This window comes from Rhizobium johnstonii 3841, assembly GCF_000009265.1.
In the GTDB taxonomy this organism is placed as follows: domain Bacteria; phylum Pseudomonadota; class Alphaproteobacteria; order Rhizobiales; family Rhizobiaceae; genus Rhizobium; species Rhizobium acaciae.
Genome location: NC_008380.1, coordinates 976110 through 1033049, shown reverse-complemented (window position 1 = coordinate 1033049; position 56940 = coordinate 976110). Strand labels below are relative to the sequence as shown.

The following is a 56940-nucleotide window of genomic DNA, read 5'->3' as shown; positions in this document are numbered from 1 at the left end:
CATAGGCATCCTTGATGTAGCGCGCCAGCACATTGTCGGCCAGCAGGTCATCGACGTTGGTGATGCCGGTCGACTGGGACGTCGTGGTATAGTAGTTGCCGGTCATCGTGGCAGCATTCTTCAGACTATTTGCCTGATCGACCGTCTGGACGCGCGCCGTACTGGAGGCCGACCCGTCAGCCTTGAAATTGAAAGCATTGTAGACATTGGTAAAGCCCATCAGCTGGGCATAACCGGGATCGGTCAGCACCGTGCGCAGCGCTGCGGCGGTGAAGTCAGCGCCCATGCTGTAGGCCGTCGTGATATAAGAGGTCAGGCGCTTGTCGGCGACCAGGTCGTCGACATTGGTGATCGTGCCGATCTTCGCCGTGTAGTAGGCCTTGTTGTAGTCCGCCGCCGTCTGGCCGACGTAATAGACGTCCGAACCGACCGAATTGTCGATGATGACGGACTGGGAATTCAGGGTGTAGGATTCGATGACCGAGGCCTTCTGCGCGGCGGTCTGCGCCGTGCCGGTGACGGTGCCGTCGGCATTGAAGCTGAACTGGGCGGCAAGCGCCTTGTACTTGTCGCCGCCTTGGGTGTTGACGACGCTCGTGGGGTCGCTGAGATCGCTCGTCAGCACCTGCCGCAGAAAATCCTTCGACGCATAGGTCGGATCGATGTTGAAAGTCTTAAGCACATAGGTGCGCAGCCGGGTGTTGTTGACCAGGTCGTCGACGGTCTGCACGCTATCGATATTGTTGCTGTAATAGGTGCTCTCGGCGCTGGCGGCCTTGTCGGCATCGACGAAGGACTGTTTGTAGAGGCCGATCAGGTCGTCCTCCTGCGCGTCAGTCTGCACATCCTTCTCCGGCGCATTGAAATTGAAGGCGGCGGCGAATTCGCGATAACGCGTATCGGAAAGCTTGTTGGCGTAGCTGTTGGGGTCTGTGAGGTCGCTTTCGAGCACCTTTTTCATGAAGGCCTTGGCATAGGTCATGTCCTCGAGACCATAGGCCTTCATTGCATAGCTGTAGAGCTTGTAGTCGCCGAGGAAATCGTCGACGTTTTCGACCTTGTTGATATGGTCAGCGTAGTATTGAGCATCCTTCTTGACCGTCGCCTGCGACGCAACCTTGTTGAGGCTGGACGTCATATCCCGCGACAGGATCGTGTAAGCGAGGGAAGCCGAGATCATGAAAAGCGCCCTTTTCACCCAAATTTCTAAAAAAACGACGAACTGCTGGTGAGCACATTTTGCCATGGAAAGCTTACCTGAGGCTTACCTGTGGATGCATCATTTCAGGACACCACACCGTTCACCTTCCGGAAACCCTGCCGGATTCGGTTTTGATAACCATCAGAGGAGGCAAAGTTTTCTTAACCGCAATTTTTAAGCTGTACGGAACGGCGGGTGCCTATTGTCGGCCATAGAGGACGAAAAGTCCCAAGGAGAAGACCGGAAATCGGCTCTCAGGTAAGACAAGGGTAGAATGAAATGAACAATCCCGTTATGAAGCCCGCCTGGGCTGGCACGACGTTACGCCTCGATCCGTCCCGCTTTCCCCAGCAGGTCAGCTACGCCATCCACGATTGTTCGGATGACGTCAATATCACGATAGACGAACGCGGTGCGGTCCTGCGCAAGGTCCTCCCGTCCAGCGGCTTGCCGCTCTCGATTGCGCTGCCGAAGCGCGTTTTCAAGGGTGTCGCCGCCCGCGCCATCGACCATGGCGACGGCGATGTCACCGTCACGCTCGAGCTTCACCACGCCGATCCCGAGCTCTGCATTCCGCTGCTCGTCGCCCATGATCTCAGCGACATCGCCGCCGACTGGCGCAGCTGGTCCGAAGCCTTCCGCATTCCGATGCTGATGGTCGAGGCCGATGGCGTCGCCCGTCCGCTCGAAGACCATATTGGTGCCTTACGCACCAGCGATCTCAAGCCGCGCCGCCGTCATTCCTACTTCGCCAATCGCCGTCCGCGCTTCCTCGTGCGCCGCACCACCGGCCGGCTGGGCGTCGCCATGAAGATCGAAGGCAAGGAAATCATCGCCCGGACTTAAGCGAAATCGTGAAAGTCCCAATGTGGCAATGCCATTTTGAAACCCGGCGCCCGCGCCGGGTTTATCGTTCCATTCATCGTCCCAATCAGGGAATGGCAAAGAGCAGTGAGATGAAGAGGCCGAAGAAGATGATCAGGCCGACGCGGTTGTTTGACTTGAAGAGCGCCAGGCACTGGTCGGCATCGTTGATATCCAGCCGGACGATCTGCCAGGCGAACATGCCGGCCGCACCGAGCAAGGCCAGGAAAGCGATGAGATTGGCGCCGGCGAGAGCGAAAGCGATAAACATCAGTACCAGCGTCAGTCCATAAAGGCCGATCAGCCATTGCCGCGTCCTGTCGCCGAACAGTCGCGCGGTGGAGCGGACGCCGATCAGCTCGTCATCCTCCTTGTCCTGATGCGCATAGATCGTGTCATAACCGATCGTCCAGGCGACGGAGGCGGCGTAGAGCAGGATGGCGGCAAAGGAGAGGCCGCCCAAAATGCCGGCCCAGCCCATCAGCGCGCCCCAGGAAAAGGCAAGTCCGAGGTAGAATTGCGGCCAGTCGGTGAAGCGTTTGGCAAAGGGATAAAACGCCACGATCCCGAGCGAGAGCACGCCGAGGAAGACGTTGAGCCAGTTGAACTGCAGCAACACCAACAGGCCGACGAGCGCCTGCAAGCCGATGAAGATCTTCGCGTGGGCGCGCGTGACGCGGCCGGAGGGCAGCGGACGCGACCGCGTACGCGCCACTTCCATGTCGATCTTGTGGTCGACGAGATCGTTATAGGTGCAACCGGCGCCGCGCATGGCGACCGCGCCGATGAAATAAAGGAACAGGTGAGACACCAGCAGGCTGCCGGAATAGAGCCCCTCGCCGATCGCCGCATTGGCGGCAAGCGTCGCCGACCAGAAGCACGGCCACATCAGGAGCTGCCAGCCGATCGGGCGATCCCAGCGCGCGAGCTGCGCATAGGGCCAAAGCCATGGCGGCAGGATCCGGTAGACCCAGTTGTGGGAAGGTGCGTCGGAGACGCGATCGTTGAAATCGCCGGTATCGTGCATGCCGCTCATCTAGCGGCGGGCCGCCGATCCGGTCAAGAAGCGATCATTGCGCTGCCAGTTGTATCATCCTTGGATCGGAATCGATCCAGGGATGAAATTATACGGCAATTCAAAGTGTTACAGCGATGCGCATCTGAGAGTGATGCGCAGCCGCGTCAATCACTGCAGGGAGAAATTGAACTTGTAGGTCGCCGAGAGGCCGATCAGGACCTGGTTCTTCGAGCCGCGCTCGCGCACGAGGCTGCTGTCGGCGGCGGGGCCCGCCAGCCGCTTGTATTCGAGGAAGGAACTTGCCGAGAGGTTTTCCGTCGCCTTCCAGGTGAGCGCCGCGCCGGCGCCATAGGACTGGATGCCCGACGAGGGCTTGTAGGGATCAAGGCCGCTTGCGGCCGCCTGCTTGGCGTTGACGCCGTAGTAGGCGTCGTAATAGCCGCTGGTTGCGAAGGTCGCGCGCGGGCCGCCTGACAGCTGCAGGTCGGGCGCGATATCGGTAAAGGCATCGACCGCGAGATCGGCGACGATGCCGTCATGCGCGCGGATGCCTTGGCGGACTTCGGCGCGGGCGCGCAGGAAATCTGTGGGGTAGACCTCAACGAAACCGCCGGCTTCAGCCCCCCATTTGACCTTCTTCAAGCCCTTCAGCTCGCTGCCGTCGCCGTCATCGCGCGACGGCACGAATTTGCCGACGATGCCGGCACGGAAGGCGCCCTTGTCGATGAGGGCGAAGGACGGATTGTCGTTGCGCGAGGAAAAACGCGGGCCAGCACCCTGACGGCCGACCGAGATCAGCGGGCTGAACTTGAATTCATTGTTCGACGAGCCCTCGAATTTCGGGGCGGAGAAGCCGGCGACGCCGACGCTCAGATACCAGTCGCCGGACCAGAAGTGCTGTCCGCTTTCCTGTGCGGCGGCCGAACCAAAGGAAGAAAGGGCAATAGCCAGAGAGATCGATACGACTGATCGATGAGACACGTCCGCACTCCAGAAAACGCAAAAACAAAGCCGCGGAGGGCGGCGCTCGCTACATTTATCCTGATCTCGTTACCCCAATGTTAACCACGGCGAAACAACGGGCGCTAATGAAAGGCGTGCCGTGCGGCCCCTCATCCGCCCTACGGGCGCCGACCGGGGGTCGAGCCGCGGGTCTCGACCCGTCCTTCGGACCCCCGCTGGGGAGAAGAGGGAAAATGCCGCTTCGTCACCGATCCCATTGTTTGGCAATGCCGTTGAGCAAGCGGGTTCGTTTGGCAGTGTCGGCGCGCCTTGCTGCCTCTTCTCCCCTCGGGAGAAGGTGGCCCGAAGGGTCGGATGAGGGGGCCACACGGCTGGCGGCATCTGCTATCGAACTCCGCAAACCCGCTCCCACCGTTTCCCTATCTCTGGTTCCAGCGGCGGATGACCGGTTCGGTCAGATCGTGCTCATAGCCGAGCACGCTGATGCTCGCGGTATCGAGCACGAAACGCGCGCCGTCTTCCGGCGGCAGGCCAAGCCAGCGGGCGGCGAGGACCCGCAGGAAATGCGAACTCGAAAAGATCAGGATGGTGCCGGCCGTCTGACGAAGTCCGCCAATCACGGCGTCGGCGCGATCGCCGACATCGGCGGCGAATTCGCCCTTCGGGCAGCCGTCGCGAAAGAGCTGCCAGCCGGGGCGGTCGGCAAGGATCGCCTTGGTGGTGATGCCTTCGTAAGCGCCATAGTCCCATTCGGCGAGATCGTCCTTGATCACCGCGCCCGATCCGAATCCGGCGAGCGCGCAGGTCTTGCGGGCTCGCTCGGAGGGGCTCGACCAGACGGCGGAGAAGCTAAGGCCCGCCAGCCGGTCGGCGATTTTGCGGGCGGCCTCTTCGCCATTCGACGTCAAGGGAATATCACTGCGTCCGGTATGGCGCCCGGACAGGCTCCATTCGGTTTCACCGTGGCGGACCAAGTAGATCTCGGGAAACGCACTGCTCATCGGCAAGTCCTTTCATGAGAATCCGTCCCCCGGCAAAAGCGCCAGCGGAAACGGCACTTCCGCGGGATCAGAACGTCACCTTTTCCAGCGGTGCGCGTGTCGCCTCGAATTCCTTCAGCTTCGCTTCGTTCCGCTCAATATAGTTGCGATTGTCGGGAACGGCGAACTGGTTCTTGGCGATCTGGATCTGCAGGATGAAGAGCTCGTCCCAGCGGAAGCCCATTTCGGAGCCCGCCAGATAGAATTCCCACATGCGGAAGAACTGCTCGTCGTAAAGCGCCACCGCTTCGGCCTTGCGCGCCACGAAACGCTCGCGCCAATGGCGCAGCGTATAGGCATAATGCAGCGGCAGGATTTCGATATCCTTGACCAGCAGCCCGGCCTTTTCAAGCGGCAGCACAACCTCGCCGACGGAAGGGATGTAGCCGCCCGGGAAGATGTATTTCTCGATGAAGGCATTGGTGCCGAAGCTCGGCTTCGGGCGGCCGATCGAATGTAGCACCATGACGCCGTTGTCGTCGAGCAGATCCGATACCTTGCGGAAGAAATTGCCATAATGGCCGATGCCGACATGTTCGAACATGCCGACCGAGACGATGCGGTCGAATTTCCTGCCCGTCATGGTGCGGTAGTCCTGCAGTTCGAAACGCACCCGGTCTGCAAGGCCGCGCTTTTCGGCGCGCGTACGCGAGACTTTGAGCTGCTCCTCGCTCAGGGTGATGCCGGTGAACTCTGCACCTTCAGTCGCCTCCGTCAGGTACATGCCCATGCCGCCCCAGCCGGAGCCGATCTCGAGGATGCGCTGGTTCGGCTCGAGCAGAAGCTTGGCGGCTATATGGCGTTTCTTGGCAAGCTGCGCCTCGTCGAGATCAATGCCCGGCGGCTCGAAATAGGCGCAGGAATATTGCCAGTCCTCGTCGAGGAAAAGATCGAAGAGCTTCGCCGACAGGTCGTAATGATGGGCGACATTGTGCTTGTTGCGATTGACCGGCACGCGGCTCTTCAGCTGCTGCCAAGCAATGCGGCCGAGGAGCAGTGCCGCCATCTTGAAATCGAAGATTTCATTGGTGGTGTTCTGTTTCACCAGCGACAGGAAATCGTAGATATTGCCCTGTTCGAGAATGAACCGGCCTTGCATGTACATTTCGCCGAGCCTCATGGCCGGGTCGCGCCGGATGGCGTCCTCGGCCTCCTGATCGGCAAGGCGGGCGACAACGGGTTCACCCGTGCCGTCGCCGATAGTGTGGGTTTCGCCATTGGCAAGGGTAAGTTTCAACGAACCCTTGCGGACGATTTGCTGGACGATCGATAAGAATGCCGACGCCATGGACGCCTCGCAAATGTGACAGGATGGTCACATCAACTTAATAGCTCTCTTTCGCCTTACAAGCGCCGGATTTAGCACTCCGTTCAGAACGCTGCCAAACTGTTGCATTTTTGCCGAAATGCCGGCTAAACCCTTATTTTCGCTTCATGGCTTCGGCAAGTGCCGCGCCGAATGCGCCCTGGCTTTCCGGTTTCTGAGCCGCAGGCCGGCGTTCGTTCTGCGGCCGCGACCCTTGGTTTGAACGAGAATCACCACGCGGCGGCGGCGCTGATGAGCCGTCATCGCGTCGCATGGAAAGACCGATGCGCTTGCGCTTGGCATCGACTTCGACAACTCGCACCTTGACGACATCGCCCGCCTTTACGACCTCGTGGGGATCCTTGACGAAGCGATCGGCAAGCTGGGACACATGCACCAGTCCATCCTGGTGCACGCCGATATCGACGAAGGCGCCGAAGGCGGCGACATTGGTCACCGTGCCTTCCAGCACCATGCCGGGCTTCAGGTCGGAAATTTCGTTGACGCCCTCGGCGAAGGTCGCGGTCTTGAAGCTCGGCCGCGGGTCGCGGCCGGGCTTTTCCAGCTCCGCGATGATGTCCCTGACCGTCGGCAGGCCGAATTTCTCGTCGATGAACTGGCGCGGATCAACCGATTTCAACACGGCGCTGTCGCCCATCAGCGCGCGCAGATCGCGGCCGCAGGCGGCGACGATCTTCTTGGCGATGCCGTAGGCCTCCGGGTGGACCGAGGAGGAGTCGAGCGGCTCCTTGCCGTTGGGAATGCGCAGGAAGCCGGCGCACTGCTCGAAGGTGCGGCCGCCGAGGCGGGCGACCTTCAGCAGATCCTTTCGCGTCTCGAAACGGCCTTCGCTGTCGCGGTGGCGGACGATGGCGTCGGCGATCGACGGACCGAGGCCGGAAACGCGGGACAGCAGCGGCGCCGAGGCGGTGTTGAGATCGACACCGACGGCATTCACCGCATCTTCCACCACGGCATCGAGCGAACGCGACAGCTTCTGCTGGTCGACGTCGTGCTGATACTGGCCGACGCCGATCGACTTCGGCTCGATCTTGACCAGTTCGGCCAGCGGATCCTGCAGGCGCCGCGCGATGGAGACGGCGCCGCGCAGCGACACGTCGAGATCGGGAAATTCCGCCGCTGCGGTCGCCGAGGCGGAATAGACCGAGGCGCCGGCTTCCGAGACGATGACCTTGGTCGGCTTCGGCGCCGGCAACTCGGCCAGCATGTCGGCCACCAGCTTTTCGGTTTCGCGGCTGCCGGTGCCGTTGCCAATCGAGATCAGCTCGACATTGTGCTTGCGGATCAGCGAGGCGAGTTCGACCTGGGCGCCGCGCACGTCGTTCCTCGGCTGGAAGGGATAGACGGTCGATGTCGCCACCACCTTGCCGGTGCCGTCGACGACGGCGACCTTGACGCCGGTGCGGATGCCGGGATCGAGACCCATCGTCGCGCGCGAGCCGGCGGGTGCAGCCAGCAGCAGGTCCTTGAGATTGCGGGCGAAGACATGGATCGCCTCTTCTTCGGCCCTTTCGCGCAGTTCCCGCATCAGGTCGAGCGAGAGCGACATGGAAAGCTTGACGCGCCAGGTCCAGCTTGCGACCTCCATCAGCCAGCGGTCGCCGGGACGGCTGGTACCGATCTCGTAGGCCGCCACGATCATGCGCTCGACCGGCTTGTTCGGAGAGGCGGTCTCGGCGTCGGCCTCGATCGTCAGCGTCAGTACCTCCTCGTTCCAGCCGCGCAGCATGGCGAGCGCGCGGTGGCCGGGGGCGGTCGCCCAGCGTTCGGAATGGTCGAAATAGTCGGAAAACTTCTCGCCCGCCGCCTGCTTGCCGTCGACGACTTTCGCCTTCAGCAGCGCAGCCTGGCGCATATGGGCGCGCAGCCTGCCGAGCAGGTCGGCATTTTCGGCAATGCCTTCGGCGATGATATCGCGCGCGCCTTCGAGCGCCGTCTTCACATCGGGCACATCAGCGGTGACGAAGCCTTCGGCCAGCACCGCCGGTTCCCTGGCGCGGTCGGCGAGGATCATCTCGGCGAGCGGGCCGAGGCCGCGTTCGCGGGCGATTTCGGCCCGCGTGCGGCGCTTCGGCTTGTAGGGCAGGTAGAGATCTTCGAGCTCGGCCTTGGTTTCGGCGCCTGCGACCTTGGTCATCAGCTCGTCGGTCATCTTGCCCTGGCCGGTGATCGATTCGACGATCGCGTCGCGCCGGGCTTCGAGTTCGCGCAGATAGACCAGCCGTTCGGCGAGATTGCGCAGCTGCGTATCATCCAGCCCACCCGTCACTTCCTTGCGGTAGCGGGCGATGAAGGGCACGGTGGCGCCCTCGTCGAGCAGCTCGATGGCGGCTTTGGCCTGTTCGGGCCGGGCATTGATTTCGGCGGAGATGCGGGCTGCGAGAAAACGGAGGTCTGCGGCCATGGGATTTCCTGTTTCGTCAGAGGTGGCGGGACCATAGCGGCGAAAAGCGGCAAGGCAATGTTGGAGTTTACAGGCAAGCGCCGATCCACAGGATAAGCATGCCGGAAAGGCGGCGATTTTGCGGTTGTGCAGATGCGCCATTCTTTGCTAGCAGAAGCAACGTTTTGACCCGGCGCCCATGCCATCCCTCCCCTCACGCGGGAGGCAAGGAAATTCGACATGCCAAACCTTCTTCTCGAACTCCGCTCCGAAGAGATTCCGGCCCGCATGCAGCGCAAGGCTGCCGGCGACCTGAAGAAGCTCGTCACCGATGCGCTTGTCGAAGCGGGCCTGTCCTACGAGGGCGCACGCGAATACTGGACGCCGCGGCGGCTTGCGCTCGACATTCACGGCCTGACGGCGCGCTCGGCCGATGTGCGCGAGGAGCGCAAGGGACCGCGCACCGACGCCAACGAGAAGGCGATCGAAGGTTTTCTGCGCGGCGCCGGCCTTTCCTCGGTCTCCGAGGCGCAGGTGGTGAGCGATCCGAAGAAGGGCGATTTCTACGTCGCGGTCATTTCCAAGCCCGGCCGGGCGACGGAAGAGATCGTCACCGATGTCATGCCCGGCATCATCCGCGATTTTCCCTGGCCGAAGTCGATGCGCTGGGGCAAGGCCTCTTCGAAGCCCGGCGCGCTGCGCTGGGTGCGGCCGCTGCAGTCGATCGTCTGCACCTTCGGCCCGGAGCATGAAGAGACCACTGTCATCCCCTTCGAGATCGACGGCATCACCGCTTCCAACATCACCTATGGCCATCGCTTCCACGCGCCCGAGCCGATCACGGTGCGGCGCTTCGATGATTATGCGGCGAACCTGGAAAAGGCGAAGGTCATCCTCGATGCCGAGCGGCGCAAGGACATCATCCTGCACGACGCCCGCGACATCGCCTTTGCCAACGGGCTGGAGCTGGTGGAAGACGAAGGCCTGCTGGAGGAAGTCTCCGGCCTCGTCGAATGGCCGCAGGTGCTGATGGGCAGCTTCGAGGAGGATTATCTCTCGATCCCCTCCGAAATCATCCGGCTGACGATCAAGACCAACCAGAAGTGTTTCGTGACGCGGCCGCAGGGCGGCGAAACGCTGTCGAACAAGTTCATCCTCGTCTCCAACATCCAGGCGAGCGACGGCGGCAAGGAAATCGTCCACGGCAACGGCAAGGTGGTGCGGGCCCGGCTTTCGGATGCGCTGCATTTCTGGAAACGCGACCAGGGTAATCTGCCGGATCTCGAGACGCTGACGGCTTCGGCGGCAAAGTTCGGCCTCGACATCAACAAGCCGCTCGACCAGCGCATGGCGAAGCTCGATGCGCTTGACGTAACGTTCCATGCCAAGCTCGGCACACAGGGCGCGCGCGTCGCCCGCATCCGCACGCTGGCCAAGCAATTGGCTGATATCACCGGCGCCGACGCGGCTCTCATCGATCGCGCCGCCGTGCTCGCCAAGGCCGACCTGCGCACCGAGGCCGTCGGCGAATTCCCGGAACTGCAGGGCTTGATGGGCCGCAAATATGCGGCGCTGCAGGGTGAGGATGCCTCCGTTGCCGCAGCGCTCGAGGACCACTACAAGCCCCAGGGTCCGTCGGACCGCGTGCCTGAGGATAGAGTGGCGATCACGATCGCCCTTGCCGACAAGCTCGATACGCTGATCGGTTTCTGGGCGATCGACGAAAAACCGACGGGGTCGAAGGATCCGTTCGCCCTGCGGCGTGCGGCCCTCGGTGTCGTCAGGATCCTGCTGGAGCGCAAGGTCAGGCTGCCGCTGCTGACGACGACCAGGGATATCGATCTCCTCTCCTTCTTCCACGATCGTCTCAAGGTCTATCTGCGCGACCAGGGCGCCCGCCACGATCTGATCGACGCCGTGCTGACGCCCGATGCCGACGACCTGCTGATGGTGGCGCGCCGCGTCGAAGCGCTGACGGCCTTCATCACCTCGGAAGACGGCAAGAACCTGCTCGCCGGCACCAAACGCGCGACGCAGCTGCTCGCCGCCGAGGAAAAGAAGGGCACCGTGATCGCCGATGGCGTTTCGCAGGCGCTTCTGAAGCTCGATGCCGAGAAGGAACTGTTCGCCGCAATCTCCGGCGCCTCGAAGGATGCGTCGGACGCCGTCGCCGGCGAGGATTTCCGCTCGGCGATGGAAGCGCTCTCCAAGCTGCGCGGCCCGGTCGACCGCTTCTTCGAAGACGTGCTCGTCAACGACGAGGACGCCGCCATCCGCGCCAACCGTCTCGCTTTGCTGCGGCTGATCCGCGAGGCGACGGGAACGGTTGCGGATTTCTCGAAGATTTCGGGGTGATGTTCGGCCGCCATCGGCGGTCTGGCATTGCCGCCGCCGTGGCGTTATTCATGCAGACATGCGGAGCAAGATTCTCGTCAGCGCCTGTCTCATGGGCCACGCCGTTCGCTATGACGGGCGGGCGAAGCCGTTGCTTCATCCGGCGATCGAGCGTTGGTGGGCCGAAGGCCGGCTGGTGACGATCTGTCCGGAGATGTCGGCGGGCATGACGGTGCCGCGGCCGCCGGCGGAGATCGCAGAGGCGGCAACCGGCGAAGGGGTGCTGGCCGGCACGGCGCGGGTTGTCGAGCTGACGGGCGCCGACGTGACGGAAGAGTTCCTGCAGGCAGCAAAGAATGCCGTGGCGCTCGCAAGGCAGGCCGGCTGCCGCTATGCGCTGCTCATCGACGGCAGCCCGTCCTGCGGATCCGGTTTCATCTATGACGGCACGTTTTCCGGCCGCAAGCAGGCCGGCAACGGCGTGACCGCGGCGGCGCTGAAAGCTGATGGCGTCGAGGTGTTTTCCGATTGCGAGATCGAAAAGCTGATCGAGCGTATCGCGCAATAAGCTCCAAATGGCACGGCCGCCGGAGAACCGACGGCCGCTAAGAATTTGGTGATGAAAAGGCTTGTTGCCTCCGCGCCGTTTAGGCAGCACGGCGACCCTGATGCATGGCCGGGGCAGCGCTTCCGCCACTGACGCGGAAGCCGCGGATGAGGTCGATCAGCTCGTCGGTATCGCTGGCGAGCGTCTCTGCCGATGCCGTGGTCTCCTCGGCCATGGCGGCATTCTGCTGGGTGGCGGCGTCGAGCTGGTTCATCGAGGACGAGATCGAGCGCAGCGTCGTGTCCTGTTCGGAAGCGCTGTGGGCGATCTTGGCGACGATCTCGTTGGCGGCCTTGATCTGGTCGGAGATGCGCTTCAGCGCTTCGCCTGCCTCGCCGACCAGACGGACGCCATGGTCGACCTGGCTGGAGGAACGGGCGATCTGGTCCTTGATCTCCTTGGCCGCCGCGGCGGAGCGCTGGGCAAGCTCACGGACTTCCTGGGCGACGACCGCAAAACCCTTGCCGCTTTCACCGGCGCGGGCTGCCTCGACACCGGCATTCAGCGCCAGAAGGTTGGTCTGGAAGGCGATCTCGTCGATGACGCCGATGATCTTGGTGATCTCCGAGGATGACTTCTCGATGCCGCTCATCGCCTCGATCGCCTGGGTGACGATCGCATCGCTATGGGTGGCTTCGGTGCTGACCGAATGGACGCGCTTGCTCGCCTCATGGGCGCCATCGGCGGTCTGGCGGACGGCGACAGTGAGCTCATCGAGGGCGGCCGAGGTTTCTTCCAGGCTGGCAGCCTGGCGCTCGGTGCGCTGCGACAGCTCGTTGGAAGCGCGGCGGATCTCTTCCTTGCTGGTGCCGATATCGGTGCCCTTGGCGCTGACCTTGGCCATGGCGGCTTCGAGATGCGACAGTGCATCGTTGAAGTTGTCGCGAAGGGCGGCGTATTTCTGGCCGAGATCGGCGCAGCGGACGGTGAGATCGCCGCGGGCGATCATCTCCAGCGCTTGGCCGATCGTCGTCACCACGCGCGCCTGCAGCGTTGCCTCGTCCTGCTGCTGGCGCAAGTTGTTTTCGCGCTCGCTTTCCAGCGCCAGCTGCTGGGCCGCCTCGCGATCCGACATCTGATGGCGCTCCCTGATCTTTTCCTGCAGCGAGAGCGTCGCCTTGGCCATCATGCCGACTTCATTGTTCATGCCGGTATGCGGGATGGAGATGGAAACGTCCTCTTCCGAGACCGCCTTCAGGGCGGCGTGGACATTGTTGAGAGGCCCCGATATGCCGCGAATGACGATGTAGGCGGCCGACATGGCAAGGAAGAACAGGACGATGCTGCCGGAGAGAGCGGTCAGGATCGTGCTGTTTATCTGGGCATCGAGATCATCCATGTAGACGCCGGTGACGACGACGATCTTCCAGGGTTCGAAGGCCTGGCCATAGGCCGTCTTGCGATAATCGCCAACGGGTTGGCCCGGTTTGACCGTGGAATAATATTCGACGAGACCGCCGCCCTGCTGCCCGAGCTTGACCAGCTCATCGCGATAGAGCTTGCCTTTGCTGTCCGGCTGGCCCTTGTTGATCTGCCCGACTTTCGAGGCATCGTAGTGGAATACCATCTGAACGTCGTAGCTATAGCCGAAGAAATAGCCGTCCGGATCGTATTTCATTCCGTTTACGGTGGCGTAGGCCTGCTTCTGGGCATCCTCGAGCGTCATTTCGCCGGCGGTCACCTTGGCCTGGTAAAGCTTGAGAACCGAGACCGCCGACTGAACCTCGGCGCGGAGCATGTCGTAACGCTCCTTGTAGATCGCATCGACCGAGGAGCGGATCTGCAGGGAAGTGGCGATCGCAAAGGCGATCATAAGGCCGACGACCAGCAGTATGAGCTGCTTCGATATCTTCAATTTTTTCATGACGCCTCGCAACGGGAATGGGTGGCTGCATTCCGGTGCGGTTTTCTACCGCCTGTGCGAGCGCGCCAAAAAGAGGACGCGTCTACCGCTGCTAAAACAAACATGCTGCGACCGGGTAAGTAACAATTGATGCTCACCCTATAAAAAAGCTTTAACTTTATTGTTCGCGGCGCGAGTTTCCCTAAAAATCGAGGGGTAATTTACAAGGCAAAACCGCCGGATTTCAGGCATATTAAAACAGGAATGCACCCTCGCTTCTCTTCGAGGGTGCATCCGGTCCACCGGAGGTGGAACCCCAAGCGATCGAAACCTTGATCAGGCAGGGGCAGGGAACTTTGGTTTTACGCAATTCCCGGCAAAACCGCTGCGCGCTTTGCCTGGGAAAACCGCCGCGCACTTTCGCGCGACATGCTTTAGAAACGCAGCTTGAATTCGGAAACGTTAAGGGCTGCGGGTTGTTCCGCCATGCCGGCCGCGACAGGCCTGGCGTCGCCGCCGATGACGGCCGCCGTCGTCGCATTCATGTCGATGCCGTCGACAGGCGGGGCGGAAGGCGCCGCGGCAAGCATCGCTTCCGGGGTGGCCTTGCTGACGAAGACGACAGGCGAGCCGCCCATCCAGCCTTCGGTGCGATAGATCTTCTTTTCGCCGCCGACATCGCGAATTTCACTCGCCTGGAGGACGCCGGGCTTCAGCTCCGGCACCGTATAGTCCTTCTTTGTCAGCTCGGCCTGAAGCGGCGGGCAATGAGCGCAGGTTTCGGTGACGATGCTGCCTTCAGCGGACGGAGCAATCTTGCCGACCACCTCTATCGAGGACGCCATTGCTGAGCCTGCCATCAGCAGGATTGCCGCACCGAGGAAAATCTGACGCATCAAAGTTACTCCGTCTCACCTTCGGAGCAAATTAGCGCAGCTTTGTTTCCATCCCGTCAGGGGAAAGGGTAAAAATTTAAAGAACGCGGCGGTTTATACTCATTCCGAGCCGGTTTCGCGCTCGATCGCCCGCCAGCCGATGTCGCGCCGGCAGAAGCCGTTTTCCCATCTCACCCTGTCAAGCAGCGCGTAGGCGCGGCTCTTCGCCTCGGCGACCGTGCCGCCTGACGCGGTGACATTCAGCACACGGCCGCCGGTCGCAACCAATGCGCCGTCCTTCAGACCCGTGCCGGCATGAAACACCTTCTCACCCTCGCCTGCATCCGGCAGGGAGAGGATCGGCGTATTCTTCTCGTAGGCGCCGGGATAACCCTTCGAGGCCATGACCACCGTCAGCGCCGGGTCGTCGCTCCAGTCGGCGCTGACCTGATCGAGCGTGCCGTTGGCGGTGGCGAGCAGCAGCGGCAGGAGATCGCTCTTCAACCGCATCATCAGCACCTGGCATTCGGGGTCGCCGAAGCGGACATTGTACTCGATGAGTTCCGGCCCCTTCCTGGTGATCATCAGCCCGGCGAAAAAGACGCCGGAGAAAGGATGACCGCTCTCGGCCATGCCGCGCATCGTCGGTTCGATGATCTCTTTCATGGTGCGCTCGACCATTTCGGCAGTCATCACAGGCGCCGGCGAATAGGCGCCCATGCCGCCGGTATTGACGCCGATATCGCCCTCGCCCACCCGCTTATGATCCTGAGCGGTTGCGAGCGGCAGCACATGTTTGCCATCGCAGAGACAGAAGAAGCTCGCCTCCTCGCCATCGAGATAGGCTTCGACAACGACTTCAGCGCCGGCAGCGCCAAAGGCGCCCTCGAAGCAGTCGTCGACGGCAGCCAGGGCGTCGTCCAGCGTCATCGCAACCGTCACGCCCTTGCCGGCGGCAAGGCCATCGGCCTTGACGACGATCGGCGCGCCCTGTGCCCGGATATAAGATTTCGCCTTCGGTCCATTATTGAAGCGCTGGTAGGCGCCTGTCGGAATATCGTAGCGGGCGCAGATATCCTTGGTGAAGCCTTTGGAACCCTCGAGCTGGGCGGCGGCAGCGGAGGGACCGAAGACCGCCAGGCCATCGGCGCGCAGCCGGTCGACGAGGCCGGCAACCAGCGGCGCCTCCGGGCCTACGACGACGAAATCGATCGCCTTGTCCTTGCAGAAGGCCGCGACCGCTTCGTGATCCTCGATATTCAAGGCCACGAGGACGGCGTGTTCGGCAATGCCGGGATTGCCGGGTGCGGCGTAGAATTCCGTCATCAACGGCGATTGCGCCAGCTTCCAGGCGAGCGCGTGCTCGCGTCCGCCCGATCCGATCAACAGAACCTTCATGCGCGACCCTTTCCTTTTCTGTCTGGCGGTTAAGGGCCAAGGGCTAAAAGGTCAAGCGAGAAAGCTTACCAACCCCCGCCTCCCCCGCCTCCGCCACCGCCGCCGGACGAGCCGCCGCCGGAAAAACCGGAGGATGAGCGCGACGGCGGCGGTGAAGGTATCGTCGACGCGATGGTCGAGGCCATCGACGAGGAAAAGCCGCCGATACGATCGGAAAAGCTGCCGCTGTTGAAGTTGCCGGAATACCAGGCGGGCGCATAGGCTGTAGCCGTGCCGGCGGCAGCAGCCGCAAGCCAGGTCTCGAAGGTGCGCGACCAGGGCTTTTCGACGCCGAGCGCCACCGCATAAGGCAGCAGCGTCTCGAAATGCCGCGGCGACATCTCCGGGGCGCCGGCCGTGTTCATCCGGTCCTTCTCGGCAAGCGTCAGATACTGGCGCAGGCCGTCTATGCCATCCATCATCTTGGCGCCGAGCGGGGTCGGCGCACCCATGATGAAAAAATAGAGGATGTTCAAAAGCACGATGCCGCCGACGGCAAAGAGCATCGGCGTTTCGTGCAGTTCCACCAGCGACGAGGCAAGCGCCAGCCCCATGGTCGCCAGGATGCTGATGCCGACGAAGACGCCGATCGCGGCGGAGATGATGGCGATGATCTTGCCGAACAGCGACTTGCCGCGATGCAGCGACCTGACGAGGCCGGCGACGAACACCGAAATGAAGACCGAGATGACGATCGGGATCAGCATCACCGCGATGGTGTCGGGCTCCAGCGAACCGAAAACGAATAGGATCACCAGGGCCGCGGCACTGAGCGCGATGCCGCCGGCGGTATAGGCCAGGTTGGAATTGTAATATTTGCCGCGATGCTCCTTCTCGATCGCCGAGCGGAAGGCCTGACCGACGGACTTCACCCGCTCGCCATTGGCCTTGTCGATCGTCAGCGTCGAGCCGGCGCCGCCGGCAACTCTCAGCAATTCGATCTCGCCGGCCTGGAACTTCTCCTTGCCGAGCGGCTTTCCGGTGCCTTGGATGACGATCGAATTCTTCAGGTCTTCGAGCTTGACGTAACCGCGGACGGCAAGATTGAGCGCCGTGGCAGACAGCGCCGTCCAGCCCTCTCCGGAGAAGCCCTTATTGTCGATGTAGTTGACCAGCGCCGGCGAGATACCATCAGGCGCGTCCCAGCGCGGCACGACGACGCCACGTGCAGGATCGCGGCCGACCTTCAGCCAGGAGCGCGTGTAATAGGCGAAAACGAGGATTAGGCCGCCGAAGCCGATGAAATAGTTGCGGTTGTCCTTCAGCCACCAAGTGTTTTCCATATCCGCGCTCGGCGGATCGATCGACCCCTTCGGCATGCGGATCGCAAAGGTCAGTCCTTCGTGGGCATCGAGCGGCGCGGTGGTGGAAAAAACCAGGCCGGCGCGGGTCTCGCTAACGCGGGCATTCTTTTCCGTAGCGCCCTCAGGGCCGGTGAAGAACGTCGTCTCCGTCGCGCCGACGCCGGGCGGCAGCTTTACCGTTGCCGTGGCTGAACGGATCGGGAAGATCCAGCCATTACCGGTGACGTTCCAATAGAGTTCGTCATGATCGTCGAAATAGCGGATCTGGCGGTTGGTCCTGTAGGTGAAGACATATCGATGACGGCCGGGCGTCACCGTCACATCGGCAGAACCGGCATAGATGCGGATGCCGCGTGATATCGATTCGGTGTGCCACGGCTCGTCATCGCCATCGCGCTGGACCGACACCATATCGAAATCGACGCTGCGGCGACGGCCGGCGGCATCGGTGAAATAGAGCGGGAAATCACGGAAGATGCCGTGGTTGATCTGGTTGCCCTCGGCATTGACGGTGATCGTTTCGGTCACTGTCATCGCACCGCTTTTTTCGAGCGCGATGTCGGAGACGAAACTGTCGATCACCTCGGCGGCAAAGGCCACGGGGGCGGGGAGCATCAACAGCAATGCAAAGCAAAATCCGAAAAACCGACGCCCCATCCCTGTCTCCCCGCCGGCAGCCTCGGCTGCGTTTCGTCAATCGTTGTCCTGATAGGTCACGCCGAGGGCCGCCAGTGTCCTCCAATAGGCTGGGAAAGTCTTGCCGACGCAATCGGGATCGAGAATGGTGATGCCGTCGATCTTCAGCCCGGCCAACGCGAAACTCATGGCGATGCGATGGTCGGCAAAGCTGTCGATCTCCGCCGGCAGATGCCGGCCCACAAGTGCGGGATCCGACTGCACGATCAGATCATCGCCCTCTTCGCGGGCAAGGCCTGAAACAATGCGGTTGAGGCCGGTCGAAAGCGCCCGGATGCGATCGCATTCCTTGACGCGCAAGTTGGCGATGCCGACGAAGCGAACCGGCGTCTCGTTGAAAGCGGCAAGCACGGCAAGGGTCGGAACGGCATCCTGCATCTGCGAGCCGTCGATCTCTGCCGGCAGATGCGGAAAACGGGCGATCATGTCATAGGCGCGCGCATCCGGCTGCGAGAAGGCGCCGGCCGGGACGCCGAGATCGATCGCGCCGCCGGTCAGCACCTCGGCGGCCCAGAGGTAGGTCGCAGCCGATGCATCCGGCTCGACGATGAAGTCAGCAGCGCGGTAACCGGTCGGCTCGACGCGCCAGGTGACGGGGCTGGTCTTTTCAACCTTGGCGCCAAAAGCCTTCATCGCCGCGGTGGTCAGATCGATATAGCCGAGCGCGCCGATATCCTCGCCGACGAGTTCGATATCCACCGGCCGGTCGCCGCCGGCCGCCATCATCAGCAGCGCTGAGACATACTGGCTGGACAGGCCGCCATCGATGCGGATGCGGTCAGCCTGGAAGCGGCCGGTGCCCTTGACGGTAACCGGCGGGCAGCCGGTCTTAGCGGTGACGTCGATGCCGAGCGTGCGCATCGCTTCGACCAGCGGGCCGATCGGGCGCTTGCGCATATGTTCGTCGCCATCGACGATGACGGTGCCGTCGACCAGAGCCGCAGCCGCGGTCAGGAAGCGTGTCGCCGTGCCGGCATTGCCGAGGAAAAGCGGCGCTTTCGGCGGCAGCAGCCTGCCGCTGCCGGTGACGACGAAACTGGTGTCGTCGGGTTCATCGATCGCGACACCCATGGCGCGCAGCGCTTCGGCCATATAGCGCGTATCGTCGCTCTTCAGCGCCCCGGTCAGCCGGCTCGTGCCCTTCGCAAGGCCGGCGAGCAGAAGCGCGCGATTGGTGATCGACTTGGAGCCCGGCGGCATGGCGCGGCCCGAAAGCGGCTTGCCCGGCGGGATGATCGTGAGTTTGGCTGTGCGTGTCATGCTGTTCTTCCGTCATAAGGCGACCATTACCGGCCGCAATCTGCCCTTGCTCTTAATCGCTTTCTGGCAAAGGCAAAATGCCGGATCGTCAGAATTTCACGGTGGGGACGGCGCGGTCGGCTTCGTTGGTGATTTCGAAATATTCGCGCTTGGCAAAACCGAACTGACCGGCGACGAGATTGGAGGGGAAGCTTTCGACCTTGACGTTCAGATCGCGGGCCGCACCATTGTAATAACGCCGGGCCATCTGCAGCTCGCCTTCCATGGTTTCCAGCGAGGCCTGCAGCTCGGCAAAATTCTGGTTGGCCTTGAGATCCGGATAGGCTTCGGCGAGCGCGATGACCCGGCCGAGCGCCTGGCCGAGCAGCCCTTCCGCCTGCGCCCTGCCGGCAACATCGCCTGATGGCACGGCCTGCGCCTTGTTGCGGAGCTCAACCACCTCTTCGAGCGTCGATTTTTCGTGGGCGGCATAGCCCTTGACCGTCTCGATCAGGTTCGGGATCAGATCGGCGCGGCGCTTGAGCTGGACATCGATGCCCGACCAGGCCTCTTCCGCCATCTGCCGCGCGCGAACCAGGCCGTTGTAGACGAAGACGAGATAGAGCGCGACCAGAACGATGACGCCAAGCGCAATATACATCGCGAATCCCCCGCAGCGAAGTAATGTTGAGGCGGAGACTAAGCGGTTTTGCCGGCTGCCGTCAAACGCCGATATCCGCGAGGATTCGGGGTACCCGACCAGCCGTTTATATGGACGATACGGCTGGTGAGCTGTTGCGTTACGCCGCCTCTTTCGAGAGGTTGACGCCGCCGGCGTCGGTCAGCAGGAAGGCCTCGCCGCAGGCCTTGGCAAGCGTGCGCACGCGCAGGATATAGCTCTGACGTTCGGTGACCGAGATGACGCCGCGGGCATCGAGCAGGTTGAAGACGTGGCTTGCCTTGATGCACTGGTCATAGGCCGGGAAGACGCATTTGTGCAGGCGCTGGTTGGCATTGTCGCCGGGCGCGCCGGCATCGAGCAGCGCCCGGCATTCCTTCTCGGCGTCGACGAAGTGACGGTGCAGCATCTCGGTATTGGCGAACTCGAAATTATGGCGCGAATATTCCTGCTCGGCCTGCAGGAAGACATCGCCATAGCTGATCTTCTCGTCGCCGTCGCGGCCATTGAAGTTCAGATCATAGACATTGTCGACGCCTTGGACATACATGGCGAGGCGTTCGAGACCATAGGTCAGTTCGCCGGCGACGGGTGAGCATTCGATGCCGCAGACCTGCTGGAAATAGGTGAACTGCGAGACTTCCATGCCGTCGCACCAGCATTCCCAGCCGAGGCCCCAGGCGCCAAGCGTCGGGCTTTCCCAGTCGTCTTCGACGAAACGGATATCATGCAGCAGCGGATCGAGACCGATCGCCGCCAGCGAGCCGAGATAAAGCTCCTGCAGGTTCGGCGGGTTCGGCTTCAGGATCACCTGGTACTGGTAATAATGCTGCAGCCGGTTCGGGTTTTCGCCATAGCGGCCGTCGGACGGGCGCCGCGACGGCTGGACGTAGGCCGCCTTCCACGGCTTGGGGCCGAGGGCGCGCAGCGTGGTGGCCGGGTGGAAAGTGCCGGCGCCGACTTCCATGTCGTAGGGCTGCAGCACCGCGCACCCCTTGTCCGCCCAGTAGTTATGCAGGGTCAGGATCAGCGCCTGGAAGGAGCGCTTCGGGTTCATATGGTCTGGGATAGCTGACATCGAACGGCACCGATTGCTTGGGATTTATCGGCGCGACAGGTGCCATGGAGGGCGGCGGGGGTCAAGAGTTTTGCGGCGGCGGAGAGATCTAAAACCCCTCCCCAACCCCTCCTCACAAGGGGGAGGGACTAACCCGGAGTACCCGCCTCGCTCCTCCCGAAACGTCGAAGATCTGGAAAGCGGGTGCGGCAAATTAAGCCCCTCCCCTTGTGGGGAGGGGTTGGGGAGGGGTCTAGCATGCCGGATGGGCGGCAGATGAGCGGCGACGCCTCTTATTCTCCCTCGCGCTTCAGCCGGTATTCTCCCGTCGCCGGGTCCTTGACCAGTGTGCCGATCGCGCCGGTCTGCCGCTCCTTTTCAGCGCGGCGCGACTTTTCGGCGAGCTTGCGGGCATCGGAGACGAAGCGGCGGTAGAGCCACCAAGCTGAGAAAACCAGGACCAGGATCGTAATAAGCTGTGCCATGCCCCTCTCTTGCTCCTCTCAAAGCCCGAACCGGCTCCACAATGCTCTCTCTTCCGCCGCTTCGACAAGCCCCGTCGCGAGACCGGATGCAGCACCTTCGAGCGAGACCGGCGATACGCCGGGAATCCGGCGGCCGAACAGGCCGCGGCCGGCGGTGACGAGCTCCAGCTTGGTCGTCTGGCCGTAGCGCCTCTTCAATTCCTGGCGCATGTCGCCGAGGCCGTCGATGAGGCCGAGTTCGAGGCCGCGCGTGCCGCTCCAGAACAGGCCGGAAAACACCGCCGCATCGTCCCTCAGCTTGCCGGCGCGACGCTCGCGCACCATGGAGATGAAGACCTGATGGATTTCGAGCTGCAGGCTTTTCAGGTACTCGATATCCTTTTCTTTTTCCGGCTGGAACGGATCGAGGATCACCTTATTTTCGCCCGCCGTATAGACGCGGCGTTCGACGCCGATCTTCTTCAACAGTTCGGGAAAGCCGAAACCGCCGGAGACGACACCGATCGAGCCGACGATGGAGGTGGCGTCGGCGATGATCTCGTCGCCGGCAAGCGCGATCATGTAACCGCCCGAGGCGGCGACATCCTCGACGAAGACCAGAACCTTCTTCTGTTTCTCGCGGGCGAGTTCGCGAATGCGGGTGAAGATCAGGCGCGACTGGACGGGCGAGCCGCCCGGCGAATTGATGGAGATGGCGACCGCCGGTGCATCCTTCATGGCGAAGGCTTTTTCCAGAACCGGAGAGACATTGGCGAGGTTGAGGGTCGGCCGAAACTGGCCGCCGCCGCTGATGATCGCCCCTTGCAGGCGAACGACCGGAATGGTGATGCCGTCCTTGCGGAACCGTTTCGGCATCAGTTTTCTCAAGAATCCGGCCATTTCCCATCCTTCGCTTCGGGTCGCACGATCGTCACCCATGTATGCGCTGGAACGACAAACACAATGGCTGCGTTCCTGAAAACATTGGGTTTGAATTTGTTGTTGCGAATGACTTGCATTATCATTCTAATTCGTCATAGTGCGCTGACGATAAAACAGGTGAAAATCGCATGGACGTCCTTAATCCGAATCCAAAGAGCGGCTGGCGGCACGAACGCGGCGAGGCGTCGCTGTCCGATGTCTACCGCACCGTCGGAACCGGGCGTCACAGCTCGGCATGGCGAAGGGCGGCAGCCTTCGCCGGGCCGGGCTACATGGTCGCCGTCGGCTACATGGACCCCGGCAACTGGGCGACCTCGCTCGCCGGCGGCTCGAAATTCGGCTATGCGCTGCTCACCGTCGCGCTGCTTTCCAACCTGATGGCGATCGTGCTGCAATCGCTCTGCGCGCGCCTGGCGATCGCCTCCGGCCGCGACCTCGCACAGGCCTGCCGCGACGCCTTTCCGAAATATGTCTCGCTGCCGCTTTGGGCCTTTGCTGAAATCGCCATCATCGCCACCGATATCGCCGAGGTGATCGGCACGGCGATCGGCCTCAACCTGTTGATGGGCATCCCGCTCGAACTCGGCGTGCTGATCACCGCGCTCGACGTCTTCGTGATCCTCTTCCTGCAGAAGCTCGGCTTCCGCTGGGTGGAAGCCTTCATCATCGCGCTGCTCGGCGTCATCGCGGTCTGCTTCGGCGTGCAGATCCTGCTGGCCGACCCGCAATGGGGCGCGGTCCTTACCGGCTTCTTCCCAACGACCGAGATCGTCACCAATCCGGAGATGCTCTATCTGGCGCTCGGCATTCTCGGTGCGACCGTCATGCCGCACAATCTCTACCTCCACTCCGGCATCGTCCAGACACGGGCCTATGGCCATACCATTCCCGAAAAGAGGGAGGCGCTGACCTTTGCAACGATCGACTCGACGGTCGCGCTCTGTTTCGCGCTGCTGATCAACGCGTCGATCCTGATCCTGGCGGCCGCCGCCTTCAATGCGCACGGCAAGACCGACGTCGTCGAACTCGGCGATGCCTACTCGCTGCTGTCGCCGCTGCTTGGCCTCGCCATCGCGCCGACGCTGTTCGGCATCGCGCTTCTCTGCTGCGGTCTCAACTCGACAGTGACGGCGACGCTTGCCGGCCAGATCGTCATGGAAGGCTTCCTCAAGATCAGGCTGAAGCCGTGGGTGCGCCGCCTGATTACCCGTGCCATCGCCATCGTGCCGGCAGCGATCGTCACCATCTGGTATGGCGACAAGGGCACGGCGGAGCTTTTGATCCTCACCCAGGTGGTGCTCAGCCTGCAGCTTTCCTTCGCCGTCTTCCCGCTTGTGATGTTTACCGCCAACAAGGCCAAGATGGGCGAACTCGTGGCGCCGCGCTGGCTGAGTGGCGTTGCCTATCTGATCGCGGTCGTGATAGCCGGACTGAACGTCAAGCTGCTCCTCGACTTCGTCACCGGCTGAAGCAATTCCAGGAAAAGTCTGGCGCCAGTCTAAAGCCTGGCATAGGCCGCCCGGCCGTTGTTGAAATCATCGACGAGAGGGGAGAACTTGTGGCTCCCCTCTTTGTGCATGACGAGAGGCGCACGCAGCGACAGCCGCGCCCGCGATCCCTTGATACCAGTCACCAGGATACGGACGGCATTTTCACCCGGACGCGGATGGATGGCGGTGATCTCGATGCCGCCGAAACGCCGGCCGCAAGCGGCAACGATCTCGGCGATCGACTGTGGCCTGGCGATCAGTGACATTTGCCCGCCTGGGATCATGATGGCGCCGGCCGTGCGTATCCAGCTTTCGAACAGGCCGTCGGTCATCGCATGGGCTTCGGCCTTCAGCGCATCCGGCGTGCGCCGGTCGCCGGCGTCGTTGAAGGGCGGGTTCATGATGACGTGGTGGAAGCTCTCATCGGTGAGCCCCGCATCGTTGCGCGCCTTGGCGGTCAGCGTCACATCGGCCTCGACGACGCTGACGCGGTCGGCGACATGGGCATTGTCGGGCAAGAGGATGCTGCGGCGGGCATAGTCGGCCATCTCGGCCGAGCGTTCGAAAAGCACCACCTCTGCATCGGCAAGGCGCGAGGCGACGGCAAGACCGGCAGCGCCCGCGCCGGCGCCGAGATCGGCAACCCTGACTGGGCGATCGTCGGCGACCAGAGCCGCAAGCAGCATCGCATCCATGCCGGAGCGATGGCCCCTGCCCTTCGGCTGCACCACATGGAAGCCGCCGCGATGAAAGGCATCGACAGTGTCAGTGGCCGTCATCGGAACTCACTTCCGCTCGCGCAGCTCGCCGCCGAGACCGGCATCGGTGAGGATGCGGCGCGCCTGATCGGCCATCTCCTCATCCACCAGCAGGCGGCGCGACAGCATGCCGAGCGAGCCTTCCAGCACGCTCATGCCCTGATCGGCGATGAAGCAGTGAATTCCGGCATCCTTCATCAAACTCTCGGCATAGGAGAGAAGAACGGGATCGTTGGCGCGGATAAGCTCATGCATTTGCCGTCGTTTTCCTTCCAATTTCGCCCAGCGCGACAATTCACCCCTTGCCGCGTCCATCGCCCCTTTCTATTGTCAGGTGCAATGAATGAATAGGAGTCCGGGTCGTTGGGCGTGGTCATACCGCTTGAAGAAAGCAAAAACAAACTGGCATCCATAAAGCCGCTGGTCGATCTTACCAGGGCGGATATGGAGCGAGTAAACCAGCTCATTCTGTCTAAGGCCGGCTCCGACGTACAGATGATCCCCGAAGTGGCGAACCATCTGATTTCGTCCGGCGGCAAGCGACTGCGGCCGATGCTGACGCTGGCTTCCGCGTCGCTGTTCGACTACAGGGGCGAAAACCACATCAAGCTCGCCACATCGGTCGAGTTCATGCATACGGCAACGCTGCTGCATGACGATGTCGTCGACGAGAGCGATCTTCGCCGCGGCAAATCGACGGCACGGATGATCTGGGGCAACCAGGCAAGTGTGCTGGTCGGCGACTTCCTGCTCGGCCAGGCCTTCCGCATGATGGTCGATGTCGGCTCGCTCGATGCGCTCGACGTCTTGTCTTCCGCCGCCTGCGTGATCGCGGAAGGCGAAGTGCTGCAGCTTTCCGTCGCCAAGAATATGGAGACGACGGAGGACGATTATCTCTCCGTCATTCGCGCCAAGACGGCGGCCCTCTTTGCCGCTGCCGCCGAAGTCGGGCCGATCGTCGCCGAGGTCGGCCGGTCCGGCCGCAATGCGTTGAAATCCTACGGCATGAATCTTGGGCTTGCCTTCCAGCTCGTCGACGACGCGCTTGATTACGGCGGCAAGGCGGCCGATCTCGGCAAGAATGTCGGCGACGATTTCCGCGAAGGCAAGATCACCCTGCCGGTCATTCTCGCCTATCGCCGCGGCACCGAGGACGAGCGCGCCTTCTGGCGTGATGCGATCGAGGCCGGCAACAGCACCGACGCCAACCTCGAAAAAGCGCTGGGGCTGATCACCAAATATGGCACGCTCAGCGACACGATCGGCCGCGCGATCCATTACGGAACAATCGCACGGGACGCGCTTGCGCCCCTTCCCGATACGGTCTGGAAATCCGCCCTGATGGAAGTGATCGACTTCTGCATCGAGCGCGTCAATTGATCAAACGTCCTTGATCGCAGGCTGATTTTCTTGCAGCGCCGCTTCAAAAAAGCCATCCTGTTGTGAATCAGTGATCGCAACTGGTTTTGCGACCGACACCATTTGTCGGGACGCTGTCGAAGAAAGGTTTCCTAATGCGGCAGAGACTTGCCATCCGTCTTCTTACGAGCGCAGCGCTTGCAGCTGTCCTTTCGCTGGGCAGCGTCGACGGCGTGAACGCCGAGGATGCGGCCAAGGCAGACGATGCCGGCACGGCCGCTCACTTTGACGCGGACAGCGTGACCACTTTCTCCGGCGCCTTCCTCGCAGCGCGCACTGCCGATGTCGACCATGACTACGAAACGGCGATTGAGCTCTACAAGAAGGCGCTGCAGATCGAGCCCGGCAATCCCGAGATTCGCCAGCGGCTGATGATCTCGCTGCTGCTCAATGGCGATATCAAGGACGGCGTCAAATATGCCAATGACCTGAAGGGCGATCCTTCCGTCGAGCGTATCACCACGATTGTGCGCGGCATGGATGCCGTGCGCCGTGACGACTACAAGTCCGCCGAGGCCATCCTGAAATATAAGGGGCCAAACGATCTCGACCGGATGATGAACGACCTGCTGCTCGCCTGGGCCCGCGTCGGCGCCGGCCGCGGCAAGGAAGCGCTGACGATGGTCGAGAAGATGAAGGGGCCGGACTGGTTCCGCATCTTCCAGAACTACAATGCCGGGGCGATCGCCATCGCCATCGGCGACGTGAAATCCGCCCGAAAGCATCTGAACGATGCCGTGCTCGACAAGGAGGGGGGCGCGACCGCGCCCGACACCTTCATGCGCGCCGTGATGGCGCTTGCCCGCCTCGAAGCAACACAAGGCAATAAGCAGAAGGCGCTCGACGCCGTTTCCGTGGGTGACAACCTGTTGCCGAACTATGCGCCGCTGAACGCGCTGCGCGACAGTATCGAAAAGAACGAGAAGCAAGAGCAGCAGGTCAAGACGGCCGAAGAAGGTGCAGCCGGCGTGCTCTTCTCGGTCGGCGGCGCGTTGAACCGTGACGGCGCCGAGGACATCGTCTCGCTTTACCTGCAGACGGCCAATGCGCTCGATCCGAACAGCGCCGATACGCTGGTGCTGCTCGGCGGCATTGCCGAGAAGCAGAACCAGATGGACCGCGCCATCGCGCTCTACAAGAAGGTGCCGGAGAATTCGCCGATGCGGCGCATCTCCGAGCTGCAGCTCGGCCTTGCCCTTGCCCAGGGCGGCAAGGTGGACGAGGCGCGCAAGCATCTGCAGGCGCTGATCGCCTCCGACCCGAAGGACATCCGCAGTTACCTCGCCTATGGCAGCGTGCTCTCCGACGCCAAGGACTACCAGGCGATGGCCACGAATTACGACAAGGCCGTCGAAACGATCGGCCCCATTCCCGGCCGCGCCAACTGGAGCGTCTTCTTCCAGCGCGGCATTGCCTATGAGCGGCTGAAGAAGTGGGACCAGGCGGAACCGAACTTCCGCAAGGCGCTGGAGCTCAATCCCGACCAGCCGCAGGTACTGAATTATCTCGGCTATTCGTGGATCGACATGAACCGGAACCTCGACGAAGGTCTCGGCATGATCAAGAAAGCCGTCGACCTTCGTCCCGACGACGGCTACATCATCGATTCGCTCGGCTGGGCCTATTTCCGCCTTAACCGCTTCGACGATGCCGTCGACGAGTTGGAGCGGGCCGCACAGATCAAGGCCGGCGATGCGACGATCAACGACCATCTCGGCGACGCCTACTGGCGCGTCGGGCGCAAGCTCGAGGCCGTCTACCAGTGGAACCGGGCGCTCGGCTCCGAGCCCGAAGCTGCCGAGATCCCGAAGATCAAGGACAAGGTCGCCAACGGCCTGCCCCCCGCCAGCGACGATGCCAAGGCGGCCGACAAGAAGCAGCCGGATCCGGCACCCGTTATCCCGCCGCCGGTCGACAAGAAATCCTGACGGGCGGGAGGCATGCCTGAAAAGGACTTGGCCGGATACAGGTCAAAGAAATAGAGCATGATGTCGTCCGAAAACCGCTCACACTTTTCGGCATCATGCTCCAGCATCACCGAGGAAGCTCGCGCGAAGATCAACCTGGCCCTGCATGTGACGGGCCAGCGGCCGGATGGCTATCATCTGCTCGATATGCTGGTGACCTTCGCAGATCACGGCGACCGGCTGGACTTCGTGCCGTCGCCGACCGATGCGTTCACTCTGTCGGGCCGTTTTGGCGGAACACTTGCCGGCGGCAGCGGCACCAACTTGGTGCTGAAGGCCCGCGATCTCCTACGCGCGGCGATCGGTCCCCTCGCCTTCCCCGTCCGCATCCATTTGGAAAAGAACCTGCCGATCGCCTCCGGCATCGGCGGCGGCTCGGCGGATGCGGCTGCGACGCTGCGCGGGCTGACGCGGCTCTGGGGCGCGACGTTGCCCGAGGAGGCGCTCGCAGCTCTCGCCCTGAAGCTCGGCGCCGACGTGCCGATGTGCCTTGAGAGCCGGCCGTTGATTGCCCGCGGCATCGGCGAAGAGCTCGAACCCGTGCCGGAGCTGCCGGCCTTTGCCATGGTGCTCGCCAATCCGCTGAAGGGCGTCTCGACGCCTGAGGTTTTCCGCCGGCTGGCGGAGAAAAACAATCCGGCTCTGAGCTTGGCACTGAGCCGGCCTCAGACTGCCGACTGGCTCGCGGCGATTGCTGCTGCCCGCAACGACCTAGAGCCGCCGGCGCGCGAACTCGTGCCCGAGATCGCGGCGATCTCGGCGATGTTGCAGGCCCATGGCGCGCTTTTGACCCGCATGTCCGGTTCCGGCGCCACCTGTTTCGGCATCTTTGCGACGATGGCGGCTGCGAAAGACGCGGCGGCAGCTCTTCACGAGGCGCGCCTCGACTGGTATTTCCAGGCGACGGAAACGGTTTCGGGAGGCGTATGATGGCAGGTCTGGACGAAAAGCGGCCTTTTATCGCCGTCGGTATTGCGGTTCTGACTGTCTCGGATACGCGCACGCCGGAGACGGACAAGTCAGGCGACACGCTGGTAGCGCGGATCATGGAGGCGGGCCACAGGCTGGTCGACCGGGGAATCGTGCCCGATGATCGCGCGGCGATTGCCGCACGGGTGAAGGCCTGGACTGAGAACGAAGACATAGACGTCGTCATCACCACTGGCGGCACCGGCTTTACCGGCCGCGACGTGACGCCCGAAGCACTGGAGCCCTTGTTCGAAAAGCGGATGGACGGCTTTTCCGCCATCTTCCACCGGATCTCCTACGAGAAGATCGGCACGGCGACGATCCAGTCGCGCGCCACGGCAGGTGTTGCCAACGCCACCTTCATCTTCGGGCTGCCGGGTTCGCCCGGCGCCTGCCGGGATGCCTGGGACGGCATTCTGAAAGGGCAGCTCGACTATCGAAGCGTGCCGTGCAACTTCGTCGAGATCATGCCGCGCTTGGACGAGCACCTGAAACGCGGCGCGACGAAGTAAACTGGCTGCAACAGCGGGCATCGCTATGTCGCTAGGCCCGGCAGGACGGGCATCGTGTCCCAGCTGTCACCCGACAGCAGGACGCAGCTTGTGCCATGAACATCCGTGACGATGAGTGTCCAGGTGCCGTTTTCGGCAGCATAGACCTCGAGAACGGCGTTCTGGTTGATCAGTCCGATTGCCGTGAGCTTTTCGGCGAAGTTCTTGTCCAGGAAATTGACGATTTCGGGTCGGCCTGCGCAACTGCGCATCATCTGCGATGCTGCCGAATGCGGATGCGCGATCACCAATGTCGGCAATATGACGGCTATGAGGCCGTAGATCATACTGCGTACGCCGTAGATCCTACCGCGTGCCATGACGCACCTCCTTTCGCCGGGAACCCGGCAGAAGAGGAGATTTTCGCTGACCTGTTCTGCCGTTCACCGGCATTCCATGGCCATTCCGTTGCGAAGCCAGGCGCTTCGACGGCGCCACGTTTGAATTATAGCGCGAAATCCTATTGGACGCCATCTTTTGCGCGAAGCCGTGGAAGGGCAGCAACTACCGCGCAGCGCGGGCGACCCAGGAGGGAATGAGTTCACTCGCCAGCCGGCGCGGCTTCTGGCCCTTGACGAATTCGGTGAGTCGCATGCCGCTTTTGGCGGTGGCGAGCGCCAGCTTCTTCGGCATCAGCAAACCAAGCTCCAGCGGCGGCACGGCCCGGCCGACACGCTGGAAGAACGGGCGCCGGTAGCCGCGTGAAGCGGTGAAGCGCGCCGGCAGCTTGTTCAACGCCACATATTCGGCGACCTCATCGATCCAACCGGCCTGGGGTCTTGCGCCCGGCTCGACGAAGAGCAGCCATTCGCCACGGGCTGCGCGGACGATGTCCTTGATATCCCATTGCGAATGGAAGCGGCAGCCGGCGGCGTCGGCCACCCGCGAGGTGCCGTCGCGTGAGCCGTGATCGAGCACGACCACATCACTCACCAGCCCCTCCACCGCGCCTGCCACCAATACCGATAAAGTCTGCGCCAGCTCAGATTCCTGATCCTGACATTCGAGAACAACCGTCAACATTGACTATTTATAATGCGCCGCACAAAATTTTGCCAGCGTCGTTTTCCTCATTTTGTTCTTGCATTGTTCTCGTTTTGCGGATAGGAATTTAATCAGCAAAACGGGCGGAGGCGATGGCTTTCCGCCGCGGGAGAATCCGATGAGAGAACAGTCCCTGGCAGGGCAGGCCGCATTCGCGCCTGCCAATACGGCAGATATTGCCGATGCGATGATCGTGTCCTCCGGCCTGAGAGTCGAGGTCGACCGGCGGCGTGGACGTGGGGCGGGACTGAACCCGACAGGGCGGTTCGAGCCACTTCAGAGGGAGACCGTCGACGATGGCTGGCAGACCTGGGAAGAGCTGCCGCCCTTCAAGACGGAAGTGCAGGTCGAAAAACCGCGCACGGCCATCACCCGCAACGAATCGCCGGATCTTTCCTTCGACCGCTCGATCAATCCCTATCGCGGCTGCGAGCACGGTTGCATTTACTGTTTCGCCCGGCCGACACACGCCTATATGGGGCTTTCTGCGGGGCTCGACTTCGAGACGAAGCTCTTTGCCAAGCCCGATGCGGCAAAGCTGCTGGAGCGGGAGCTCGCCAAGCCCGGCTACAAGGTGCGGGTGATCGCGATCGGCACCAATACCGATCCCTATCAGCCGATCGAGAAGGAATGGCGCATCATGCGCGGCATTCTCGAGGTGCTGAACAAGGCGAACCATCCGGTATCGATCGTCACCAAGTCGGCGATGATCCTGCGCGATCTCGACATCCTGCAGGAGATGGCAGGCAAGAACCTGGTGCGCGTCGGCATCTCGGTGACCACGCTGGATCGCAAGCTTGCCCGGACGATGGAGCCACGTGCCGCCACACCGCCGCGGCGGCTGGAGACGATCCACACCCTTGCGGAAGCAGGAATCCAGACGGCTGTCATGGCCGCCCCGCTCATCCCGGCGCTAAACGACCACGAGCTGGAGCGTATCCTCGAATCGGCAAAGGCTGCGGGTGCTGCCGAGGCGAGCTATGTCATCCTCAGACTGCCGCTCGAGGTCAGCCCGCTGTTTCGCGACTGGCTGCTGCAGCATTATCCCGATCGTTACCGGCATGTGATGTCGCTGGTACGCTCGATGCGCGGCGGCAAGGATTACGATGCCGAATTCGGCAAGCGCATGAAGGGCGCCGGCCCCTATGCGTGGCAGATCGCCCGGCGCTTTGAAATGGCCGCCAGACGTTTCGGCCTGACGCGACGCAGCGTGCCGCTGCGCGACGATCTGTTCGTACCGCCGGATGGCAGCGGCGTGCAGCTGTCGTTGCTCTAACCTTTTGTTTTTACGCAATTCCGGACGGAAAACTGCTGCACACTTTTCCTGGAATTACCTCTAACCTTTTACGCAATTCCAGACGGAAAACCGCGCCGCACTTTTCCTGGAATTGCTTCAAGCTTGCGCATCGGCATCTCGATAAAACCGCCCTGTTTTCGAGCCCCGAGCGCAATTCCCGCGGATGGCCCTGACCGCCACCATCCGCCGGACCGGTCCCCGGCCCGCCGCCCTAATCCGGGGACTTGCGGGAAATCGGGTTGGCGTGCGAGGTTCAGCCGCATGAAACCTCGCACGCCACCCGATTCTCCCCTGCTTTTCGACACGGCTCCGCTCGTGCCGGATTTTCGACTGGAACTCAAAGCCCGCAAGGCCGGCCATTGGCCGGTCGCCGGCGCCGATGAGGCAGGCCGCGGGCCGCTGGCGGGACCCGTCGTGGCTGCCGCCGTTATTCTCGATCCGAAGCGCATCCCTGAGGGGCTGAACGATTCCAAGCAGCTTTCGGCGCAACGGCGCGAGGAACTGTTCGTGCAGATTCTGGCGACTGCGACCGTCTCCATCGCCTCCTCCAGTTCGACGCGCATCGACGAGACGGATATCCGCAAGGCAAGCCTCGACGCCATGCGCCGCGCTATCTGCAGCCTCGCCATTCCGGCCAGCTACGTGCTCACCGACGGGCTCGACGTGCCACCCGGCCTCGATTGCCCCGGACAGGCGGTGGTCAAGGGCGATGCCCGCTCGGTTTCGATCGCCGCCGCCTCGATCGTCGCCAAGGTGACGCGTGACCGGATGATGGCCCGGGCCCATAGCGTGTTTCCGGATTACGGCTTTGCCGCGCATGTGGGCTACGGCACGGCGCAACACCGCGCCGGCATCGAGAGGCATGGCCCCTGTTCGCTCCACCGGATGAGCTTCAGACCGTTGCGCAAGACCGAGAACGGTCCTGAGACGGACGAGCTGCTTTCCGAGTAGGTCGCCCCAAAGAAGAATGAGAAGGCCAGGACACGCCCTATGAAACGCGCGCGAGGAATGGAGAGGTTGCTGCATGTGCCCTCTCCCCTCGGGGAGAGGTGCCGGCAGGCGGATGAGGGGGCCGCACGGCACGTTCTTCACGTAAAACCTATTCCGGCGCCGATGGTAACGCCGCTCCCCAGCGCCCTGAATACGGTCGAGACAATGTCATCGCGGTCGAAGCTCGTATGCGCATTCCCCGCTGGGGAGAAGAGGGAATCGAGACGTTGTGGCATGTCCCTTCGCCCTGTTTACGACGGCCCGAAGGACGGCGCGAGAAACGTGCTCAACGCAGGCGAAGGTGGCAATGCCGGATCAACGGCAATACGTTGTCCTCGGCAAAAGGCCGAATAAAGACCAAGCTTTGCCAGCAAAAGAAAAGGCCGGGACATGCCCGGCCTTCCCTCTCAATCTTTTTCGAAGTTGCTCAGTTCAGCCGCGTCTTGACTTGGCCGACGGCATTGCCGAAGAGCTCGGACTGGACCTTGGCGTCGGCCCGCTTGGCAAGCACGGTTTCGGCGGCCGCGATAGCAAGATCGACGGCGGCAGAACGCACCGCCTTCATCGCCTCGACCTCGGCCTGCTTAATCTTCTGCTCAGACAGCGCCGTGCGATTGGCGACGAATTCTTCCGTCTTCTTCATCGCTTCGGCGGTCAGCATTTCGGCTTCGCGCTCGGCGGCGGCAACGATGTGGGCCGCTTCGGCCTCCGCTTCCTTGCGCTTGCGCTGGTATTCGACAAGCAGGTGCTGGGCTTCCTCGCGCAGACGCTTGGCTTCGGCCAGTTCGTTGCGGATCTGGTCGGCGCGGTCGTCGAGCGACTTCGCCATCATGCCCGGGACCTTCAGGTAGACGACCAGCGCCAGAAAGAGGACGAGGCCGACAAAGGCGAAGAAAGTCGCATCAAGAAATTCCATCGATCAAACCTCCTTCTTGGCGGCCGCAACGGCGGCGGCGACATCGGCCTTGGCGACGGTGCCGCCGATCAGCTGATCGATAACGGCAGCGGCCGTTTCCTCGGCAATGGCGCCGACATCGGCGAAGGCCTTCGCCTTGATCTCGCCGATGCGGACCTCGGCAGCCTTGATCTTTTCCGACAGGGTCGCCTCGACTGCACGGCGATCCTGCTCGGCCTTGGCCTTGGCAGCGTCGCGCGCGGCACTGCCGATCGCATTGGACTTGGCACGGGCAGCGGCCAGTTCACCTTCATAGGTCCGGACGGCGGCGTCGGCTTCCGCCTTCAGGCGGCCTGCTTCTTCCACATCCTGGGAGAGGCGCGTGTGACGCTGATCGAGGATCGCCCCGATGCGCGGCGCGATGACCTTTTGCATGAGCAAATAGAAGACGCCGAACGTGATCACCAGCCAGAGCAGCTGGGATGCGTAGGTCGTCGAATCGAAAGGCGGGAAGGGGCCGCGGGCGTGTCCGCCTTCGGCAACACCAGTCTCGGTATGGACCTCGCCTGCGGCCGGAGCGGCATGCGCATCCGTACCCGTCGCTGCCGCCGGTGCTTCCTCAGCGTAAGCCGGGGTCACAAAAAACATGCTCACCTCCAGGTGGACTGCAAATGCAAAGGATCACGGCTTGCGATCGCAGGCCGTGATCCATCTATTCGCCGATATCAGACGGCGAAGAGGAGGAGGAGAGCGACGAGCAGCGAGAAGATGCCCAGAGCTTCCGTAACGGCGAAGCCGAATACCAGACGGCCGAACTGGCTGTCAGCGGCAGACGGATTGCGCAGAGCGCCGGAGAGGTAGCTGCCGAAAATATTGCCGAGGCCGAGAGCCGTACCGGCCATACCAAAGCAAGCCAGGCCTGCACCGATGTACTTTGCTGCTTCCGCTTCCATGTTGAACTCCTTTGAAATGGTTGTTGCGGCGAATGACTGACGCCCTTTGACGTCGTTGTCGTTATCCTTAGTGCCCGCCCGGATGGATCGCGTCATTGAGGTACATGCAAGTCAGCACCGCAAAGACGTAAGCCTGGAGGAAGGCGACGAGGAACTCGAGACCGGTCAGGGCGACCGTCATGATGAGGGGAAGAACGGCTCCACCGACACCGACAGCACCGAGGGCTCCAAGCGAGGCGACGAAGCCTGCGAACACCTTCAGCGTGATGTGACCAGCGAGCATGTTTGCGAAAAGACGAACCGAGAGCGAAATCGGACGGGAGAGGAAGGAGATGATTTCGATCGTGACGACCAGCGGCAACAGAATGCCCGGTACGCCCGAGGGCACAAAGACATTCAGAAACTTGAAGCCGTGCTTGTAGAAACCGTAGACGACAACCGTGCCGATGACGAGGATCGCCAGCGCGGCGGTAACGATGATCTGGCTCGTCACCGTGAAGAAATACGGGAACATGCCGAGCAGGTTCGCCGTCAGCACGAACATGAAGAGCGAAAAGACCAGGGGGAAAAACTGCATTCCCTGCTTGCCCGCGCCTTCCGTCAGCATTTTGGCGATGAATTCATAGAAGATTTCCGCGACCGACTGTGAACGGCCCGGCACAATGGCGCGGTTCGAGGTCGCGAAATAAAGGAAACCTGCGGCGATGGCAGCCGAAGCGGCCATGAAGAGCGATGCATTGGTAAACGAAAAATCAATTCCGCCGATTTCGATCGGCACAATCTTCTGGATCAGGAACTGATGAGTCGGATCGCTAGACACCGCTTGTTCTCTCTCTTTGGCCCGCAGAACGCGGGGTCATTGCACTAGACCGGAACCGGTCCTTATTTCTTGTCGTCGTCCAGGGGATGGGCCACCACCCCCGCAGAACGCATCACGTTCAGAACGCCGGCACAAAATCCGAGAAGCAGAAGAACAATCAAACCCCAAGGCGCCGTGCCAACAAAACGGTCGAGGACATAGCCAAGGAGAGCACCGACGACGATTGCGGAAATGAACTCGCTGGAAAGCTTCATCGCCTGGGCATAACCTTTGCGGCTTACCTCGGCGCGGGCTTCGCTTGCCTCTTCCACCTTCGCCTCGACGCGCTTGGTCGCGAGTTTCGCTCCCAATTGCGCACGGCGCTTTTCAAGACTTTCCTCGCGGTCATCCGCCATGGATCTCTCCTCGCCTGTCCGTCGCCCGCACTCCCGCTACCCCGGTCATTCGGACCCCGGACGCGAAGGTTGAGACCCTTCCGGCCCGTTCTGAAGTCGCGCGCAACATAGTTTTAGGGATTAGCATAGTCAAGGCGTAGACAGCTTCTGTCCAGCGAGAAAATAATTCCATCAAATCAAAGAGATAAATCGCCTCTGGGTCGATCGCGCAAATTCGACGGAAAGAATCCGCTTTTCCGGGCCGGAAATCGGCTTGCCCCGGCGATTTATCTCAGCTCCAGCCGCCGCCATAGGTGCGATAGAACACATGAAGACCGATGCGGCCGACCTTTTCCATGGTCTTTGCCCATTTCGGTCTGACATAGACAGCATGGTAGTGCGTCGCCGATCCCACCTGCGGCAGCCAGATCTTGCCAGCGGTCACCGCCATCGCCACGTCGCGGGCGACTCGCCAGTGATATTCCGAGTTCACCCTGTCCTTGATGCTGTCGCAGGCGAAGGAGAACTGGCAGCGGTTGCGCCAATCCTCGTTCTGATAGACGACGCCGCAGATGGTCTTCGGATAGGAAGGGTTGCGGACGCGGTTGAGGATGACCTGGGCGACGGCTGCCTGGCCCTTCACCGATTCTCCACGCGCCTCGAAATAGATGCCGGAGGCAAGGCACTGCTGTTCGCGGGCGGAAAAGACGCTCGGCGCCAGCACGCTTGCGGCCCAGGCGTGATCGCGCGGGCCGATCTCCGGAACGAAGCGGCCGCTGTCCTGTTCGGTCAGGATGGAATCGAACGGCGATTGGCGGGCATAGTCGGGTGCTGCTGGTGCATAGGCGGTGGCCAGCACATCGGCCTTGTTGCTGGTGACGAGGCTTGCGAGCATTGCCGGCACGCCGTTATCGGTCACAACGGGCTGCGTCTTATAGAAAGATGTGGCGATCTCGATTTCCTTGCCCTGGATCTTCGGCTTGACGAAGGCCGACCGGTCCTTGAGATCGAAGCTGGGGGTGAAGAGCATCTTGGTGCGCTCGAGGATCGAGCCGGCGGAAAAGTCCTTCGGCGGCTGCATCCTCTCGACGGCGACGACGCGGCCCTTCTTGGTGCTGCGATTGACGCGATCCTCGTCCGGCGTTTCCTCGTGGCCCCTATCCTTGGCAGTGCCCTTGTCCTTGGCATTGAAGGCGACCTTGCGGCCATCGGGCAGCACCATGCCGGCACCGGCTGCGATCGAACCCGTCACCATCGGCTCGGCAAAGGCGAGTTCGGCCTGGTGGATTGAGCCGGCCGGCGAATTGGTCAGCACCATGCGCCAGTTCTCCCCCTCATGATCGAGGCCGGCGAGCATGGCGGCGAGATCGGCATGAGATGCGACGCTCGGGAAAATCAGCCAGCCGGCGAGACCGAAGATTACGGGCGACACCCAATTCTCGGGAATGAGACGCAGCTTGCTACGGGAAGGGCTCTTTCGACGCAACACGGACTCCGGGCATGGAACGCGGGAACATTCCATTAAAAATCCCGCATTAACCTTGATGTCCGGTTAACAGGCTGTGCCGAAATGTGCCCATGAGAAGTTTTGGATATTCTAATGTGAGGGATAATTTCGTGGGATGAGGAGTGTCGCGGCCTTGTGAAAGCCCCATCCCAAACCCCTTCCCACGAGCGGGAGGGACTAATTTGCGGCACCCGCCTCCAGCAAACATCAGTCTTTCTGCGGATGAAACGATGACGTGGGAAGCGTCGGAGCGGGCAGGTTAAGCCCCTCCCCCTTCTGGGGAGGGGTTTGGGGCGGGGTCTTTGCCCCACTCATCAAATAATAACGTGCGAGCCGAGCTCCACCACCCGGTTGGCCGGCAGGCGGAAGTAGTCCGAGGGGTTGGCGGCGGCGTTGGCGAGCGCGATGTAAAGCCGGTCCTGCCAGTGTGGCATGCCAGACTTGGCGTCCGGTACCAGCTTACGGCGGCCGAGATAGAAGGAGGTCGACATGATGTCGAACTTCAGTCCCGTCTTGCGCAGTGTCGCCAGGGCCTGCGAGACATTCTGCGATTCCATGAAGCCAAAGAGCAGTTCGACACGCGAGAAACGCTCGGAAATCTGCTCGACCCTGTAGCGGTCGTGGCTCGGGACGCGCGGTTTGTTGATCGTGCGGATCGTCAGGATGACGTTGCGGTCGTGAAGCACATGGTTATGCTTGAGATTGTGCAGCAAGGCGGCAGGGGCCGATTCCGGATCGCTGGTCAGGAAGATCGCGGTGCCCGGAACCTGGGCCGGTGAATGTTCGCTCTTGCGCTCGATCGAGCTGACGAAAGAGGCGAGCGGAATATCGGTGTGGCGGGTCTTTTCCATCAGGATCGCCGTGCCGCGACGCCAGGTCCACATGACGACGGTAAAGGCGGTGGCGATCATGATCGGGATATAGCCGCCATCGTGGATCTTCAGAAGATTGGCGCCGAGGAAGATCATTTCGAGCACGACCAGCGGCGCGAGCGCGATCACCGCAACCGGAAGCGACCAGTTCCAGCGGGCGCGGACGAATTCGAAAGCCATGATCGAGGTGACGACCATGGCGCCGGTGACGGAGATGCCATAGGCGGTCGCCAGCGCATCCGAAGTCTTGAAACCCAAGACCAGGAAGATGACGCCGATGAACAGCACGGCATTGACCGAAGGCACGAAGATCTGCCCGGTATTGGTTTCCGAGGTGAAGAGGATTTCCATGCGCGGCAGGAAGCCAAGGTTGATGCCCTGGCGCACCATCGAGAAGGCCCCGGTGATGACCGCCTGGCTGGCGATGATCGTCGCGGCGGTCGCCAGGATGACGACCGGCAGCAGCGCCCATTTCGGATACATCAGATAGAAGGGATCGGACATCGTCATCGGATTGCCGAGAACGAGCGCGCCCTGCCCAAGATAGTTCAGCGTCAGCGCCGGGAAAACCAGCAGGAACCAGGCCCACTGGATCGGGCGGCGGCCGAAATGGCCGAGATCGGCATAGAGTGCCTCGGCGCCCGTCACCGTCAGGAAGACGGCCCCGAGCACGACGATGCCGTAGAAGCCCTCATGCAGCAGGAAGGCGACGGCATAATAGGGATTGAAGGCGGCAAGGATGCCGTAATCGTCCGAAATATGGGAAATGCCGGCGGCGGCCATGACGAGGAACCAGACGGCGGTGATCGGGCCGAAGAACTTCGCGACGGCGCCGGTGCCGCGCGATTGCACGACGAAGAGCAGCGCCAGGATCACCACCGAGATCGGCACGATATAGTCCGCGAGGCGGGGTGTGACGAGCTTCAGGCCCTCGACGGCCGACAGCACGGATAGAGCCGGCGTGATCATCGCGTCGCCGAGGAAGAGGGCTGCACCCATCAGGCCGAGCAGCATCAGGATGGCGGTGTGGCCGTTGGCGGTCTTCATCAGCAGGGCAAGCAGCGACAGCGTGCCGCCCTCCCCGTCGTTGTCGGCGCGCAGCAGGAAGAGCACATATTTGATGGTGACGATGATCGTCAGCGCCCAGATCATCAGCGAGATCAGGCTGATGACTTCGAAACGTGTGACGCCGTCATGGGCCACCGGCTTCAGCGCTTCGCGAAAGGCATAGAGCGGGCTGGTACCGATATCGCCGTAGACGACACCGACGGAACCCAGCGCGAGATAAAACAGCTTTCGCGGCGTCATATGGCGTTCGTTCGGATGGCTCTCTTCGGACATGAAGTTGCAACAGGCTCCTCAGAGCCAGCCTTTCCAGCGAAAGAAGAAAAAGGGGATGACGGCTGAAATCACCATCAGGGCCAGCGAATAGGGATAACCCGCGGCCCAGGTCAGCTCCGGCATGACCTGAAAGTTCATACCATAGACGGAAGCAACCAATGTCGGCGGCAAGAACACCACCGAGGCAATCGAGAAAATCTTGATGATCGAGTTCTGCTCGATGTTGATCAGCCCGAGCGAAGCATCGAGCAGGAAAGTGATGTTGGCGGCGACGAAGGAAGCATGCTCCGACAACGACTGGATATCGCGGGAAACGGTGCGGCAGAGCTCCTTCGTCTCGCGGTCCTGCTGCATCGCCGGGATGGTGTGAAAGAACGTCAGCAGCCGGGCAAGCGAGCCGAGGCTGTCGCGCACCTTGCTGATCATCCGGTGATGGCCAGCGATATCGCGCAGCTTCTCCTCGAGATAGTTCGAGGGCTTGCGCACCTTCCTTGCCCGGTCGCCGAAGACATGCATCGACAAGATGTCGATGCGCGAGACGGAAATCTCGAGGATCTCGGCGGTGCGGTCGACGATCGTCTCCAAGAGCTTGGCGAGAAGGGCGGCACCACTGCGCCAGTTTTCCGGCAGCCGGTGAAGGGCGGCGATGAACAGCGCAAAGGATTTGGGATGGGCGTAGCGAATGGTGACCAGGCGGTTTCCAGCCAGGATGAAAGCGACATCTGTCAGCGTCGGCACGTCGGTGTCAGCCTTCCAGAGCAGCGAGGCGGTCATGAAAACGGCGTCGTTTTCGACATAGAGACGGGCGGAAGGCTCGATATCCTTGAGGTCGTCGCGGGTCGGGACCTCGATGCCGAGAACCTTCTCGACATAGATTTCCTCATCGCGGGTCGGCTCGATCATATCGATCCAGACGACATCCTCGGGAAAGGACGCGGCATGCGACAGATCGCGGATCTCGACCGACCTGCAATTGGAACAGTAAGCGGTAATCACCGGTCGTCTCTCCGGCTGCATCCAACCTTAAAGGCCGGCATGCGCGTTGTGCTCAACCGCATCGCAGTTCCCAATCCTTCGATCGACAAGACAACTCCGAACTTGCAGGCGGGCCGGCCTCTTCGAAACGAAGACCGCCGTCACTGAGCATCTGCAGCAAAACGCCATCATGGCGCCGCGGCATATGAAGCAAAGCCGCGAAATAATCAAGACATCTTCCGTGAAGCGCGGCTTTTCACCACGTTTCCCCCACAATTTGGGGTATCCGCCGCAGTGATTCGGCTCGCTAAAGCACCTTGCATCGAACCCGATTCATGCGACGCGCGTCAGCTCCTTGTTTCATGCATGCCTTTATCCCGGAACCGCTTCACACTTCCGGGCGGCATGCATTTGTTGTGATGCATGCCTTTATCCCGGAACCGCTTCACACTTCCGGGCGGCATGCATTATTCGAAGACGATCGTCGGTGCCGGACGCTGGGATTGACCGGCGACCTGTTCCCAGACCTTGGCGGCGATGCCGCGATAGATGCCGGCGACGACGCCGTTCGGCTCGGAGGCGACCAGCGGCGTGCCGGCGTCGGAGGTTTCGCGAATATTCATCGTCAGCGGCACTTCCCCGAGGAAGGGCACTCCGATGCGCTCGGCCTCCTTGCGGGCGCCGCCATGGCCGAAGATGTCGTAGCGGGTGCCGGTATCCGGGGCGATGAAATAGCTCATATTCTCGACGATGCCGAGCACCGGCACCTCAACCTTGCGGAACATGTTGAGGCCCTTGCGGGCATCGATCAGCGCGAGATCCTGCGGCGTCGAGACGATGACGGCGCCGGCAAGCGGCACCTGCTGGGCCATGGTCAATTGGGCGTCGCCGGTGCCGGGCGGCATGTCGACGACGAGGACGTCGAGTTCGCCCCAGGCGACTTCGCGCAGCATCTGCAACAGCGCCGACTGGACCATCGGCCCGCGCCAGATCATCGCCGTCTCCTCGTCGACAAGGAAACCCATCGACATGACCTTGAGGCCATAATTCTCCATCGGATTGATGATGCGGCCGTCGATCTGCGTCGGGCGGCCGGATATCTTCAGCAGCCGCGGCATCGAGGGACCGTAGATATCGGCATCGAGAATACCGACACGAAGGCCGTTGGCGAGCAGGCCGAGTGCGAGATTGACGGCGGTGGTCGACTTGCCGACCCCACCCTTGCCCGAGGCGACGGCGATGATCGCACCGATGCCGGGCACACCGATCTTGCCGGCGCGCGGCGGCTGTTGAGGAGCGTGAGCGTGGCCCGCATGATCGTGGCCGGGATGGCCGTGAGGCGGGTTCGGCCGGGCAGCCGGAGCGGCGGCGGCCGCCTTCTTGTCGGCGGTCAGTGTGACGAGGGCACCCTTGACGCCCGGCATTTCCTTGATGACGCGCTCGGCGGCAAGCCGCATCGGCTCCAGCTCCTTGGCGCGATCGGCCGGGACGGTGATGGAGAAATAAACCTTGCCGTCGGAGATGAAGACGTCGGAGACCATGCCGAGCTCGACGATATGGTGCTCGAGATCGGGCCCACGCACGGTCTTCAGCGTTTCGAGAACCTGTTCCTTGGTGACGTCGGCCATTCCACCCTCACTGCTTCTTTTCAGATCACAGATAGTGGAGACGGAAGCCTTCGCCAAACAAAATCATCGGGAGGAAAATCCGGCGCACCAAAAGAGCGCCGGGGAGAATTGGCAATCCGTTGCGGCCATCAAGTCCGCCGGGCTTTCGCCCTGATGGCCGCAACGGTCTCCCCGAGAACCGGCGCAATCAGGGGCGAACTAGAGCAAGCCGAAAAAAAGACCAGCGAAAAGTGAACGGGGAAGACGAAATCGCAGACAGCCGGGTAAGAAGCGGTGCCAAAACGCAACAACCGCCGCCGACACCGAAGAGCCGGGAGAAAAGCGGCATCGGCGTCGGGCAGCGGTGTGTCGGCCGCGCCATTTCCTGGCGCTGGTCTCAAAGTCCCCTCTGGACCTCTCGCAGAAGAGATGCAGAAAGCGTGCCAGATGGAAAATCAGGAAAAACAGCGCAAAAGCGCTTGCGACAGCCTCTCAGCAGGAAAGATATGCCTACGCGCTGGGCGGCTTCGAAAGCCATCGGTTGTTTTTTGCAACTTATTTGATCAGGCCGATGCGCAGCGCCTTGGCGACGGCCTGGGTGCGGTTGACCGTGTCGAGCTTCTTGGTGGCGCGGTTGAGGTAGTGATTGACCGTATGTTCGGACAGCGTCAGGATTTCGGCGATTTCGGCACTGGTCTTGCCGGCCGCCGTCCAGTTGAGGCAATCGATCTCGCGGTCGGTCAGCGTGTCCGTCATGCGCGTATCGAGGTTGCGGATCTCGGCCAGCCTGTCGAAGACGTGGATGGCGATGTAGCACAGCTCGCGCATCTCGGCCGAACTGAAGGGTTCGCGGTCGCCGGCGAAAGAGACGGCACCGCGCAGGCCGGAGGGCTCATGCGTCGGGAAATAGGCGCAGCGCATCATCTTGAAACGTTCGAACAGGGAGGCGACGAGAATGGACTTGCCGTCGTCCCTCGACCAGTTCTGGCGCGACATGTCGTAGAAGAAGGGCCGCGCGGATGTTCTGAGACGCCTCAGAACCGGGCTGTTCACCATCAGGCCTTCCTGGTCGTAGAGAGCCAGAAGCTCGGCCGGCCAGCTGGTGATGACGGTGCTGCCCTGAAGATCGAAGGAGGTGATCGGCGGCAGGTTGAGGACCATGAAGGCGCGGCTGCGATAGGCTTCCGTCACCCGTTTCATGAAACGGAAAATATCGAACTGGGTCTTCAGGCCCGCTATTTCCTGAACATAGTCGTCTTCTTCCGTGGATGTTTGCGACAAGGGTGCCATCACATTTCTTCATCTTCGGCACAGCGGCCGGCAAACCGTTTGCGAAACCTGCCCGCCATGGGCGTTTCGATTGCATCGGGGAACGACGATCGCTGGTGGAATCGGCTTCAGCGTTGAGCGTTCGGCCGGTGACTGGTTGTAGATTTCGCGGACCGTTCTAGTTGTGGTGATTCGTCGGCAAATCTCAATATCGCGCTCATCATAAGCATGCTCTGCGATCGCGTCCACCAGCGGGCCGATTGTGATTTTCCCTCAGCGGCGCGGACCGAGACGGATGCGCATGCCTTCCATGATCCTTCCAGCCGCCAACTGAACGGGAACGGACCATTGGTGCAGAAGTTCCATCGACAAGCGATAGGCCGGGCCGGTAATCGAAATGCCACCCATAAAGGTCCGATCCTCCGACCAGACGGGGGCGGCAACGCAGCGGATGCCGGCCTCATGCTCCTCGCGGTCGAAAGCATAACCCTGATCGGCAATCTCGCGGATTTCGGCAAGCAGCGTTTCGGCAGAGATATGGGTCGAGGCGGTAAAGCTGGTGAAGCTCAGGCCGGCAAGCAGATCGACGAGGCTTTCGGCCGGCAGCAGCGAAAGGGCAGCTTTGCCGACGCCGGTACAATAACAGGGCGAGGCATTGCCGATCTGCGAATACATGCGCACCGGCTGACGGCCCTCGACCTTGTCGAGATAGATGATCGACTGCCCCCTGAGGACGCCGAGATGGACTGTCTCGCCGGTTGCCTGCTGCAGATCTCGAAGATGCGGTTCGGCAATCAGGCGGAATTCGTTGCGCGCCCAGCTGCGCGCGGCGAAATCGAGCAGGCGCAGGCCGGGCGCATAACGGCCGTCGCCATCGAGCTCGAGCAGCCCCTCCTCCACCAGATGGGTGAGCTGGCGATGCAGCGTGCCGCGTGGCTGGCCGGCAAGGGCCAGGATATCGGTGAAACGCAGCGGCGCATCGGCATGGGTGACGAGATCGAGCAGAACCATCAGTTTGCCGAGCGTGCCGGTCTCGCGTGCCTGTGCCGTGCTTTCGCCGTTTGAATTCATCGCCTCGTCCGCCCTTGACAGAAAGGGCAGTGTAATTCGATAATTCCATATAGTCAAATTAAGTTCCAAATAATGGAACAATGATACGGTCGGGAGGCGACGGTGAACATGATGCCAGCAGCACAATTTCCAGAGTTCAAAGACCGCGCCGTGCTGGTGACCGGCGGCGGATCGGGCATCGGTGCTGCGATCGTCGAAGGTTTCGCGCGCCAGGGCGCCAAGGTCTCGTTCATCGATATCGCCGAGGCCGCCGGCCGCGAACTGGCCGAAAGGCTGTCGCGGGAGACGGCGCATCCGGTCTCCTTTTACCATGCCGATCTGCGCGACATCGCGGCGATCCGGCACACGGTCGATAGCGTCATTGCCAGCTCGGGGCCGATCCGCGTGCTGGTCAACAATGCCGCCTGGGACGACCGTCATGAATTCGACGCGGTGACCGAGGCCTATTGGGACAACAATCAGGCGGTCAACCTCAAGCATGTGTTCTTCACCTCGCAGGCAGTCGTGCCGTCGATGCGGACGGCCGGCGGCGGGGCGATCATCAATATGTCGTCGATCGCCTTCAAGCTGAACATGGGCGGTTTTCCCGCCTATGCGGCAGCCAAGGCGGCGGTCGTCGGGCTGACGAAGAGCCTGGCGGGCAGGCTCGGGCCGGAGAACATCCGGGTCAACTGCATCCTGCCCGGCATGGTGGTCACCGAGCGGCAGATGCAGCACTGGCTCACCGAGGAGAGCATTGCGCGCTCGGTCGAGGACCAGTGCCTGAAGGTCGCGCTCAAACCCGATGCGATCGTCGGTCCCTGCCTGTTTCTAGCATCCGACTGTGCGGCGGCGATGACCGCGCAGTCCCTGATTGTCGATGGAGGCGTTCTGTAATGACAAATCCCGCTTATGTCGCGGTGGACTGGGGCACCAGCAGCTTTCGGCTCTGGCTGATCGGCAGGGACGGCACCGTCCTTGCCGAACGCCGCAGCGGCGAAGGCATGACGAGCGCGGCAAAGACCGGCTTTTCCGCCGTGCTTGCCGGCCATCTCACCGCCATCGAGGCGCCGGAAAACCTGCCGGTCATCGTCTGCGGCATGGCCGGCGCCAGGCAGGGCTGGGTCGAGGCCGGTTATATCGATGTGCCGGCGCCGCTCGCCTCGATCCTGACCGGGGCGGTCTCCGTGCCCGGCGAAAGCCGCGACATCCGTATCCTGCCGGGCCTTGCCCAGCGGGACATAGCGAGGCCCGACGTCATGCGCGGCGAGGAAACCCAGCTTCTCGGCGCGCTCGGCCGTGCAAGCTCGGGCGCGCAGGCGGTCTGCATGCCCGGCACGCATTCGAAATGGGTGCATGTGACGGACAGCAAGGTGACCGGCTTTTCGACCTTCATGACCGGCGAGCTTTTCGACGTCATCAGCAAACACACGATCCTTTCGCATGCCGTTACCGGTGCGGAAGAGCAGCCGGCGGATGCGGCCGCCTTCGAGGCGGCGGTCTCGGCCGTTTTCGCACGCCCGGCCCTTGCCTCCAACCTGCTCTTTGCCGCCCGCTCCGGCCAACTCCTGCACGGGATATCCGCCGCTGCCGCGCAAGCCCGGCTTTCCGGTACGCTGATCGGCCTCGAAATCGCCGGGGCGCTGCAGGATGCGGCAAACGGCACCACCATCACCCTCGTCGCCTCCGGGCGCCTGCAGGCGCTCTACGAACAGGCCTTCAGAACCCTCTCCCTTGCCTTCACCGCCATCGACGCCGACGCTGCCGTGCGCCGCGGGCTTTCGGCCGCCGCCGAAGCCATCTGGCCGAACTGAGAAAGCTGACACGATGAACCGTATCCCCTTCCCCGACATGAAGCGCCCGCTGATCGCCATCCTTCGCGGCATCCGGCCCGACGAGACCGAAAGCGTTGTCGGCGCTCTGATCGAAAATGGCCTGACGGCGATCGAGATCCCGCTCAACTCGCCGGAGCCGTTCAAATCCATCGAGATCGCCGCGAAGATGGCGCCGGCCGAAGTGCTGATCGGCGCCGGCACGGTGCTGACCGTCGAGGCGGTCGACAGCCTGCATGCGGCCGGCGGCAAGCTGCTGGTCACCCCGAATGTCGAGCCCGAGGTGATCATCCGGGCGCGCGACTACGGCATGGTGACGATGCCGGGCGTCTTTACGCCGACGGAGGCGCTAGCGGCTGCGCGCGCCGGCGCCACCGGTCTCAAATTCTTTCCGGCCAGCGTGCTTGGCCCTTCCGGCATTACGGCGATCCGGGCAATCCTGCCGCCGGAGCTCACGATTGCCGCCGTCGGCGGTGTCTCGGACAAGAATTTCGGCGATTATACCAAGGCCGGCATCTTCTCCTTCGGCCTCGGCACCAGCATCTACAAGCCAGGAATGACCGCGTCAGAGGTTGCCGAGCGCGCCAAGGCGACCATTTACGCCTATGATGCAGCCATTGGGAGCGTGAACGTATGACCGATATTTATGAGTTCGAGGGCAAAACACTTTGCAATACCAATTCCGTTCTCGGTGAAGGCCCGACCTATGATCCGGACAGCAATACCGTCTGGTGGTTCAACATCCTCGGCAAAGAACTGCACGAACTCAATCTTTCGACGGCTGCGAAGAAGGTGCATCCGCTGCCTGTGATGGCAAGCGTGCTTGCCCGTATCGACGCCGGGCGGCAGCTGATCGCGACGGAAGAAGGGCTTTTCGTACGCGATGTGGCAAGCGGCAACCTCACCTTCTACGCCGCGCTCGAAAACGACAGGCCGGAAAACCGCTCGAACGACGGCCGCACCCATCCTTCGGGTGCGCTTTGGATCGGCACGATGAGCAAGCGGGCGGAAAACCAGGCCGGCGCCATCTACCATGTCGCCAGCGGCAAGGTGACGAAGATCTTCAACGGCATCAGCATCCCGAATTCGATCTGCTTCTCGCCCGACGGCACGATCGGCTATTATACGGATTCCCGCATCAACCGGCTGATGCGCGTCATGGTCGATCCGTTGACCGGCCTCCCCTCGGGCGAGCCGATCGTGCTCGTCGACAGCATGGACGAGCCCGGCAGCATCGACGGCTCGGTGGTCGATGCCGACGGCTATCTGTGGAATGCGCGCTGGGGCGCCGGCGTCGTCGACCGCTATAGTCCGGACGGTCTGCGCATCTCGCGCTATATGGTTCCTGCCGTCCAGCCCTCCTGCCCTGCCTTCATCGGCGTCAACGCCGACCGGCTTGCGGTAACGACCGCCTGGGAAGGGCTGGATGAGGATGCGCGTTCGGCCCAGCCGAGCGCCGGCGCGCTGCTGGAACTCGGCATCGACGTCAAAGGCGTGTTCGATCCCGTCTATGTGATCTGAAAACAGGGCGATCCGAGGCCATCAGAGGCGCTCCCGACCGGGGCGCCTTTTCTCGTTTCACCGGCGGTGCTTCGATAAATGTTCCGTGAGAATCGAGAAATTTTCCATGTTTTCAACCGGAACCAATCGCGCCACCCGCCATTTTCCTTTCGAACCGGCGCGGCAAGGAGACCTGAAGAAACAGGTGTTGCCGGGTCAGCGATCACTCTAAGGAAAAACGAAGGTAGGTTCGAAATGACACGCAAACTCTTGACGACCGTTGCCGCTGGCGCACTGTTTGCCACGGCTTTCGCACCGGCGGCATTCTCGCAGACGGCACCGCAACCGGCGGATCCCGCCGCTCCGACGCAGGCAGCTCCTGCCGATCCGGCGGCACCGAAGCCGATGACGCCTGATGTCACCAAGCCCGCTGGCGATGCCGCACAGGCTCCGGCCCCGGCACCGACAGCAGATACGGCTCAGGCCAGCTATCTGACGGAACAATCTCCGGACCAAGTCAGCGCCAACACCTATATCGGCCAGTCGGTCTATAACGGCAACAATGAAAGCATCGGCAGCGTCAACGACCTGATTCTCAAGAAGGACGGCGGCATGGTTGCCGCAATCGTTGGCGTCGGCGGCTTTCTTGGCATCGGCGAAAAGAACGTCGCCGTCCCGATGGAAAAGATCACCGTCGCCCAGAACACCCAGGACGGCAGCGTCAAGCTGACGACCAGCGAAACGGCTGAATCGCTGAAGGCCGCACCTGAGTTCAAAACGCTGGCAATGCAGTCGGCCGAAAAGGCTCCGGCTGCGACCGGTACCGATACCACGGCAACTGGCTCGACCACGCCTAAGTAATCCGTGCGCGGCAGTATAGCAGCGTAGGCGATGGCGCTCCCAGGGGCGCCATCGTTTTATGCGGCGCCATCGCTTTATGCGCTGACCCGCTCCGCCATGGTCGGATCGTAATAGTTTTCGTGCAGGAAGCGCAGCGTGGCGATACCGTCGGCCGGACGGCCGAAGTGATAGCCCTGGCCCATGCCGCAGCCGAGCGTGCGCAACTTTACCGCCTCGGCATAATCTTCGATGCCTTCCGCTACCACTTCCAGCTCCAAGCCCTCGCACATCGTAAGGATCGCCTTGATGATGTGTTCGGAGGCGCGATCGGAATTGATGCGCGAGACGAAGGCGCGGTCGATCTTGATCTTGTCGAAGATGAAGTCGCGCAGGCGCCCGAGGCTCGATTGGCCGGTGCCGAAATCGTCGAGCGAGATGCGCACACCGGCGGCGCGCAGATCGGCTATGATGCGGTGGGCGGTATCGGCCGAACTCATCACCGCCGTCTCGGTAATCTCCAGCTCCAGGCGATGCGGATCGAAGCCGACGCGGCCGAGGATCGACAGGACGCTGCTGCTCGTGCCCGGATCCATCAGCTGGGCCGAGGAGAGATTGAACGACAGGAAGAGTTCGCGCGGCCAGGAAAGTGCAGCTTCGGCGGCTTTGCGCAGCAGCGCCTCCGACAGCGCGTCGATGAAGCCGCGCTCTTCGGCCAGCGGCACGAAGACGCCGGGCGACACGAAGCCGAGATCGGGATCGTTCCAGCGGGCGAGCGCTTCGAAGCCGACGACCTGATTGTTGGACAGCGAAACGATCGGCTGGAAATGCACGTCGATCGCGTCGGAGATGATGGCGTTTCTGAGCGCCTGCTCCAGCTGCGTCGCGCGCTTCATCTCCTGGGCGATCTCGCGCGAATAGACGGTGATCTGGCCGCGGCCGCGGCGCTTGGAACGGTAGAGGGCGGTTTCGGCGCTCTTCAGCAGTTCCTCGCAATCCTCTCCGGCGAAGGGATAGATGGAAAAGCCGAGGGAGGCGGAGAGGCGGACGTTGCGGTTACCAAGGTCATAAGGCGCCGACAGCACCTCGCGGATCATCTGGCCGAATTTCTCGGCACTCGCCCGCTCGAAGATCAACGGCAGCACGAAGGCGAATTCGTCGCCATCGTGGCGAGTGACCAGCGCGCCGTCAGGAATGCAGGCCCTGAGACGATGGGCGACCTGACAGAGGATTTCATCGCCGGCTGTCGAGCCGAACAGATCGTTGATCGGCTTGAAACTGTCGAGGTTGACGATGCCGATGGTGAAGGGGGCCGGATCGCTGGCACGCTCAGCGGAGATCTGCAAGACCTTGTCCCGCATGCGATTGCGGTTGCCCAATCCGGTCAGCGGATCGGTATAGGCCATCGCCTGAAGCTCATTCTGACCGACGGTCAAGAAAGCTATGTCCGCCGATTTCATCATCCAAACCCGAGCTTTCCTCCGGAGCCATGCAGAAGAATGACCGGCAGGTCTTAACAATTCGATAGTAAATCAGCGGCATAGCTGCCTGAACCTCCCCAAAATCTAGGGAGTTGACGGGTATTTTGGCGCCTGCACACTTTTGCGCGAGATGCTTCAGTTTTGGGCCCGCACGGGCTCATTCATTAGATATTTCTGAAATACAGTTTCCAGCATGTCAGGGCTGACGGGTTTCATGATGACGTCGTTCATGCCTGATTTGACGCATTCGGCGCGGTCACGCTCGAAGGCCTGGGTGAGCACGCCGATGATCGGAGTGCGGGTGCCACCGCCGGTTTCCTCCATCTGCCGGATGAGGCGCGCGGCCTCGAAGCCGTTGAAGCCCGGCAGGGAAATATCCATCAGCACGATCTGCGGCCGGTGCTCGGCCCAGAGGCGCACGGCCTCGTCGCCGGTCGCCGCAAGCATATGGCGATAGCCGAGGCCTTCGAGGATCTGCGAAAAGACGATCTGATTGATATCATTGTCTTCGGCGACGAGAACCTGCAGGCCGACCGGATCGTCGGAAATGCTGATTTCCCAATCAGCATCCGAACCGGCGGCGCTGCGGCTGTTGCGATTGAAATGGCGGGCGATCTGGAAGGTGAGCTCGTTGGCGATCTGGAAACCGTCCATGACGAGCGCCGGGATGCCGTATTGCTCGGCAAGTTCGAGGCAGCGCATGCCCATCTGGTTGTCGATGATCAGAAGATCGAGCAAGATGCCGGACGAGGTGGCGATTTCCAGGAACCGCTCCTCTTCGTCCTCGCCGCGGACCGAGCAGGCTTCGAAGCCGTATTTCGTCAGCGTCCGCAGCGCGGCGGTCTCGGCGGCCAGGTCAGCCGTGACGACGAGGACCTTGCGGCCGGAGAAATTCTCCGGAACGATCGCTTCCATCGCCGCCGGTTCGCGCCGTGCGATGCCGCTTGGTACCGGCACATAGGCCCGGCGATAGCTTTGATTGCTGGAGGCGGTGATCGCGGACGCTTGGCCGAACTCGTCGAGATCGGCGCCGTCGCGCGGCAGGTCCTGCATGGTCGACACCAGGAAATAGCGGCCAGGCTTGCCGATGCGGTGCTTGCGGCTGACGATATCGCGCTCGATGCCGTCGCGGGAGATCTGCCGCTGGCGGGAGACGGACATCTCGCCTGTCTCCAGCACATGGCGGTCGCTTTCTTCGAAGCGCTTGGCGATCTCTTCTGAAAAGAGATCGCCGCTCTTGCGCCCGAGCACCTCGTCGGCGCTCGTCTGATATTTCTCGCAGAAGGCGAGATTCACCGCGACGTAGGTGAGGTTGCGATCCTTGACGAAAAGCGGGAACGGCAGATTGTCGAGAATGTCCTCGGTGAGCTGTACCCGCTCCAGATCGGAGCGCCATTGCTCTTCGCGCTTCTTGTTCTCGGAAATGTCGGAGATGATGGTGACGCCGTAACCGCCCGGCAGCCGGCGCTTGACGAAGCGGACCCAGCTATCGGCACCGTGGCGCTCGACGGCGTCGAAGCGCTCGCGCCAATGCGAGGCGATTTTCTGCGACAGCCAGTCCTCGCGGCTGAGCGAGCCACCCTGCCTGACATCATACTGCTGGCGAATGCCGGTGTCGTACATCGCGCCGAGGAAATCGCGAAGCCGCGTGCCCGGCTTCAGCATCTCGGCGGGCAGCGGAAAGTAATCGAGAGTCTGGCGACTTGCGAAGATCAGGTGATCGTTTTTGTCGTAGATGATGAAAGCTGCCGAAAGGCTGTCGCACACCACATCGAAAAGCGCCGTCTGCAGATCGGCCTCGGCGGAAGCCCCATCGATTTCTGATGATGTGTCCGCCTTTTCGAAGCCGGCACTCATTCTGTTGCGTCCCACATCTGTTCGATTTCGCAGCTTCCGGAGGTATGTGATTAGAAATGCCATTTTTATGTTAAAACCGGCTTAACATTACCTATTCCCAAATTTGCGGGAGGACCGGATCACGTTTCGGGAAAGCCTGCCGAAACCCCTTCCCTCCAGCCCGCGAATCCCCGAAAATAGCTCATGGCCATCAGACAGCTTTCCGAAACGCTCATCAACCAGATCGCCGCCGGCGAAGTCATCGAACGGCCGGCGAGCGCTGCCAAGGAACTGATCGAAAACGCGCTCGACGCGGGCGCGACGCGTATCGAAATCGCCACATCAGGCGGCGGCAAGGCGCTGCTGCGCGTCAGCGACAATGGCTCGGGCATGGACGCGGCCGATCTGGAACTGGCGGTCAGGCGCCACTGCACGTCGAAGATCTCAGAGACGCTCGAGGATATCCGCACGCTCGGCTTCCGCGGCGAGGCGCTGCCCTCGATCGGCTCGGTCGCGAGGCTCAGCATCGCAAGCCGCAGACGCGACAGCGCCGGCGGCCACGAGATCGCCGTTGCCGGCGGCAAGATCGCGCATCTGCGCCCGGCTGCCGCCAATCCCGGGACGATCGTCGAAGTGCGCGACCTGTTCTTCGCCACACCCGCCCGGCTCAAATTCCTGAAGACGGAAAAAGCCGAGGCCGGCGCCATTACCGAAATCGTCAAGCGCATGGCGATCGCCTTTCCCGCGGTGCGTTTCGTGCTGTCGGGCTCCGACCGCACGACGCTGGAATTTCCGGCGACCGGTGACGATCATCTGGGGCGCATGGCGCAAGTGCTCGGCAAGGAGTTCCGCGACAACGCCATTGCGCTCGACGCCGTGCGCGAAGAGATCGCGCTTACCGGCTTTGCCGGCGTGCCGACCTTCAATCGCGGCAACTCCGCCCATCAATATGCCTTCGTCAACGGCCGGCCGGTGCAGGACAAGCTGATCCTCTCGGCGATCCGCGGCGCCTATGCCGAGACGATCCCATCCGGCCGTTATCCGGTGGCGGTGCTGTCAATCACGCTCGATCCCGCTCTCGTCGACGTCAATGTGCATCCGGCAAAATCCGACGTGCGGTTCCGCGACCCTGGCCTGGTGCGCGGCCTGATCGTTGGCGCCATCCGCGAGGCCTTGGCGCGCGACGGCAGCCGGGCGGCGACGACCGGGGCGAGCGACATGCTGCGCTCCTTCCGCCCCGGCTTCCCGCCGAATAGCCAGCGGCCGCAAACGGCATGGTCGGCCGAAACGTCGTCCTCCCGGCCGTATCAGCCGGCAACGGGTTTCGGCGAGCGGCCACAGGCGTCCTTCGACGGACTTTCGATGCCGACGGCGCGGGCCGAGCCGCAGTTTTCGCCGCAGCCGGCAGCCGCCGAACCAAACGCGCGCTATCCGCTCGGCGCGGCGCGGGCGCAGATCCACGCAAACTACATCGTCGCCCAGACCGAGGACGGGCTCGTCATCGTCGACCAGCATGCCGCACATGAGCGGCTGGTGTTCGAAGCGATGCGCAAGGCGCTGCATTCGAAGCGGCTTGCCTCGCAGGTACTGCTCATCCCCGAGATCGTCGACATCCCGGAAGAGGATTGCGACCGGCTGATGCAGCATGCGGCCGAACTTTCCGAACTCGGCCTGGCGATCGAGCGTTTCGGCCCAGGCGCGATCGCCGTGCGCGAGACGCCGGCAATGCTCGGCGAGGTCGATGCGCATGGGCTGATCCGCCAGCTTGCCGACGAGATCGCCGAATGGGACACGGCGTCCGGCCTATCGGCCAAGCTCGAATATGTGGCGGCAACCATGGCCTGCCACGGATCGGTGCGCTCCGGACGGCGGCTGCGGCCGGAGGAAATGAACGCGCTGCTCCGGGAGATGGAAGTGACGCCCGGCTCCGGCCAATGCAATCACGGCCGGCCGACCTATATCGAATTGAAGCTCAGCGATATCGAACGGCTTTTCGGCAGAAGCTAAAAAAGCTGGAAAAGCGGCCCTTGCGGGAGTATGGCAGACTAAAGCGTGATGCGATCTTTCAGATTCGCTTGCCACGCTTTGGTCTTTGGTGTTCCGCATGCCGTGATCGCAAAACCGCGGCAGACTTTTGCGCGACATGCTCTAATGACAGACGGCAGGGAACGGAGCGCATGAATTTGTTTGAAGGGCACGGAAACCGCGAGGCGAAGATCCGGTATCTCGATGGCGATTTCCAGATTCTCTCGCCCGGCTCCTATGTCGTCTGCGCGATGACGGGGAAACAGATCCCGCTCGACGAATTGCGCTACTGGAGCGTCGCCCGGCAGGAACCCTATGCCGACGTGATCTCGGCCATCGATGCCGACAAACGCGCCGGTGTGCTGCCGAACCAGCGGCGTTAGAACAGGATGATTTTAGGCCGGGTCGGCCGTCCCGATAGAAGATTGAAATCTGGGCGCAACGAGCGGTCACACGTCCGACCCGCCCCACGAAGGACGGGCCGTTTGCGTGATCCGATCCCCACAGGGGCAACGGTTCACTTGAATTTCGCCATATTCTCTGGCGTCACGAGCGCAGCGCCGGAATCGATCAAAGACTCAACCTTCTCTCCGCGAATCGATTTTACCAGCGCATCCACACCGAGTTCTGCCATCTTGGTGGGGAACTGCGCCACCGACGCATCCTCGACTCCACTCTTCAGCGCTTCCTCTTCGCCGCAGCAGAAGTCGAAACCGACCAGCACAATCTTGTCATTGGCAGTGCCAGCGTTCTTGATTGCGCGCGCCGCGCCAGCAGCGGGCGGGCCGCAAGCGGCATAAATGGCTTTGAGATCCGGGTTCTTCGTCAGCAAATCTTCGGCGACACTGATCCCGAGTTCCTCGGTGCAGTTTGTTGCGCCTTTCCCGACGATCTTGACGTCAAGGCCGTTCAGCCCTTCAAGCATACCGTTCACGCGGTCATCAAGCGCCGGCACACCGGGCACGCCCTCAAGAATCCCGAGCGTGTCGCCGGCTTTAAGAACAGTTTTGAGATATTCCCCTGCGATTTTGCCCGCGGCGAAGTTATTGGTCGTGGCAAGCGCCGTCCTGCCTTTCCAATCCGGAATATTGTTATCCATCAGCACGACCTTGATACCGGCCGCCACCGCCTTGTCCAGCGCAGTGGACACGGTGGGATCGACGGGCGTGAGGGCAATGCCCTGCACGCCTCGTGTCACCATGGACTCGATCTGTGCAATCTGGCCCTCGATGTCGGTTGCGGACGTACCCTGCCCGTAGATGATCTCGACGCCGGGATTTCTCTTCGCATAATCTTTGGCGGCGTTCTCCATTGTTGCGAAGAACGGTACAGGGAATTTGGTTATAAAGCCGAGCTTGACCGGCTCCTGCGCCAAGGCCGGGACTGCAGCGACGGCCAGGAGCGCAAGAGCTCCCAGCAGGGATTGCGGTTTCATGATAGACCTCCCATGTTTCGACCGCCCTCCTCTAGAGCGATCTCGTTGTCCGCTGCCCCAACGAAGCAGCGATCTCCCTTAAGCCTCGGCGCCGACAATCATCGCGACAAGGTCCTGCTTGTTCGCTTCAGTCGGCTTCAGTTCACCCACCTTGCGCCCCTGCCGCAGCACAACCGCCCGATCGGCGATTTCGACGACATGCTCCATATTGTGCGTGATGATGATCACGGCATTGCCGTCGGCCTTGAGCTGATTGATAAGGTCAAGAACCTGGCGAGACTCGCGAAGACCGAGGGCGGCCGTTGGTTCGTCAAGGACCACCAGCTTGCGCGCAAAAACAATGGCGCGCGCGACCGCGATAGCCTGTCGCTGCCCCCCGGACATCAGCGCGACCGGCGCATCGAATCTCGGCAGTTTAACCTTCAGGCGATCGATGACACTTGCTGCCTCCCGCTTCATCAGGCCCGTGTTGAGGAAGCGGAGAGGACGCGGCAGCCAGGAGGGGAAAGAGATTTCTCGTCCGCAATAGAAATTCTGTACCGGGGTCAGGTTGTCGAAAAGCGCCAGATCCTGATAGACGGTTTCAATCCCGGCGCGGCGGGCGGCGGCCGTTGAATGGAGCGATACGGGCGCACCATCCACGAGGATCTCTCCTTCGTCGAGACTGTGAAGCCCACTGATGCATTTGACGAGCGTCGACTTGCCGGCGCCGTTATCACCCAAGAGAGCGGTTACCTCACCTGCATAGGCATCAAAGCTTACATTTTTCAGGGCATGGATGGCGCCAAAGCGCTTCTGGGCGTTTCGAACCGAAAGTGCCGGTGTGGTGGATGCAGGGTTCATTGCACTCTCGCCGATTGAAGCACGCGTGCACGCGCCTCGAGATGGTTACGAAGCACGTCAGCCTCCACGGCGATGACGATGACGAGCCCAATCGCGATCATTTGAAAGAACACGTCGACGCCGAGAAGGTTAAGGGCGTTGCGGATGACGCCGATCAGCACGGCGCCGATCAGGGCGTGGCCGAGATGGCCTCGTCCGCCAAGGAAGCTTGCGCCCCCGATAATCACCGCAGCAATCGTGTCGAGTTCCAAAAGATTGCCGTAGATTGGCGAGGCGGCGGCGGTCCGTCCGGCGAGCAGCACCGCGCCGACACCTGCACAAAAGCCGCAAATAATGTAGGTTGCGAGCAGAACGCCCTTTACCGGGATCCCCATGCTTCTGGCGGCATTCGGTGCGCCGCCGACCGCATAGATCCATCGGCCAAAGACCATCGACTTCGTCAGGATCAGAAAAAGAAGCCCGAACATCGCAACGGCAAAGAAGGAATTGGGCACACCAAGCGTCGTACCGCCGCCGATTGCAGTCACTGCATCGGGCATCCCGCGCATGGTGGTGTGGCCGGGCGCCAATGCAAGTGCCAGGCCGCGGCAGATACTCAAGGTCGCAAGTGTAATGATAAAGGGGTGTGGCAGCCGGCCATAGACAAAGACAAGGCCGTTGACCGCACCGATAGCAGCGCCGGCAAGCAGCATGGCCATAATGACGACGATCGAGGAATCAACCTGCTGGT

Annotated in this window: 52 protein-coding genes (2 of these 52 running past the window's edge); 17 read left to right on the top strand and 35 right to left on the bottom strand. The window is 62.0% G+C overall.

Annotated features, from left to right (window positions below; translation table 11 throughout):
• Nucleotides 1-1180: the start of a DUF1217 domain-containing protein gene (locus RL_RS04990; RefSeq protein WP_011650696.1), read on the bottom strand. Its footprint begins 2150 nt before the window's first position; only the first 1180 of its 3330 coding nucleotides appear in the window; it begins with the start codon at nucleotides 1178-1180; its stop codon lies beyond the left edge, outside the window.
• A 300-nt stretch (nucleotides 1181-1480) separates the two neighbouring features.
• Between RL_RS04990 and RL_RS04985 the strand changes: the two genes are divergently transcribed.
• Entirely contained in the window at nucleotides 1481-2047 is a 567-nt protein-coding gene (locus tag RL_RS04985; protein ID WP_003545897.1) for a DUF6101 family protein, read from the top strand.
• Between the two features lie 85 nt (nucleotides 2048-2132).
• On the opposite strand, the gene ubiA is transcribed toward RL_RS04985, so the two are convergent.
• From ubiA to RL_RS04960, 5 genes are all read right to left on the bottom strand, one after another.
• Nucleotides 2133-3092 carry a 4-hydroxybenzoate octaprenyltransferase gene (gene ubiA, locus RL_RS04980; RefSeq protein ID WP_011650695.1) on the bottom strand — a complete coding sequence of 320 codons (960 nt, stop codon included), beginning with the start codon at nucleotides 3090-3092 and terminating at the stop codon, nucleotides 2133-2135.
• Nucleotides 3093-3251: 159 nt separating this feature from the next.
• Complete coding sequence (locus tag RL_RS04975) at nucleotides 3252-4064, bottom strand: MipA/OmpV family protein (protein WP_011650694.1); 813 nt, start codon at nucleotides 4062-4064, stop codon at nucleotides 3252-3254.
• A 401-nt stretch (nucleotides 4065-4465) separates the two neighbouring features.
• Entirely contained in the window at nucleotides 4466-5047 is a 582-nt protein-coding gene (locus tag RL_RS04970; protein ID WP_011650693.1) for a histidine phosphatase family protein, read from the bottom strand.
• A gap of 67 nt (nucleotides 5048-5114) precedes the next feature.
• A complete protein-coding gene (locus RL_RS04965; protein ID WP_011650692.1) occupies nucleotides 5115-6374 on the bottom strand; it encodes an SAM-dependent methyltransferase in 1260 nt (419 codons plus the stop codon).
• A gap of 133 nt (nucleotides 6375-6507) precedes the next feature.
• Nucleotides 6508-8817 carry a Tex family protein gene (locus RL_RS04960; protein WP_011650691.1) on the bottom strand — a complete coding sequence of 770 codons (2310 nt, stop codon included), beginning with the start codon at nucleotides 8815-8817 and terminating at the stop codon, nucleotides 6508-6510.
• Between the two features lie 219 nt (nucleotides 8818-9036).
• On the opposite strand from RL_RS04960, the gene glyS reads away from it, so the two are divergent.
• Both glyS and RL_RS04950 read left to right on the top strand, forming a co-directional pair.
• Nucleotides 9037-11151 carry a glycine--tRNA ligase subunit beta gene (gene glyS / locus RL_RS04955; protein WP_011650690.1) on the top strand — a complete coding sequence of 705 codons (2115 nt, stop codon included), beginning with the start codon at nucleotides 9037-9039 and terminating at the stop codon, nucleotides 11149-11151.
• A gap of 58 nt (nucleotides 11152-11209) precedes the next feature.
• Nucleotides 11210-11698, top strand: coding sequence for a DUF523 domain-containing protein (locus RL_RS04950; protein WP_011650689.1), 489 nt, complete (start codon nucleotides 11210-11212; stop codon nucleotides 11696-11698).
• A gap of 79 nt (nucleotides 11699-11777) precedes the next feature.
• Here the strand turns inward: RL_RS04950 and RL_RS04945 are convergent, their stop codons facing one another.
• The 9 genes from RL_RS04945 to RL_RS04905 form a co-directional block, all read right to left on the bottom strand.
• Nucleotides 11778-13601 carry a methyl-accepting chemotaxis protein gene (locus RL_RS04945; RefSeq protein WP_011650688.1) on the bottom strand — a complete coding sequence of 608 codons (1824 nt, stop codon included), beginning with the start codon at nucleotides 13599-13601 and terminating at the stop codon, nucleotides 11778-11780.
• A gap of 413 nt (nucleotides 13602-14014) precedes the next feature.
• On the bottom strand, nucleotides 14015-14476 hold the full coding sequence (locus tag RL_RS04940) for a plant virulence effector HPE1-like domain-containing protein (RefSeq protein WP_028742737.1): 462 nt from the start codon (nucleotides 14474-14476) through the stop codon (nucleotides 14015-14017).
• A 99-nt stretch (nucleotides 14477-14575) separates the two neighbouring features.
• On the bottom strand, nucleotides 14576-15853 hold the full coding sequence (gene purD / locus RL_RS04935) for a phosphoribosylamine--glycine ligase (RefSeq protein ID WP_011650686.1): 1278 nt from the start codon (nucleotides 15851-15853) through the stop codon (nucleotides 14576-14578).
• Between the two features lie 65 nt (nucleotides 15854-15918).
• Entirely contained in the window at nucleotides 15919-17853 is a 1935-nt protein-coding gene (locus RL_RS04930) for a DUF2207 domain-containing protein (RefSeq protein ID WP_011650685.1), read from the bottom strand.
• A gap of 36 nt (nucleotides 17854-17889) precedes the next feature.
• Nucleotides 17890-19152 carry a 3-phosphoshikimate 1-carboxyvinyltransferase gene (locus RL_RS04925; RefSeq protein ID WP_011650684.1) on the bottom strand — a complete coding sequence of 421 codons (1263 nt, stop codon included), beginning with the start codon at nucleotides 19150-19152 and terminating at the stop codon, nucleotides 17890-17892.
• 88 nt (nucleotides 19153-19240) lie between these two features.
• Nucleotides 19241-19792, bottom strand: a complete 552-nt coding sequence (locus RL_RS04920) for a LemA family protein (protein WP_011650683.1) — start codon at nucleotides 19790-19792, stop codon at nucleotides 19241-19243.
• A gap of 139 nt (nucleotides 19793-19931) precedes the next feature.
• Entirely contained in the window at nucleotides 19932-20888 is a 957-nt protein-coding gene (locus RL_RS04915; protein WP_011650682.1) for a glycine--tRNA ligase subunit alpha, read from the bottom strand.
• A 272-nt stretch (nucleotides 20889-21160) separates the two neighbouring features.
• Nucleotides 21161-21352: a hypothetical protein gene (locus tag RL_RS04910; RefSeq protein WP_003545875.1), complete on the bottom strand. Its 192-nt coding sequence runs from the start codon at nucleotides 21350-21352 to the stop codon at nucleotides 21161-21163.
• An 18-nt stretch (nucleotides 21353-21370) separates the two neighbouring features.
• Nucleotides 21371-22231, bottom strand: a complete 861-nt coding sequence (locus tag RL_RS04905) for a S49 family peptidase (protein WP_011650681.1) — start codon at nucleotides 22229-22231, stop codon at nucleotides 21371-21373.
• Between the two features lie 170 nt (nucleotides 22232-22401).
• Between RL_RS04905 and RL_RS04900 the strand changes: the two genes are divergently transcribed.
• Nucleotides 22402-23742 carry an Nramp family divalent metal transporter gene (locus RL_RS04900; protein ID WP_011650680.1) on the top strand — a complete coding sequence of 447 codons (1341 nt, stop codon included), beginning with the start codon at nucleotides 22402-22404 and terminating at the stop codon, nucleotides 23740-23742.
• A gap of 29 nt (nucleotides 23743-23771) precedes the next feature.
• Here RL_RS04900 and RL_RS04895 read toward each other — a convergent pair whose 3' ends face one another.
• Together RL_RS04895 and RL_RS04890 are read right to left on the bottom strand one after the other, a co-directional pair.
• On the bottom strand, nucleotides 23772-24542 hold the full coding sequence (locus RL_RS04895) for a tRNA1(Val) (adenine(37)-N6)-methyltransferase (RefSeq protein ID WP_011650679.1): 771 nt from the start codon (nucleotides 24540-24542) through the stop codon (nucleotides 23772-23774).
• 6 nt (nucleotides 24543-24548) lie between these two features.
• The gene (locus tag RL_RS04890) at nucleotides 24549-24776 is read right to left on the bottom strand and encodes a DUF2007 domain-containing protein (RefSeq protein ID WP_003545870.1); all 228 of its coding nucleotides are present in this window, start codon (nucleotides 24774-24776) and stop codon (nucleotides 24549-24551) included.
• Nucleotides 24777-24884: 108 nt separating this feature from the next.
• On the opposite strand from RL_RS04890, the gene RL_RS04885 reads away from it, so the two are divergent.
• The 4 genes from RL_RS04885 (at nucleotide 24885) to moaB (ending at nucleotide 29388) form a co-directional block, all read left to right on the top strand.
• Nucleotides 24885-25901 (top strand): polyprenyl synthetase family protein, encoded by a 1017-nt coding sequence (locus RL_RS04885; protein ID WP_003545868.1) that lies wholly within the window; start codon nucleotides 24885-24887, stop codon nucleotides 25899-25901.
• Between the two features lie 134 nt (nucleotides 25902-26035).
• The gene (locus tag RL_RS04880; protein WP_011650677.1) at nucleotides 26036-27868 is read left to right on the top strand and encodes a tetratricopeptide repeat protein; all 1833 of its coding nucleotides are present in this window, start codon (nucleotides 26036-26038) and stop codon (nucleotides 27866-27868) included.
• A gap of 57 nt (nucleotides 27869-27925) precedes the next feature.
• Nucleotides 27926-28837 carry a 4-(cytidine 5'-diphospho)-2-C-methyl-D-erythritol kinase gene (locus RL_RS04875; RefSeq protein ID WP_011650676.1) on the top strand — a complete coding sequence of 304 codons (912 nt, stop codon included), beginning with the start codon at nucleotides 27926-27928 and terminating at the stop codon, nucleotides 28835-28837.
• The gene (moaB, locus tag RL_RS04870) at nucleotides 28837-29388 is read left to right on the top strand and encodes a molybdenum cofactor biosynthesis protein B (protein WP_011650675.1); all 552 of its coding nucleotides are present in this window, start codon (nucleotides 28837-28839) and stop codon (nucleotides 29386-29388) included. The genes RL_RS04875 and moaB overlap by 1 nt, the downstream gene beginning before the upstream one ends.
• Before the next feature lie 23 nt (nucleotides 29389-29411).
• Here the strand turns inward: moaB and RL_RS04865 are convergent, their stop codons facing one another.
• Complete coding sequence (locus tag RL_RS04865) at nucleotides 29412-29747, bottom strand: hypothetical protein (protein ID WP_011650674.1); 336 nt, start codon at nucleotides 29745-29747, stop codon at nucleotides 29412-29414.
• A gap of 184 nt (nucleotides 29748-29931) precedes the next feature.
• The gene (locus RL_RS04860; protein ID WP_011650673.1) at nucleotides 29932-30450 is read right to left on the bottom strand and encodes a glycosyltransferase family 2 protein; all 519 of its coding nucleotides are present in this window, start codon (nucleotides 30448-30450) and stop codon (nucleotides 29932-29934) included.
• Between the two features lie 139 nt (nucleotides 30451-30589).
• On the opposite strand from RL_RS04860, the gene RL_RS04855 reads away from it, so the two are divergent.
• Entirely contained in the window at nucleotides 30590-31747 is a 1158-nt protein-coding gene (locus RL_RS04855) for a PA0069 family radical SAM protein (RefSeq protein WP_011650672.1), read from the top strand.
• Nucleotides 31748-32029: 282 nt separating this feature from the next.
• The gene (locus RL_RS04850) at nucleotides 32030-32719 is read left to right on the top strand and encodes a ribonuclease HII (RefSeq protein ID WP_011650671.1); all 690 of its coding nucleotides are present in this window, start codon (nucleotides 32030-32032) and stop codon (nucleotides 32717-32719) included.
• A 466-nt stretch (nucleotides 32720-33185) separates the two neighbouring features.
• On the opposite strand, the gene RL_RS04845 is transcribed toward RL_RS04850, so the two are convergent.
• From RL_RS04845 to RL_RS04795, 11 genes are all read right to left on the bottom strand, one after another.
• The gene (locus RL_RS04845) at nucleotides 33186-33674 is read right to left on the bottom strand and encodes a F0F1 ATP synthase subunit B (protein WP_011650669.1); all 489 of its coding nucleotides are present in this window, start codon (nucleotides 33672-33674) and stop codon (nucleotides 33186-33188) included.
• Nucleotides 33675-33677: 3 nt separating this feature from the next.
• The gene (locus RL_RS04840; RefSeq protein WP_011650668.1) at nucleotides 33678-34301 is read right to left on the bottom strand and encodes a F0F1 ATP synthase subunit B; all 624 of its coding nucleotides are present in this window, start codon (nucleotides 34299-34301) and stop codon (nucleotides 33678-33680) included.
• A gap of 77 nt (nucleotides 34302-34378) precedes the next feature.
• Entirely contained in the window at nucleotides 34379-34606 is a 228-nt protein-coding gene (locus RL_RS04835) for a F0F1 ATP synthase subunit C (protein ID WP_003545854.1), read from the bottom strand.
• Between the two features lie 67 nt (nucleotides 34607-34673).
• Nucleotides 34674-35426: a F0F1 ATP synthase subunit A gene (locus tag RL_RS04830; protein ID WP_011650667.1), complete on the bottom strand. Its 753-nt coding sequence runs from the start codon at nucleotides 35424-35426 to the stop codon at nucleotides 34674-34676.
• Nucleotides 35427-35488: 62 nt separating this feature from the next.
• A complete protein-coding gene (locus RL_RS04825; RefSeq protein ID WP_011650666.1) occupies nucleotides 35489-35821 on the bottom strand; it encodes an AtpZ/AtpI family protein in 333 nt (110 codons plus the stop codon).
• 271 nt (nucleotides 35822-36092) lie between these two features.
• A complete protein-coding gene (locus RL_RS04820) occupies nucleotides 36093-37322 on the bottom strand; it encodes a cell wall hydrolase (protein WP_011650665.1) in 1230 nt (409 codons plus the stop codon).
• Nucleotides 37323-37621: 299 nt separating this feature from the next.
• Nucleotides 37622-39520, bottom strand: coding sequence for a potassium transporter Kup (locus RL_RS04815; RefSeq protein WP_011650664.1), 1899 nt, complete (start codon nucleotides 39518-39520; stop codon nucleotides 37622-37624).
• Between the two features lie 18 nt (nucleotides 39521-39538).
• Nucleotides 39539-40516 carry a magnesium transporter CorA family protein gene (locus RL_RS04810; RefSeq protein WP_003545849.1) on the bottom strand — a complete coding sequence of 326 codons (978 nt, stop codon included), beginning with the start codon at nucleotides 40514-40516 and terminating at the stop codon, nucleotides 39539-39541.
• A 446-nt stretch (nucleotides 40517-40962) separates the two neighbouring features.
• Nucleotides 40963-42123 (bottom strand): Mrp/NBP35 family ATP-binding protein, encoded by a 1161-nt coding sequence (locus RL_RS04805; RefSeq protein WP_011650662.1) that lies wholly within the window; start codon nucleotides 42121-42123, stop codon nucleotides 40963-40965.
• A 534-nt stretch (nucleotides 42124-42657) separates the two neighbouring features.
• Nucleotides 42658-43392, bottom strand: a complete 735-nt coding sequence (locus RL_RS04800) for a helix-turn-helix transcriptional regulator (protein WP_032982822.1) — start codon at nucleotides 43390-43392, stop codon at nucleotides 42658-42660.
• 252 nt (nucleotides 43393-43644) lie between these two features.
• Nucleotides 43645-44442, bottom strand: coding sequence for an IclR family transcriptional regulator (locus RL_RS04795; RefSeq protein WP_011650660.1), 798 nt, complete (start codon nucleotides 44440-44442; stop codon nucleotides 43645-43647).
• Nucleotides 44443-44550: 108 nt separating this feature from the next.
• Here RL_RS04795 and RL_RS04790 point away from each other — a divergent pair, with 108 nt between their 5' ends.
• From RL_RS04790 to RL_RS04770, 5 genes are all read left to right on the top strand, one after another.
• Nucleotides 44551-45318: an SDR family NAD(P)-dependent oxidoreductase gene (locus RL_RS04790; RefSeq protein WP_173364452.1), complete on the top strand. Its 768-nt coding sequence runs from the start codon at nucleotides 44551-44553 to the stop codon at nucleotides 45316-45318.
• Nucleotides 45318-46235: a 2-dehydro-3-deoxygalactonokinase gene (locus RL_RS04785; RefSeq protein WP_011650658.1), complete on the top strand. Its 918-nt coding sequence runs from the start codon at nucleotides 45318-45320 to the stop codon at nucleotides 46233-46235. Before RL_RS04790 ends, RL_RS04785 begins: the two co-directional genes overlap by 1 nt.
• Nucleotides 46236-46248: 13 nt before the next feature.
• A complete protein-coding gene (locus RL_RS04780; RefSeq protein ID WP_011650657.1) occupies nucleotides 46249-46890 on the top strand; it encodes a 2-dehydro-3-deoxy-6-phosphogalactonate aldolase in 642 nt (213 codons plus the stop codon).
• On the top strand, nucleotides 46887-47774 hold the full coding sequence (locus RL_RS04775) for an SMP-30/gluconolactonase/LRE family protein (RefSeq protein ID WP_011650656.1): 888 nt from the start codon (nucleotides 46887-46889) through the stop codon (nucleotides 47772-47774). Before RL_RS04780 ends, RL_RS04775 begins: the two co-directional genes overlap by 4 nt.
• A 234-nt stretch (nucleotides 47775-48008) precedes the next feature.
• On the top strand, nucleotides 48009-48614 hold the full coding sequence (locus tag RL_RS04770) for a PRC-barrel domain-containing protein (protein WP_011650655.1): 606 nt from the start codon (nucleotides 48009-48011) through the stop codon (nucleotides 48612-48614).
• A 74-nt stretch (nucleotides 48615-48688) separates the two neighbouring features.
• On the opposite strand, the gene RL_RS04765 is transcribed toward RL_RS04770, so the two are convergent.
• Nucleotides 48689-50053 carry a putative bifunctional diguanylate cyclase/phosphodiesterase gene (locus tag RL_RS04765; protein WP_011650654.1) on the bottom strand — a complete coding sequence of 455 codons (1365 nt, stop codon included), beginning with the start codon at nucleotides 50051-50053 and terminating at the stop codon, nucleotides 48689-48691.
• A gap of 153 nt (nucleotides 50054-50206) precedes the next feature.
• On the bottom strand, nucleotides 50207-51928 hold the full coding sequence (locus RL_RS04760; protein WP_011650653.1) for a response regulator: 1722 nt from the start codon (nucleotides 51926-51928) through the stop codon (nucleotides 50207-50209).
• 183 nt (nucleotides 51929-52111) lie between these two features.
• Between RL_RS04760 and mutL the strand changes: the two genes are divergently transcribed.
• Both mutL and RL_RS04750 read left to right on the top strand, forming a co-directional pair.
• Nucleotides 52112-53914 carry a DNA mismatch repair endonuclease MutL gene (mutL, locus tag RL_RS04755; protein ID WP_011650652.1) on the top strand — a complete coding sequence of 601 codons (1803 nt, stop codon included), beginning with the start codon at nucleotides 52112-52114 and terminating at the stop codon, nucleotides 53912-53914.
• A 170-nt stretch (nucleotides 53915-54084) separates the two neighbouring features.
• On the top strand, nucleotides 54085-54315 hold the full coding sequence (locus RL_RS04750) for a DUF2093 domain-containing protein (protein ID WP_003545832.1): 231 nt from the start codon (nucleotides 54085-54087) through the stop codon (nucleotides 54313-54315).
• Between the two features lie 134 nt (nucleotides 54316-54449).
• On the opposite strand, the gene RL_RS04745 is transcribed toward RL_RS04750, so the two are convergent.
• From RL_RS04745 to RL_RS04735, 3 genes are all read right to left on the bottom strand, one after another.
• Complete coding sequence (locus tag RL_RS04745; protein ID WP_011650650.1) at nucleotides 54450-55367, bottom strand: sugar ABC transporter substrate-binding protein; 918 nt, start codon at nucleotides 55365-55367, stop codon at nucleotides 54450-54452.
• A 78-nt stretch (nucleotides 55368-55445) separates the two neighbouring features.
• Entirely contained in the window at nucleotides 55446-56210 is a 765-nt protein-coding gene (locus RL_RS04740) for an ATP-binding cassette domain-containing protein (protein WP_011650649.1), read from the bottom strand.
• Nucleotides 56207-56940, bottom strand: the 3' portion of a protein-coding gene (locus RL_RS04735; protein WP_011650648.1) for an ABC transporter permease. 325 nt of this gene lie beyond the right edge of the window; 734 of the gene's 1059 nt are visible here — the last part of the coding sequence; its start codon lies off the right edge, out of view; it ends in the stop codon at nucleotides 56207-56209. Before RL_RS04735 ends, RL_RS04740 begins: the two co-directional genes overlap by 4 nt.

Bases quoted from the DNA above. Each gene is read 5' to 3' on its own strand.
- RL_RS04985 (WP_003545897.1), top strand. From the start codon at position 1,481: ATGAACAATCCCGTTATGAAGCCCGCCTGGGCTGGCACGACGTTACGC.
- ubiA (WP_011650695.1), bottom strand. From the start codon at position 3,092: ATGCACGATACCGGCGATTTCAACGATCGCGTCTCCGACGCACCTTCC.
- RL_RS04970 (WP_011650693.1), bottom strand. From the start codon at position 5,047: ATGAGCAGTGCGTTTCCCGAGATCTACTTGGTCCGCCACGGTGAAACC.
- RL_RS04965 (WP_011650692.1), bottom strand. From the start codon at position 6,374: ATGGCGTCGGCATTCTTATCGATCGTCCAGCAAATCGTCCGCAAGGGT.
- RL_RS04960 (WP_011650691.1), bottom strand. From the start codon at position 8,817: ATGGCCGCAGACCTCCGTTTTCTCGCAGCCCGCATCTCCGCCGAAATC.
- glyS (WP_011650690.1), top strand. From the start codon at position 9,037: ATGCCAAACCTTCTTCTCGAACTCCGCTCCGAAGAGATTCCGGCCCGC.
- RL_RS04950 (WP_011650689.1), top strand. From the start codon at position 11,210: ATGCGGAGCAAGATTCTCGTCAGCGCCTGTCTCATGGGCCACGCCGTT.
- RL_RS04945 (WP_011650688.1), bottom strand. From the start codon at position 13,601: ATGAAAAAATTGAAGATATCGAAGCAGCTCATACTGCTGGTCGTCGGC.
- RL_RS04940 (WP_028742737.1), bottom strand. From the start codon at position 14,476: ATGCGTCAGATTTTCCTCGGTGCGGCAATCCTGCTGATGGCAGGCTCA.
- purD (WP_011650686.1), bottom strand. From the start codon at position 15,853: ATGAAGGTTCTGTTGATCGGATCGGGCGGACGCGAGCACGCGCTCGCC.
- RL_RS04930 (WP_011650685.1), bottom strand. From the start codon at position 17,853: ATGGGGCGTCGGTTTTTCGGATTTTGCTTTGCATTGCTGTTGATGCTC.
- RL_RS04925 (WP_011650684.1), bottom strand. From the start codon at position 19,152: ATGACACGCACAGCCAAACTCACGATCATCCCGCCGGGCAAGCCGCTT.
- RL_RS04920 (WP_011650683.1), bottom strand. From the start codon at position 19,792: ATGTATATTGCGCTTGGCGTCATCGTTCTGGTCGCGCTCTATCTCGTC.
- RL_RS04915 (WP_011650682.1), bottom strand. From the start codon at position 20,888: ATGTCAGCTATCCCAGACCATATGAACCCGAAGCGCTCCTTCCAGGCG.
- RL_RS04910 (WP_003545875.1), bottom strand. From the start codon at position 21,352: ATGGCACAGCTTATTACGATCCTGGTCCTGGTTTTCTCAGCTTGGTGG.
- RL_RS04905 (WP_011650681.1), bottom strand. From the start codon at position 22,231: ATGGCCGGATTCTTGAGAAAACTGATGCCGAAACGGTTCCGCAAGGAC.
- RL_RS04900 (WP_011650680.1), top strand. From the start codon at position 22,402: ATGGACGTCCTTAATCCGAATCCAAAGAGCGGCTGGCGGCACGAACGC.
- RL_RS04895 (WP_011650679.1), bottom strand. From the start codon at position 24,542: ATGACGGCCACTGACACTGTCGATGCCTTTCATCGCGGCGGCTTCCAT.
- RL_RS04890 (WP_003545870.1), bottom strand. From the start codon at position 24,776: ATGCATGAGCTTATCCGCGCCAACGATCCCGTTCTTCTCTCCTATGCC.
- RL_RS04880 (WP_011650677.1), top strand. From the start codon at position 26,036: ATGCGGCAGAGACTTGCCATCCGTCTTCTTACGAGCGCAGCGCTTGCA.
- RL_RS04875 (WP_011650676.1), top strand. From the start codon at position 27,926: ATGATGTCGTCCGAAAACCGCTCACACTTTTCGGCATCATGCTCCAGC.
- moaB (WP_011650675.1), top strand. From the start codon at position 28,837: ATGGCAGGTCTGGACGAAAAGCGGCCTTTTATCGCCGTCGGTATTGCG.
- RL_RS04865 (WP_011650674.1), bottom strand. From the start codon at position 29,747: ATGGCACGCGGTAGGATCTACGGCGTACGCAGTATGATCTACGGCCTC.
- RL_RS04860 (WP_011650673.1), bottom strand. From the start codon at position 30,450: ATGTTGACGGTTGTTCTCGAATGTCAGGATCAGGAATCTGAGCTGGCG.
- RL_RS04855 (WP_011650672.1), top strand. From the start codon at position 30,590: ATGAGAGAACAGTCCCTGGCAGGGCAGGCCGCATTCGCGCCTGCCAAT.
- RL_RS04850 (WP_011650671.1), top strand. From the start codon at position 32,030: ATGAAACCTCGCACGCCACCCGATTCTCCCCTGCTTTTCGACACGGCT.
- RL_RS04845 (WP_011650669.1), bottom strand. From the start codon at position 33,674: ATGGAATTTCTTGATGCGACTTTCTTCGCCTTTGTCGGCCTCGTCCTC.
- RL_RS04840 (WP_011650668.1), bottom strand. From the start codon at position 34,301: ATGTTTTTTGTGACCCCGGCTTACGCTGAGGAAGCACCGGCGGCAGCG.
- RL_RS04835 (WP_003545854.1), bottom strand. From the start codon at position 34,606: ATGGAAGCGGAAGCAGCAAAGTACATCGGTGCAGGCCTGGCTTGCTTT.
- RL_RS04825 (WP_011650666.1), bottom strand. From the start codon at position 35,821: ATGGCGGATGACCGCGAGGAAAGTCTTGAAAAGCGCCGTGCGCAATTG.
- RL_RS04820 (WP_011650665.1), bottom strand. From the start codon at position 37,322: ATGGAATGTTCCCGCGTTCCATGCCCGGAGTCCGTGTTGCGTCGAAAG.
- RL_RS04815 (WP_011650664.1), bottom strand. From the start codon at position 39,520: ATGTCCGAAGAGAGCCATCCGAACGAACGCCATATGACGCCGCGAAAG.
- RL_RS04805 (WP_011650662.1), bottom strand. From the start codon at position 42,123: ATGGCCGACGTCACCAAGGAACAGGTTCTCGAAACGCTGAAGACCGTG.
- RL_RS04800 (WP_032982822.1), bottom strand. From the start codon at position 43,392: ATGGCACCCTTGTCGCAAACATCCACGGAAGAAGACGACTATGTTCAG.
- RL_RS04795 (WP_011650660.1), bottom strand. From the start codon at position 44,442: ATGAATTCAAACGGCGAAAGCACGGCACAGGCACGCGAGACCGGCACG.
- RL_RS04790 (WP_173364452.1), top strand. From the start codon at position 44,551: ATGATGCCAGCAGCACAATTTCCAGAGTTCAAAGACCGCGCCGTGCTG.
- RL_RS04785 (WP_011650658.1), top strand. From the start codon at position 45,318: ATGACAAATCCCGCTTATGTCGCGGTGGACTGGGGCACCAGCAGCTTT.
- RL_RS04780 (WP_011650657.1), top strand. From the start codon at position 46,249: ATGAACCGTATCCCCTTCCCCGACATGAAGCGCCCGCTGATCGCCATC.
- RL_RS04775 (WP_011650656.1), top strand. From the start codon at position 46,887: ATGACCGATATTTATGAGTTCGAGGGCAAAACACTTTGCAATACCAAT.
- RL_RS04770 (WP_011650655.1), top strand. From the start codon at position 48,009: ATGACACGCAAACTCTTGACGACCGTTGCCGCTGGCGCACTGTTTGCC.
- RL_RS04765 (WP_011650654.1), bottom strand. From the start codon at position 50,053: ATGATGAAATCGGCGGACATAGCTTTCTTGACCGTCGGTCAGAATGAG.
- RL_RS04760 (WP_011650653.1), bottom strand. From the start codon at position 51,928: ATGAGTGCCGGCTTCGAAAAGGCGGACACATCATCAGAAATCGATGGG.
- mutL (WP_011650652.1), top strand. From the start codon at position 52,112: ATGGCCATCAGACAGCTTTCCGAAACGCTCATCAACCAGATCGCCGCC.
- RL_RS04750 (WP_003545832.1), top strand. From the start codon at position 54,085: ATGAATTTGTTTGAAGGGCACGGAAACCGCGAGGCGAAGATCCGGTAT.
- RL_RS04745 (WP_011650650.1), bottom strand. From the start codon at position 55,367: ATGAAACCGCAATCCCTGCTGGGAGCTCTTGCGCTCCTGGCCGTCGCT.
- RL_RS04740 (WP_011650649.1), bottom strand. From the start codon at position 56,210: ATGAACCCTGCATCCACCACACCGGCACTTTCGGTTCGAAACGCCCAG.